43 protein-coding genes and 13 pseudogenes (1 of these 56 running past the window's edge) are annotated in these 57671 nt (G+C 69.3%); 26 read left to right on the forward strand and 30 right to left on the reverse strand.

What is annotated here, in order from left to right; all coding sequences use genetic code 11:
- Positions 1-145: 145 nt before the first annotated feature.
- Positions 146-294 (reverse strand): annotated as a pseudogene (locus tag ACFY9I_RS39720) (IS5/IS1182 family transposase); the annotation flags it as partial.
- 25 nt (positions 295-319) lie between these two features.
- Here ACFY9I_RS39720 and ACFY9I_RS39725 point away from each other — a divergent pair.
- Positions 320-652, forward strand: coding sequence for a trypco2 family protein (locus ACFY9I_RS39725; protein ID WP_391011659.1), 333 nt, complete (start codon positions 320-322; stop codon positions 650-652).
- 10 nt (positions 653-662) lie between these two features.
- A complete protein-coding gene (locus ACFY9I_RS39730) occupies positions 663-4565 on the forward strand; it encodes a trypsin-like peptidase domain-containing protein (protein WP_391011661.1) in 3903 nt (1300 codons plus the stop codon).
- Between the two features lie 113 nt (positions 4566-4678).
- Here the strand turns inward: ACFY9I_RS39730 and ACFY9I_RS39735 are convergent.
- Positions 4679-5870, reverse strand: a pseudogene (locus ACFY9I_RS39735) (IS30 family transposase); the annotation flags it as partial.
- A 301-nt stretch (positions 5871-6171) separates the two neighbouring features.
- Between ACFY9I_RS39735 and ACFY9I_RS39740 the strand changes: the two are divergent.
- The gene (locus ACFY9I_RS39740) at positions 6172-6618 is read left to right on the forward strand and encodes a hypothetical protein (protein ID WP_391011809.1); all 447 of its coding nucleotides are present in this window, start codon (positions 6172-6174) and stop codon (positions 6616-6618) included.
- Here the strand turns inward: ACFY9I_RS39740 and ACFY9I_RS39745 are convergent.
- From ACFY9I_RS39745 to ACFY9I_RS39780, 8 genes and pseudogenes are all read right to left on the reverse strand, one after another.
- A pseudogene (locus tag ACFY9I_RS39745) lies at positions 6562-6921 on the reverse strand (transposase); the annotation flags it as partial. The gene ACFY9I_RS39740 and the pseudogene ACFY9I_RS39745 sit on opposite strands and share 57 nt — an antisense overlap.
- A gap of 344 nt (positions 6922-7265) precedes the next feature.
- A pseudogene (locus ACFY9I_RS39750) lies at positions 7266-8756 on the reverse strand (aldehyde dehydrogenase family protein).
- Positions 8638-8928, reverse strand: coding sequence for a hypothetical protein (locus ACFY9I_RS39755; protein WP_391011663.1), 291 nt, complete (start codon positions 8926-8928; stop codon positions 8638-8640). Before ACFY9I_RS39755 ends, ACFY9I_RS39750 begins: the two are co-directional and overlap by 119 nt.
- A 2-nt stretch (positions 8929-8930) precedes the next feature.
- Positions 8931-9743: a 2-oxo-tetronate isomerase gene (gene otnI, locus ACFY9I_RS39760; RefSeq protein ID WP_391011666.1), complete on the reverse strand. Its 813-nt coding sequence runs from the start codon at positions 9741-9743 to the stop codon at positions 8931-8933.
- A 47-nt stretch (positions 9744-9790) separates the two neighbouring features.
- Complete coding sequence (locus ACFY9I_RS39765) at positions 9791-10540, reverse strand: aspartate/glutamate racemase family protein (RefSeq protein WP_391011669.1); 750 nt, start codon at positions 10538-10540, stop codon at positions 9791-9793.
- A gap of 160 nt (positions 10541-10700) precedes the next feature.
- Entirely contained in the window at positions 10701-11564 is an 864-nt protein-coding gene (locus ACFY9I_RS39770; RefSeq protein WP_391011671.1) for a ketose-bisphosphate aldolase, read from the reverse strand.
- Complete coding sequence (locus ACFY9I_RS39775) at positions 11564-13012, reverse strand: four-carbon acid sugar kinase family protein (protein WP_391011674.1); 1449 nt, start codon at positions 13010-13012, stop codon at positions 11564-11566. The genes ACFY9I_RS39770 and ACFY9I_RS39775 overlap by 1 nt, the downstream gene beginning before the upstream one ends.
- A 51-nt stretch (positions 13013-13063) precedes the next feature.
- A pseudogene (locus tag ACFY9I_RS39780) lies at positions 13064-14154 on the reverse strand (aspartate ammonia-lyase); the annotation flags it as partial.
- Positions 14155-14395: 241 nt separating this feature from the next.
- Here ACFY9I_RS39780 and ACFY9I_RS39785 point away from each other — a divergent pair.
- The 4 genes and pseudogenes from ACFY9I_RS39785 to ACFY9I_RS39800 all read left to right on the forward strand — a co-directional run.
- Positions 14396-14527, forward strand: a complete 132-nt coding sequence (locus ACFY9I_RS39785) for a hypothetical protein (RefSeq protein WP_391011677.1) — start codon at positions 14396-14398, stop codon at positions 14525-14527.
- A gap of 70 nt (positions 14528-14597) precedes the next feature.
- A pseudogene (locus ACFY9I_RS39790) lies at positions 14598-14753 on the forward strand (tartrate dehydrogenase); the annotation flags it as partial.
- Between the two features lie 532 nt (positions 14754-15285).
- Positions 15286-15738 carry a phosphotransferase gene (locus ACFY9I_RS39795; RefSeq protein WP_391011680.1) on the forward strand — a complete coding sequence of 151 codons (453 nt, stop codon included), beginning with the start codon at positions 15286-15288 and terminating at the stop codon, positions 15736-15738.
- Positions 15739-15794: 56 nt separating this feature from the next.
- A pseudogene (locus ACFY9I_RS39800) lies at positions 15795-16058 on the forward strand (phosphotransferase); the annotation flags it as partial.
- Between the two features lie 460 nt (positions 16059-16518).
- On the opposite strand, the pseudogene ACFY9I_RS39805 reads toward ACFY9I_RS39800, so the two are convergent.
- The 3 genes and pseudogenes from ACFY9I_RS39805 to ACFY9I_RS39815 form a co-directional block, all read right to left on the reverse strand.
- Positions 16519-17268, reverse strand: a pseudogene (locus ACFY9I_RS39805) (IS5 family transposase); the annotation flags it as partial.
- Positions 17269-17396: 128 nt separating this feature from the next.
- The gene (locus tag ACFY9I_RS39810; protein ID WP_391011683.1) at positions 17397-17783 is read right to left on the reverse strand and encodes a hypothetical protein; all 387 of its coding nucleotides are present in this window, start codon (positions 17781-17783) and stop codon (positions 17397-17399) included.
- A gap of 393 nt (positions 17784-18176) precedes the next feature.
- Complete coding sequence (locus ACFY9I_RS39815) at positions 18177-18623, reverse strand: hypothetical protein (RefSeq protein WP_391011686.1); 447 nt, start codon at positions 18621-18623, stop codon at positions 18177-18179.
- Between the two features lie 180 nt (positions 18624-18803).
- On the opposite strand from ACFY9I_RS39815, the gene ACFY9I_RS39820 reads away from it, so the two are divergent.
- The 4 genes and pseudogenes from ACFY9I_RS39820 to ACFY9I_RS39835 all read left to right on the forward strand — a co-directional run bounded on the left by ACFY9I_RS39820 (position 18804) and on the right by ACFY9I_RS39835 (position 23285).
- The gene (locus ACFY9I_RS39820) at positions 18804-19787 is read left to right on the forward strand and encodes a DUF5937 family protein (RefSeq protein WP_391011689.1); all 984 of its coding nucleotides are present in this window, start codon (positions 18804-18806) and stop codon (positions 19785-19787) included.
- A 70-nt stretch (positions 19788-19857) separates the two neighbouring features.
- A complete protein-coding gene (locus tag ACFY9I_RS39825; RefSeq protein WP_391011692.1) occupies positions 19858-20385 on the forward strand; it encodes a hypothetical protein in 528 nt (175 codons plus the stop codon).
- A 15-nt stretch (positions 20386-20400) separates the two neighbouring features.
- Positions 20401-20934 (forward strand): annotated as a pseudogene (locus tag ACFY9I_RS39830) (tyrosine-type recombinase/integrase); the annotation flags it as partial.
- Positions 20934-23285: a tyrosine-type recombinase/integrase gene (locus tag ACFY9I_RS39835; RefSeq protein ID WP_391011695.1), complete on the forward strand. Its 2352-nt coding sequence runs from the start codon at positions 20934-20936 to the stop codon at positions 23283-23285. The pseudogene ACFY9I_RS39830 and the gene ACFY9I_RS39835, both read left to right, overlap by 1 nt.
- Here ACFY9I_RS39835 and ACFY9I_RS39840 read toward each other — a convergent pair.
- Positions 23278-23628, reverse strand: coding sequence for a hypothetical protein (locus tag ACFY9I_RS39840; protein ID WP_391011698.1), 351 nt, complete (start codon positions 23626-23628; stop codon positions 23278-23280). The genes ACFY9I_RS39835 and ACFY9I_RS39840 overlap by 8 nt on opposite strands.
- Positions 23629-23681: 53 nt before the next feature.
- Between ACFY9I_RS39840 and ACFY9I_RS39845 the strand changes: the two genes are divergently transcribed.
- Together ACFY9I_RS39845 and istB are read left to right on the forward strand one after the other, a co-directional pair.
- Complete coding sequence (locus ACFY9I_RS39845) at positions 23682-24707, forward strand: hypothetical protein (protein ID WP_391011701.1); 1026 nt, start codon at positions 23682-23684, stop codon at positions 24705-24707.
- Between the two features lie 100 nt (positions 24708-24807).
- Positions 24808-25623 (forward strand): IS21-like element helper ATPase IstB, encoded by an 816-nt coding sequence (gene istB / locus ACFY9I_RS39850; RefSeq protein ID WP_391011704.1) that lies wholly within the window; start codon positions 24808-24810, stop codon positions 25621-25623.
- On the opposite strand, the gene ACFY9I_RS39855 is transcribed toward istB, so the two are convergent.
- Positions 25601-26038, reverse strand: coding sequence for a pyridoxamine 5'-phosphate oxidase family protein (locus ACFY9I_RS39855; RefSeq protein WP_391011707.1), 438 nt, complete (start codon positions 26036-26038; stop codon positions 25601-25603). The genes istB and ACFY9I_RS39855 overlap by 23 nt on opposite strands.
- A 337-nt stretch (positions 26039-26375) precedes the next feature.
- Complete coding sequence (locus ACFY9I_RS39860; protein ID WP_391011710.1) at positions 26376-26555, reverse strand: hypothetical protein; 180 nt, start codon at positions 26553-26555, stop codon at positions 26376-26378.
- Positions 26556-26880: 325 nt separating this feature from the next.
- Between ACFY9I_RS39860 and ACFY9I_RS39865 the strand changes: the two are divergent.
- A pseudogene (locus ACFY9I_RS39865) lies at positions 26881-27679 on the forward strand (IS5 family transposase).
- On the opposite strand, the pseudogene ACFY9I_RS39870 reads toward ACFY9I_RS39865, so the two are convergent.
- The 9 genes and pseudogenes from ACFY9I_RS39870 to ACFY9I_RS39910 form a co-directional block, all read right to left on the reverse strand.
- Positions 27651-27984: pseudogene (locus ACFY9I_RS39870) on the reverse strand (ankyrin repeat domain-containing protein). The pseudogenes ACFY9I_RS39865 and ACFY9I_RS39870 sit on opposite strands and share 29 nt — an antisense overlap.
- A 75-nt stretch (positions 27985-28059) precedes the next feature.
- Complete coding sequence (locus ACFY9I_RS39875) at positions 28060-29166, reverse strand: Gfo/Idh/MocA family oxidoreductase (RefSeq protein ID WP_391011712.1); 1107 nt, start codon at positions 29164-29166, stop codon at positions 28060-28062.
- Positions 29136-29846 carry a ThuA domain-containing protein gene (locus ACFY9I_RS39880; protein ID WP_391011715.1) on the reverse strand — a complete coding sequence of 237 codons (711 nt, stop codon included), beginning with the start codon at positions 29844-29846 and terminating at the stop codon, positions 29136-29138. The genes ACFY9I_RS39875 and ACFY9I_RS39880 overlap by 31 nt, the downstream gene beginning before the upstream one ends.
- A 51-nt stretch (positions 29847-29897) precedes the next feature.
- The gene (locus tag ACFY9I_RS39885) at positions 29898-30056 is read right to left on the reverse strand and encodes a hypothetical protein (protein WP_391011718.1); all 159 of its coding nucleotides are present in this window, start codon (positions 30054-30056) and stop codon (positions 29898-29900) included.
- A gap of 104 nt (positions 30057-30160) precedes the next feature.
- Positions 30161-30577: pseudogene (locus ACFY9I_RS39890) on the reverse strand (ParA family protein); the annotation flags it as partial.
- Positions 30578-30802: 225 nt separating this feature from the next.
- Complete coding sequence (locus ACFY9I_RS39895) at positions 30803-31102, reverse strand: hypothetical protein (RefSeq protein WP_391011721.1); 300 nt, start codon at positions 31100-31102, stop codon at positions 30803-30805.
- Positions 31103-31175: 73 nt separating this feature from the next.
- Positions 31176-32243: an ArsO family NAD(P)H-dependent flavin-containing monooxygenase gene (locus ACFY9I_RS39900; protein WP_391011724.1), complete on the reverse strand. Its 1068-nt coding sequence runs from the start codon at positions 32241-32243 to the stop codon at positions 31176-31178.
- Complete coding sequence (locus ACFY9I_RS39905) at positions 32240-33037, reverse strand: aquaporin (protein ID WP_391011727.1); 798 nt, start codon at positions 33035-33037, stop codon at positions 32240-32242. The genes ACFY9I_RS39900 and ACFY9I_RS39905 overlap by 4 nt, the downstream gene beginning before the upstream one ends.
- A 41-nt stretch (positions 33038-33078) precedes the next feature.
- Entirely contained in the window at positions 33079-33393 is a 315-nt protein-coding gene (locus ACFY9I_RS39910) for a metalloregulator ArsR/SmtB family transcription factor (RefSeq protein WP_391011730.1), read from the reverse strand.
- A 103-nt stretch (positions 33394-33496) separates the two neighbouring features.
- Between ACFY9I_RS39910 and ACFY9I_RS39915 the strand changes: the two genes are divergently transcribed.
- From ACFY9I_RS39915 to trxB, 3 genes and pseudogenes are all read left to right on the forward strand, one after another.
- Positions 33497-34132 (forward strand): three-helix bundle dimerization domain-containing protein, encoded by a 636-nt coding sequence (locus tag ACFY9I_RS39915; RefSeq protein WP_391011732.1) that lies wholly within the window; start codon positions 33497-33499, stop codon positions 34130-34132.
- 50 nt (positions 34133-34182) lie between these two features.
- Entirely contained in the window at positions 34183-34602 is a 420-nt protein-coding gene (locus ACFY9I_RS39920; protein ID WP_391011735.1) for an arsenate reductase ArsC, read from the forward strand.
- Between the two features lie 5 nt (positions 34603-34607).
- A pseudogene (trxB, locus tag ACFY9I_RS39925) lies at positions 34608-35598 on the forward strand (thioredoxin-disulfide reductase).
- Between the two features lie 97 nt (positions 35599-35695).
- Here trxB and ACFY9I_RS39930 read toward each other — a convergent pair.
- On the reverse strand, positions 35696-36061 hold the full coding sequence (locus ACFY9I_RS39930) for a metalloregulator ArsR/SmtB family transcription factor (protein ID WP_391011738.1): 366 nt from the start codon (positions 36059-36061) through the stop codon (positions 35696-35698).
- Between the two features lie 84 nt (positions 36062-36145).
- Here ACFY9I_RS39930 and ACFY9I_RS39935 point away from each other — a divergent pair, with 84 nt between their 5' ends.
- Positions 36146-36922: an SDR family NAD(P)-dependent oxidoreductase gene (locus ACFY9I_RS39935; RefSeq protein ID WP_391011741.1), complete on the forward strand. Its 777-nt coding sequence runs from the start codon at positions 36146-36148 to the stop codon at positions 36920-36922.
- A gap of 66 nt (positions 36923-36988) precedes the next feature.
- On the opposite strand, the gene ACFY9I_RS39940 is transcribed toward ACFY9I_RS39935, so the two are convergent.
- Together ACFY9I_RS39940 and ACFY9I_RS39945 are read right to left on the reverse strand one after the other, a co-directional pair.
- Positions 36989-38473 carry an NAD(P)-binding domain-containing protein gene (locus ACFY9I_RS39940; RefSeq protein WP_391011744.1) on the reverse strand — a complete coding sequence of 495 codons (1485 nt, stop codon included), beginning with the start codon at positions 38471-38473 and terminating at the stop codon, positions 36989-36991.
- Between the two features lie 36 nt (positions 38474-38509).
- The gene (locus tag ACFY9I_RS39945; RefSeq protein ID WP_391011747.1) at positions 38510-38677 is read right to left on the reverse strand and encodes a hypothetical protein; all 168 of its coding nucleotides are present in this window, start codon (positions 38675-38677) and stop codon (positions 38510-38512) included.
- Positions 38678-39178: 501 nt separating this feature from the next.
- On the opposite strand from ACFY9I_RS39945, the gene ACFY9I_RS39950 reads away from it, so the two are divergent.
- The 4 genes from ACFY9I_RS39950 (at position 39179) to aepY (ending at position 49191) form a co-directional block, all read left to right on the forward strand.
- Entirely contained in the window at positions 39179-46252 is a 7074-nt protein-coding gene (locus ACFY9I_RS39950) for an SDR family NAD(P)-dependent oxidoreductase (protein WP_391011750.1), read from the forward strand.
- Positions 46253-46278: 26 nt separating this feature from the next.
- Positions 46279-47319, forward strand: coding sequence for a 3-oxoacyl-[acyl-carrier-protein] synthase III C-terminal domain-containing protein (locus ACFY9I_RS39955; RefSeq protein WP_391011753.1), 1041 nt, complete (start codon positions 46279-46281; stop codon positions 47317-47319).
- A gap of 85 nt (positions 47320-47404) precedes the next feature.
- Positions 47405-48091, forward strand: a complete 687-nt coding sequence (locus tag ACFY9I_RS39960) for a VTT domain-containing protein (RefSeq protein ID WP_391011755.1) — start codon at positions 47405-47407, stop codon at positions 48089-48091.
- On the forward strand, positions 48088-49191 hold the full coding sequence (gene aepY, locus ACFY9I_RS39965) for a phosphonopyruvate decarboxylase (protein ID WP_391011758.1): 1104 nt from the start codon (positions 48088-48090) through the stop codon (positions 49189-49191). Before ACFY9I_RS39960 ends, aepY begins: the two co-directional genes overlap by 4 nt.
- Positions 49192-49267: 76 nt before the next feature.
- On the opposite strand, the gene ACFY9I_RS39970 is transcribed toward aepY, so the two are convergent.
- Positions 49268-49666, reverse strand: coding sequence for a metalloregulator ArsR/SmtB family transcription factor (locus ACFY9I_RS39970; RefSeq protein ID WP_391011761.1), 399 nt, complete (start codon positions 49664-49666; stop codon positions 49268-49270).
- Positions 49667-49776: 110 nt separating this feature from the next.
- On the reverse strand, positions 49777-51339 hold the full coding sequence (locus ACFY9I_RS39975; RefSeq protein ID WP_391011764.1) for a DHA2 family efflux MFS transporter permease subunit: 1563 nt from the start codon (positions 51337-51339) through the stop codon (positions 49777-49779).
- 764 nt (positions 51340-52103) lie between these two features.
- Between ACFY9I_RS39975 and ACFY9I_RS39980 the strand changes: the two genes are divergently transcribed.
- The 4 genes from ACFY9I_RS39980 to gpmI all read left to right on the forward strand — a co-directional run.
- Positions 52104-52820, forward strand: a complete 717-nt coding sequence (locus ACFY9I_RS39980; RefSeq protein WP_391011767.1) for a hypothetical protein — start codon at positions 52104-52106, stop codon at positions 52818-52820.
- A gap of 108 nt (positions 52821-52928) precedes the next feature.
- Complete coding sequence (locus ACFY9I_RS39985; RefSeq protein ID WP_391011770.1) at positions 52929-55451, forward strand: molybdopterin-dependent oxidoreductase; 2523 nt, start codon at positions 52929-52931, stop codon at positions 55449-55451.
- Between the two features lie 49 nt (positions 55452-55500).
- Positions 55501-56823 (forward strand): 3-phosphoshikimate 1-carboxyvinyltransferase, encoded by a 1323-nt coding sequence (aroA, locus tag ACFY9I_RS39990; RefSeq protein WP_391011773.1) that lies wholly within the window; start codon positions 55501-55503, stop codon positions 56821-56823.
- Positions 56820-57671 carry the 5' portion of a 2,3-bisphosphoglycerate-independent phosphoglycerate mutase gene (gene gpmI, locus ACFY9I_RS39995; protein ID WP_391011774.1) on the forward strand. Its footprint extends 684 nt past the window's final position, so only the first 852 of its 1536 coding nucleotides appear in the window; the start codon lies at positions 56820-56822; its stop codon lies off the right edge, out of view. The genes aroA and gpmI overlap by 4 nt, the downstream gene beginning before the upstream one ends.

Below are 57671 nucleotides of genomic sequence, written 5' to 3' on the forward strand. Positions count from 1 at the left end.
TCGCGGACAACGACAGCACCATCTCGCCCACGCCGGACAGCCTGCGCTGGCGCTTTTTGACGATGGCCGGCTCGAACGTGCCCGCCACGTCCCGGTATAGTCGTTCTTGTTGCCACCTTCGGCTCTTTTCGACCCGGTTGACACCAAGGTGCACCATGCTGACGAGGGCCCGTTGGTGCACGGGAGCTTGCAGCGGCGGCCACCCTTACAGGTGACGATGAGCATGGTGGCCCACTCGACCAGCGCGTGAGGCAGGATAGCGTCGACCGGGCCTGCGACACTGGTCCCGGACAGCGGTGGATATCGAGTGGAGGGGTAAATGGTCGGCGAGGACCATGAGATTCCGGGGATCGGACTCACCGAGGCCGTCCAGATGCTACGGGCTGAGTTGCTCGCCGCTCAGCGCGATCCGCGCCATCAGGACATTCAGTTCCCGATTCAGAGCATCACGATCGAGCTGAGGGTAGCCGCCACGCGCTCGGCGGACGGCAAGGCGGGCTTCAAGATTCCGTTCGTCAACGCCGAGTTGGGCGCTGGCGCCGGGTGGCAGAAGGAAAGCCTGCAGGCGATCACCGTGGTGTTCGACGCGCCCGTCGACCAGGCCGGCAACCCGGTCAGGGTGGCCTCGGCCGGAGACCAGGTGAAGGGCTAGCGCGGTCGTGGTGGCCCTGGCGGACCGGGTGGTCGAGATCGTCAGCGACTTCGGTCCGGGCACTTCGCCGAGATACCGCTATGGATCCGGCTGCATCATGTCCGGGCGAACCGTGCTCACCGCAGCGCACACCGTGGCGGGAGCTGACACGGTCTGGGTACGGGGGCGCGACAAGCGTCGGCGTGAGGCTCGCATCGAGCCCGCGTACATCGGCGATCCTGAGTCCGTCGATTTCGCGCTGGTCGAGCTCGACGAGGACACGGGCTTTCCGGCGCTTCCGGCCGCCGCGGTGGATCGTGGCGGTGCCGTACCCGAGGTCATCGATCGTTGCCACACCGTCGGTTACCCGGCTTTCAAGGAACGTACGACGCAGGGCGACACCGTCAGGGACACCGTGGGCGTCGGCGGGCACATTTCGGTGCTGGCGAACCTGGTCAGCGAGCTTCTCACGCTGCACGTCACCGCGTCCCCTCGACCGTTGCCACAGCACGGACAGTCGTTGGCGGAGACGGAGTGGTCCGGTATGTCGGGCGCACCCGTCTGGGCCGGTGAGTACCTCGTCGGCGTTGTCACCGAGCACGCTCCATGCGAAGGGGCGTCGGCGCTCACTGTCACGCCGCTCACACGCCTCGAGCGGTTGGGCAATGCCGAGCTCTGGTGGCCGAGGCTCGGAGTGGAGAGCGCGGCCGGGCTGGTACGCATGCCCTCGCCGAGCGGCGAACGGCAACGCCCGGTCTACACAGCGACGCTACGCGAGATCCACGCACGTACTCCCCTGCTGCTGAACCGGGAGCGCGAACTCGCCGACATCGCGGCATTCGCTGTCGGCGACCAGAGCTATCGCTGGATGGTCGGCAGTGCGTGGGCTGGCAAGACCTCACTGGCAGCAGAGGTCGTGCTGGGTGCGATGCCGCCGGAGGTCCGCGTGGTGGCGTACTTCCTGTCCCGGCGGGAAGCCGACGCCGACAGCAACCACTTCCTCGCCGCAGTCGTTCCGCAGCTGGCGTACCTGCTCGACGAGGACCCTCCAGACCCCGACCTGCATGTGTTCCGGGCCCTCTGGGAACGGGCGACGGCGTGGGCTGCCCAACACGACCGCCACCTCCTGCTGGTCGTCGACGCGCTCGATGAGGATCTGCAGCCGCCGGGGTCGCCGAGCGTGGCAGCTTGCCTGCCTACGCTTGCGCGCGGAGCCGCGCACGTGCTGGTGACCAGCCGACCGCACCCCAACCTACCGACCGATCTACCGGTCGACCACCCGCTGCGAGGTATCACCCCGGTGCCCGTACGGCAGAGCTCACAGGCACGGGCAGTGGAGCAGCGGGCCCGGCAGGAGATCGAGGAGCTCCTCCGCGGCAACGACCCGCAGGCCGACCTGGCCGTCGAAGTGCTTGGGCTCCTGGCCGCCGCGTCCGGACCGCTTGCCGTCGACGACCTGACCGCTCTCACCGGCCAACGTCCGCGAACCATCCGGCGGTTCGTCACGGAACGTGCGGCCCGCAGCCTGCAGCCAGTGGGTGCGGAAGGCCAGCGCAGGTACCAGTTCGCGCACGCTGCCCTGCTCGATTACTGTGCGAACGGCGCGGACACCGGTGAGCCGGAGTTCCAGGCCCGTATTCATCAATGGGCGCGGGAATGGCAGGTTCAGGGTTGGCCGATTGGCATGACCCCTCGTTATCTCCTGGACTCCTACCCCAGCGTGCTGGCTGCCCATGACCGGGACCAGTTTCGAATCCTCGTCACGGACATCGGCTGGCAGGACACGACCGTTCGGAGCATCGGTGTCGACGCTGTGCTCCCCCACATGCGCGATGCCCGGCTCGTCACAAGGACGGGTAGTTCGATCGCGGACAGGCTGATCGTGGCGCAAGCACACAACCTTCGCCCTCCGCTTCCGATCGAGCGACCTGGCTACGTCGTCGGACAGTTACTCATGCAAGCCCTGCTCGACGGCGACTCGGTGACCGAACGGGACGGCCGAGACCGTCTGAAGAAGTTCGAGCAGAAAGTGCCGTTCCCGCTGTGGGCACGACGCACCAACCCCGCACTGGCCTACGAGCTCGGCATCCACCCGAGCGGGGTCTCTGCCCTGACTGCGCTGTCGAACGGCCGGATCGTGACTGTGGGCGGCACCCGTGGCAGGCTGCTGCTGTGGGATCCGACGCTCCCCGGCTCCCGGCCGCAGGAGCTCGGCGAGCATGGCCTGGGCATCACAGCGGTGACCAGTACGCCGGAGGACGTGCTAATCGCCGCGACTGCCTCGGGCCGAATTTTTCTCTGGAGTCAGCTCTCCAAGGGCGCCCCGGACTTCGAATTTCGGGTACGGGCGGGCACGGTGGCGCACCTGTTGGTGCTTCCGGACAGACGGTTGGTGAGTGCCACCCGTGAGGCCGGGCCGTTGCTGGTATGGGAACTCACTGCACCAGCGGGCGATCCAATGCAGCTCCGCCGCTACAACGACTCTGTGGACGCGATGATCGGCCTGCCCGACGGCCGAGTGCTGACCGCATCCGGACTGGATGGCCGCCTGGACATCTGGGAGCCGCACGCCAGTCAACTCGACGAGCGGCCGGTTCGCCTCGGTAGGCATGGCGATCGGATCAGCGGGATGGCCCTCTTGCAAGACGGAATCCTCGCGACCGTTGGTCAACGTGAGGGACGAGTCCTGCTGTGGGAGCCGCACCGGCCCGGCATGACGCCGGTCGAGCTGGGCAGGCACGGCAACGACACGGACATGGTGCACGCAGCAGTCGCGATGACTCCACACGATCTCGTGACGGCAGCCGGGTCTGAAGGCCAGCTACTCGTCTGGAGATTCCACACCTTGGGGCGTCGAATGGGCCCGCGCGGTTGGGAGATCGACTGGGAGGGAATGCGGCTGGACCACGAGCCGGTCCGGTTCGGCATTCATGGCGAGCCCGTCCATCAACTGTCGGCGGCTTCTCGCGACCGCTTGGTCACGGCTGGCCGTGACGGCGGCCGGCTGCTGGGGTGGAACGCCAACTTCGTGTGTCACTCCCGTCGCCACTACGACGAACCTATTGACGCGCTTGCCACCCTGCCCGACGGACGGCTGGTCAGCGCTTCCCGGTGGAAAGGCGACCTGTTGGCCTGGGACCCCGGGGGTGGCGGGCCGACCAAGTTGGGCAGCACTGGCGGCCACGTCGACGCGCTCGCGGTGCTGCCGGACGGACACGTCATCTCCCTGTCCGTGGCCAGGACCGGAGCGCTGGCAGAGTTGCTGGTCTGGGATCCCGCGAATGCAGGAGAGCCATCGCAGTCCCTCGGGTTCGTAGGGACCCACGCTGTTCCACTCGCGATCCTGCCGACCGGGCACGTCGTAACTGCGGGCGGACGCCTCGGGCTGGCGGTCTGGGATCCCGGTCTCCCTGGCTCGAACCCTGCTGTCGTCGCGAAGCTCGCCCTACCGGTCGATCACCTGCTTCCCGTTTCCCCACGTCACGCCATCACGGCGTCCGGCGACGACGGTCAACTACTGCTGTGGGATCTCACAGCAGCAGACGGTCCGTTCGAACTGGGCCGGCTCGGACGGAGGGTCAAGATCCTGCTGGCCCTGACCGAGACCACCCTCCTCACGGTGGGTGTCGGGCCTGGTGACCTCTACCTGTGGGATCTCACCAAGCCGTTCCCACACCCGACACACCTTGGTGACCACGGCCGGGACATCACTGCCGTCGCTCTCGCCGACGGACGATTCATTACTGCGGGCAACTCCGATCACGTACGGATCTGGGAGCACGACGGCAGATCCACGGCATTGTGCGCGACGGGTCCTATCCGAGCGCTGACCACCGCACCGGCTGCGGACGGCCATCACGTATTCCTCGCGAGCGAACTCGGCGGGCTCTCAGCCTGGTGGGTTCCGGATCGCTCACCTGCCGCAGATCCTTGAGGAGCATGCGGCAGTTGTCGCCGCCGTCCCACCCGACTCTGGCCGGAGCCTGCTCCGGTGACCCTCCCCTCGTAGCGTGAAGACCGTGACTGCAGGGGAAGTTGGGAGTGATTGGTCGTTGCAACACCGGGCTGTTGCAGCGAGCGTAGCTGCTCTTCGAAGACCTCGGCCGGCGTCCGCCAACCGAGGGTCTTGCGGGGCCGGTTGTTGATCGCCATGGCGACGGCTTCGAGGTCCGTGGACGACCACCGGGAGAGATCGGTGCCCTTCGGGAAGTACTGACGCAGCAGCCCGTTCGTGTTCTCGTTCGTCGGTCGTTGCCAGGGCGAGTGCGGATCGGCGAAGAACACCCTCGTCCCGGTGTCGAGAGCGAACTGGGCATGGCCGGAGAGTTCCTTCCCACGGTCCCAGGTGAGGGTCTTGCGTAGCTGCTCGGGCAGCTACGTCATTGACGTCGTGAGCGCCGCGTTCATCGCGATCGCGCCATAGCCCCCGAGTGAGGTGCCGTTCTTCACGGGCGGAATCTCGCCCCAGCCCTCGAGCCGAGGCAGGTGCACGAGGAGCGTGGAGCGGCTGCTGCGCTCGACGAGCGTGCCGATTGCGGATCGGCCCGTTCCGATGATCAAATCGCCTTCCCAGTGTCCGGGGACCGCGCGGTCCCCAGCCTCGGCGGGGCGTTCGCTGAGGACGACGTCCGCGGTGACATGCCCCTGCGGCTTGTTCTGTGACCGTGCACGGGGAGTCCGCAGCGCCCGGCCGGTACGCAGACACGTGACCAGCTCCCGCTTGAGCGCGCCGCGGCCCTCGATGAACAGCGCCTGGTAGATGGCTTCGTGGCTGATGCGCATGGGCTCATCATCGGGGAAATCGGCATGGAGACGGTGTGAGATCTGCTCCGGGCTCCATGCCGTCGCCCATCGTCTGTCCTGCCGATGCGGCTTGTTCAGCCCCTTCCACGCGGGCGTCTTGGGACCGGTGACGCTCGTGCCGTCGGGACGACGGACACTGTCGGCGAGCCGATCCTGCACGTACTCACGCAACCTGTCGTTGCCTGCGAGCTTCGCAGTCTTCGGGCGCTTCGCGGCCTGCTGCGCCTTCCACTGCGCGACCAGAGCCCGGTAGACCGGCCTGCCGCCGCGGGTCGCCGCGTTGCGGCGCAACTCGCGTGAGACCGTGCCCGCGTCGCGGCCGATCCTGCGGGCGATCTCGCGCACGCCGAGCTCCTGGGCGCGCAGCAGCGCGATCTCCTCGCTCGGCGAACGACAGGTAGCGGCCGGTGGGCTCGTCCAGGCTGATGGGCGGCATGCCGCCAGCGTGACGGAACCACCGGGATCCGACCGGCCATGAAACGCCAACAGCCGCCGCGGCCTCTGCCGTCGTCACTCCCGACGCGATCCGCCGCCAGAAGTCCCGCTGCACCGCACGAGACGGCTCCGGCCGACCCGGTGAACGCATCGGCGGTCGCATCGCCCGATCGGCGGCCCACTGGCGTCGCGCATCCGCAGGCGCCTCCGGCACCTTCTGCTGCTTACCTCGTCCCATCGCGCACCTCCGGACTCTCGAGGTGTTGCGACGACCGGTTGAATCCGCCCTCGCGCCGGTCCGTGTGGAAAATGACACCGCGGACGTCCCCGCCGCGGGTCGCGGCGGCCATGTGCAGGGCGTCATCCTCGCCCACTGCGGCGGCGCCCTGCCTGCGTTCTCCGGCCGCCTCGGGCTGCTCGGGGCGGAGGAGTACGTATTCAACCCGCTATGCCTGACCGCCGATGACATCCGCACCGACCTGGCGAAGCTCTACCTCGACACCGCCGCGGCCGGCACCGACGCCAACCTCGCCGCAGCGGTCACGATGGTGCCCCGCGACCACCTCGTCTACGGCGCCGACGCCGGAGTCCCCTGCTCGAACGAGAAGAACATGAAACGCAACATCGACGCGCTCCGGAACTCCCACGTCCTCACACCGCAAGAAGTCGACGCACTCGGCCACCGCGCCTTCGGCCTCTTCCCCGCAGCCGCACAACGCCACCGCGACGCCATCGCAGCAGCAGCCTGAGAGGCCGACGATGCGGTCGTAGGACCCCAGCGCGATCTGCTTGAACTTGGCGAAGACGCCGAGTTGGATCCACTCGTCGCGACGGTTGCGGATCGTGGTGGCCGAGCAGGTCGTGTCGGCGATCGCCTGGTAGGAGCAGCCGAATCGCAGGAGTTGCAGCATCTTGTCGAAGACGACCCGGTCGCTGATGCGTGGGCGGTGGCAGCCCAGCGGATGGGTCGGCGCGTAGTGCGATCGCTCAGGCAGCAAGGCGGCGAATTGGCCCCAGAGTGGATCGGTCAGCCATGATGGCAGTACAGGCACAGGTCTCCCCGGTGATCACAGAGCGTCGCAACTCCATGATCGCCAAGATCGGTGCCTGTCTTGCTGCCGGCGTGCCACCACCGCGCCTATCGGCGCGGCCTCTTAATCTGAACAGTCCAGATCATCGCAGGTGGGAGGCACCCTTCTGCTGCCAGGGCGTCAGGCGATCGTTCAGCTGAAATTCATGAGGCTGGTGCTACAGACAGTCAGGTGCACCCCATCCACAGATCTGACCATCCCTCCGGTCGGGCCACTGGCCAGAGAGCCGCGCTCGGCGCGGAAGGCGGTCAGTGCACCACGTCGGTGATGTGGTGAATGCAGACGACCTTGGGCTGTGGGCTGGGTCATGTCCCGAAGGCGAAGCGCACGCCCTCGCGGCCCATGCTGCCGTACTTGAACCCGCCGAACGGCATGGCGTCTAAGCGGTAGTCGGACGAGTCGTTGATCATGACTCCGCCCGCTTCGAGTTGCCGGGCCGCGCTCAGGGCGCGGTCCAGGCGGGAGGTGAAGATGCCCGCGTGGAGGCTGTAGTCGATGGCGTTGGCCTGCTCGATGGCGTCCTCGAAGGATGTGAACGGCTGCAGCACGACGACCGGGGCGAACACCTCCTCCTGCCAGATCGAGCAGGTCGCCGGGACGCCTTCGAGGACGGCCGGTGTGTACAGGGCGCCGGTGACGTCGTTGCCGCACAGCAGTACCGCGCCTTCGGTCACCGCCGTGTCGACCTTGGCCCGGGTGGCGGCCGCGGCCTGCTGGGTGATCATGGGGCCGACGTCGGTGGTGTCGTCGAGGGGGTCACCGACGCGCAGCAGCCGGGTGCGGGCGACGAAGGCGTCGCGGAAGCGCTCGTAGACGTCCTGGGCGATCAGGATGCGCTGGGTGCCGATGCAGTTCTGGCCCGCGGCCCAGAACGCGCCGGAGACGCACGAGGCCACGGCCTCGTCGAGGTCGGCGTCGTCCATGACGATGACCGGGGCGTTGCCGCCCAGGTCCATGGCGAGTTTCTTCAGGCCGGCTGTGCGGGAGATGGCCTCGCCGGTGGCGAATCCGCCGGTGAAGGACACCATCCGCACGTCGGGCGCGGCCACGATCGCGGCGGCGATGCCGGCATCGCGGTTGACGACGGTGACGATCTCCTCGGGCAGGCCGGCCTCGATGAGGGTGTCGACCAGGCGCAGCGCGGACAGCGGTGTCAGGGCGGACGGTTTGAGGATGACCGCGTTGCCGCCGGCGATGGCCGGGCCGAGCTTGTGGGCGACCAGGTTGAGGGGGTCGTTGAACGGGGTGATGGCGGCGATGATGCCCAGCGGTTCACGGGTGAATCAGCCCTGCCGTTTCTCCGAGCCCTCGTGGGAGTCGAAGGGGATGGCCCCGCCGGCGTTGCGCCGTGCCTCGGCCGCGGACAGGGACAGGGTGTTGACCGCGCGGGCCACTTCCTTGCGGGCCTGGGTGATGGTCTTGCCGGCCTCGCTGACGATCAGCTGGGCGAAGGACTCGGCGCGCCGCTCGATCAGGCGGGCGGCGCGTTCCAGCACGGAGGCCCTGGAGGCGCGGGAGAACGCGGCGGCGGTGCGGCGCCCGCGTCTGGCCTGCTGCAGGATGCCCTCGATGGCGCCGGCTTCGACGGTGGGCACCGAGGCGATGACCTCGCCGGTGTAGGGGTTGTGCACGGGCGCCGTGTCGGCGCCGAGTTCGATGCTGGGGGGTACGACGGTGTCAGACACGGTGAGTCTCCTGGTGAACGGGGCGCGTGGGCGCGGCGTAGTCGTCCGCGTGGCGCTGGTGGATGGCGATGATGTCCGACAGCAGGGCGTAGGCGGTCTCGACGGCCTCATGGGCGCCAGCCAGGGCGGCCGGGTCGGCGGTGAGGAGTTGCGTGGTGGAGGCCATGTCGGCGACGAGCCGGCGGAGTTGGTCGTCGGTGGTGATGAAGGGCGGGCTGGGCGTTGCCGGAGGTGACGCCCTTGGGGAAGGTGACCAGGTCAGGGGCGAGGCCGTACCGCTCATCCTCAGGCGCTCTCTGCTCGATGGCTGCGGTAGTCGTTGAGCCAGCCAAGACCTTCGCTCGTGCCGGCGCGGGGGCGGTACTCGCAGCCGGCCCACCCGTCGAAGCCCAGCTCGTCGATCACGTCGAGCAGGTGGCGGACGTTGAACTCACCCTGGTCGGGTTCACCCCGGTCGGGCACGCCCGCTATCTGCAGATGACCGACCCGGCCGGTCGGCAGGTCGCGGCGCAGTGTCGTGGTGAGGTCGCCCTCGACGATCTGGCAGTGGTAGAGGTCGAGCTGCACCTTGAGGTTCGGGGCTCCCACCTCCTGCACCACGGCGTGGGCCTCGGCCTGGGTGCTCAGGAAGTATCCGGGCATGTCTCGGCCGTTGATCGGCTCGATCAGGATGTCGACGCCCGCCGCGGCGGCCCGTTCCGCGGCCCACGCCAGGTTGGTCAGGTAGGTGTCGCGGTGCTTGGCCCGCTCGCCGGGTGTCGCGTCCGGTCGGACCAGTCCGGCCATCAGGTGCACTCGAGGGCAGCCCAGCACCCCCGCGTACTCCAGCGCACGGTCCACCCCGGAACGCACCTCCGCCTCACGTCCGGGCAGTGCCGCCGTCCCGCGCTCTCCGGACTCCCACGCTCCTGCAGGTGCGTTGAAGAGCACCTGCACCAGGCCGTGGTCGTCGAGCCGGCGGCGCAGCTCGGCGGCGTCGTACGCATAGGGGAAGAGATACTCGACCCCCTGGAAGCCATCAGCCGAGGCCGCGGCGAAGCGGTCGAGGAAATCGTGCTCGTTGTACATCATGGACAGGTTCGCTGCGAACCTCGGCATGCTGGCTCCTGTGTTCCGGCCGGGGACGGCCATGGTCAGTGGTTCGATCACCTCTCCCCGCAGCCTCCCTCCCATCCCGTGGCCTCAAAGGCCCTCTCCGTGGCAGGGGCAGGTGCAGCCGTCTGCTCGTTCAGCACACGCACCGCGTTCTCCGTTCCGCTGCGCGGGCTGGAGAGCACGGGCTTGCCGACCGCTTCGGCGATCGCGGGAGCCAGCGGTGCCATGGATGCCTGGGCCAGCACGATCACGTCGGCCTCCTTGGCCAGCGCCCGTGCCCCGTCCAGCACCATCGCGTCATGGCCGTCGCGGTCACCGGACATCAGCACCGAGAAAGCGCCCTCGCACAGCCGCTCCTGGACGGTGATGTCGCGACCGGCCGCCCGGGCCTTCTCCTCGACGAGGGCACGGGTCGGCGGCAGCGTCGTGGGGACCGTGGCCAGGACGCCGATGGCGCCCGCGGTCTCGACCGCTGACGCGGCCATCGCGTCGTCGATCTTGACGATCGGGACGGAGACCAGGCGTCGGGCCACGTCGATGGCCGGACCGACCGAGGAGCAGGCGGAGAAGATGACGTCGGCGCCCGCGGCCTGCGCGGCCTGGGCCAGGTGCACCATGCGCTGCGTGCTGGCAGGTGAGACCTCACCGTCGCGCACCACGGCAGCGAGCACGTCGCTGTCGACGAAGTGCAGGACCTTGGCGTCCGGCGCGAGTTCCGAGAGGTACTCGTTGATGACCGAATCGGGGCTGACGAACAGCAAGCTGGTGTGCAAAACGGCGATCGAGGCAGTGGTGGACATCCGTGGCTCCAACAGGGTGAGGTATCGGCTCGCGTGCCGAGGAGGGCACGCGAGCACGAGACGAAGCGGTGCGAACCGTGCGCAGCGCGCACGGCCGGGGGTACGACGGCCTTGCGTCCGCCGGTGCGGTGCGGCTCCAGGCGGCGGGGACGAGTTCAGGTCATGCGTCTGCCCCCTCGGCTCGGGGGCTCAGGCGGTCGATGACCTCCAGGGCGGCGTCCCGGACCGCGTCGCGGCCCGCCGCCCACAGGGAGACGACGTCGGAGCCGGGCAACGCGAACGGGAGGGCCACGCGGACGGCCTCCAGATAGGCGCGGCGCAGTTCGGCGTTGACGTTGACCTTGGCGACGCCTCGGGCGAGGGCGCCGTGCAGCTCCTCGACGGGCAGACCGCTGGCGCCGTGCAGGACGAGCGGGACGGTTACGGACTCGTGGATCAAGGCCAGCCGCTCCAGGTCCAGGTGCACCGGGTGCTTGGTGAAGCCGTGGACGTTGCCGACGGCGACGGCGAGCGCGTCCACGCCCGTCGCGGCCACGAATTCGGCCGCCTGCTGCGGATCGGTCATCGCCGCGGCCTGCGCGACGGCGTCGGTGGAGACGTCCTCGTCGCCGGGGAGGGCACCGAGTTCGGCCTCCGCCCAGGCGCCGTGGTCGCGGGCCCGGCGGACTGCCTCCTTCGTCAGCGCGATGTTCTCGGCGAAGGGCAGGTGGGAGCCGTCGATCATGACGGAGGTGTAGCCCGCCTTGAGGCAGGCGGTGATCTCGTCCAGGTCCCGGCTGTGGTCGAGGTGCACACCGAGAGGGGCCGTGGAGCGCGCGGCGGCGTCCAGCGCCAGCCGCATCAGGGCCTCGCGCCCGGCGTGCTTGAAGGGACTGGAGCCCGCCTGGATGACGACCGGCCGTCCGGCGGCCTCGGCGGCGGCCGTGATGCCCTGGACCGTCTCCAGGTTGTAGGCGACGAACCCGGGCAGGGCGTGCCCGGCGGCCGCGGCCTCCTTCAGGGCATCGGTTCCGTGCAGCAGCATCAGGCACTCCTGAGCAGGTCGAGGGCGTCGGCGAGGGCGTCGGCGCCCCCGACGTTCCCGGCGAAGACGATGTAGGGGATGCCGGCGGCAGGGCCGTCCACCGGCTCCCAGAGCGAGACGATGCCCGGCAGCAGCGTGCCCCGGGCCCAGGCACGGCGGATCTCAAGGCCGTGGGTGGCGGTGTCGCTGGAGGTGATACCGCCCTTGGCGACGACGAAAGCGGGCCGCCGGGTGGCGTTGACCTGGCGCACGGCCTGAACGAGCGCGGCGGAGACCCGGCGGGAGATCGCCAGACTGTCGTCCGCGTCGGCACCCGTCACCAGCACGCGAGAGGTGCGGATCACCGCGTCCGCCGAGTCCAGCGCGGCGGCCGCCACGGCCGCGACCTCGGCGATGTGGCCCTCACGCCGCTCCTCGTCGAGCAGCAGGGCCACGTCCAGCTCGTACTCGGCGATCCCACCTCGCTTCCGCAGGCGGTCCAACTGCCGTGTGGTCAGCGCGACATGAGAGCCCACGACGATGAGACCGTGCGGTGCGTCGCCGCGCAGCGGGCGTAGTTCGGCCGGGGTGAGCGGTGCCCGCGCCGCCTGTCCGGCGCGGGCCCTGGCAAAGGACGGCCCGACCCGGTACAGCAGCCGCGTGCCGTTCTCCTCCGCCTGTGCGAGGGCCAGGGTGAGCACCCGCAGGTCGTCGTCGCACACCGCGTCGATCACGGCCACCCGTCCGCCGCGCAGTGAGGACAGCAGCCGCGCGGTGTGCGCCGGGCCGCCGCCGCGCAGGTCGTCGAGGGTGATGCGCAGGACCTGGTCCGCGGGCACGCGTCCGCCCGTCTTCTCCTGCACCCACTCGGGCAGCGAGGAGCTGCGGTAGCCGAAGGTGGCGTCACGGGCGAACTCGGTCATTCCGACCGGGAGCAGCCCGTCGGCCGTTCGCATCCAGTGGTGGGAGCCGACGGTCAGCCGTCCCGCCTCGATGTAGGCGGGGACCAGCACGACGCCGTCCGGGGCACCCGCGCCCAGCTCGGTCAGCTCTTCGGCGAGGACATTGGTTTCCAGCGGGAAGTGGCCGCGCAGGGTGGAGTCGCCGCGGCTGGCCAGGACGTAGCCGGTGCCCTCGGCCGCGGCGGCCGCGTGCAGGGCGCGGACCACCTCGCGGTTGCGCGCGGCGGCGTCCTCAGCGGGCAGGCTGCGGGTGTTGGTGAGGACGAAGAAGACGGCGCTGTCCTGGCGCAGCGCCCAGCGCAGGTCGTCCACCGTCCAGGACGTCAGGACGGGCACGTCGGCGACCGTCTGGGTGCCGGTGGGGTCGTCGTCGAGGACGACGAGACGGGGGCCGCCGGATATTCGGGTGGCCACTTCCGCGGCGCTGACCTCGCGGACTGGGGGCAGCCCTTCGAGTACCGCTTCCTCGGGGACGGGCCGCGTCCGGGCATGAAGGGGTAGAGACATGGCGAATTCCTGGTCTATGAACGGGTGGTTGAGGGGGGAACCGGGGGAACGTCAGCCGAGGTCGCGCTCGATCACGTCACACCAGCACGTGACCGGGTCCCGCGACGGCCTCGGGACGGTCTCGGGACGGAGCAGCTCGGCGAGGGTTCCGGCGGGCAACAGGCCCTTGTACAGGACGAGTTCGGCGACCCCGCGTCCATTGGCGAGGGCCTCCTGGGCGATGCCGGTGGCCGCCTCGTAGCCGATGTACGGGTTGAGGGCGGTGACCAGGCGATCGAGTTCTCCACCGTCGCCCGTAGCGCCTGGGTGTTGGCCGTGATCCCGGCGACGCAGCGCTCGGCCAGGGTCAGGCACGCGCGCTGGAGATGCGTGATGCTCTTTGAGAGGGAGTGCCAGATGATCGGTTTGAAGGCGTTGAGCTGGAGCTGTCCGGCCTCGGCGGCCATGGTGATGGTGACGTCGTTGCCGATCACCTCGAAGGCGACCTGGTTGACGGCCTCCGGGATAACCGGGTTGACCTTGCCCGGCATGATCGACGAACCGGCCTGCACCGGCAGCAGATTGATCTCGTTCAGACCCGCGCGCGGCCCGGACGACAAAAGGCGCAGGTCGTTGCAGCTCTTGGAGAGCTTGACCGCGATCCGCTTGAGCACACCGGACATCTGCACGAATCCCCCGCAGTCCTGGGTCGCCTCCACCAGGTTGACCGCAGTCGCCAGCGAAAGCCCGGTGATCTGCGACAAGTGGCGCCGCGCCGAGTCGGCGTAGCCGGTGGGGGCGTTGAGACCGGTGCCGATCGCGGTGGCACCGAGGTTGATCTGGTGAATCAGCTCCACGGCCTCGGAGAGCCGGTTGCGGTCTTCCTCCAGCATGAGCGCGTACGCCGAAAACTCCTGCCCCAGCGTCATCGGCACGGCGTCCTGCAGCTGAGTGCGGCCCATCTTCAGCACGTCACGGAACTGAACCGCCTTGGCCGCGAAAGCGTCCTGTAGCACCGCCATCGCCTTCAGCAGCCCGCGCACCGCATACACTGTCGCGATCTTGACAGCGGTCGGATAGACGTCATTGGTGGACTGGCCGAGGTTGACGTGCTGGTTGGGGTGCAGGTGCTCGTACTGGCTCTTGGCGTGGCCCAAAAGCTTCCCAGGCGCCGCCGGACTGCAGGAACCAGGCGGTGGCGTCGTAGAAGGGGACGGGCACCTTCGCCGAATCGCCGGGTGGGCGGCACGCCCTCGTCCCCGATGCCGTCACCGGGGACGAGGGCGAGGCGGTGGTTCTGGTTCGTCATACGGCCGATTGCAGCAGCGGGCGGGGCACTGCGTCCAAGACTCAATCCCGATGTGCCTTATAAGGCCGCCCTATAAGGCGGCTTTATCGCGGCTCGTGGGCGCCCGCGTCCTGGACATCGAGCCGGAGAACACCTTCGACATCGCCCTCGTCGCCCGCTGCGGCCTCCTGTCGCCCGCAGCCGCCGCGTTCGTCACGGCCGCGACCTCGGCCACCTACAGCTGCTAGGCACCGCTTATAAGACAGATCCGCTTTGCGTCTTGGACGCCCCACGGACCACCCTGCTGCAATGGACGCCATGACGACGAACCGCCGGATTGCCCTGATCCCGGGCGACGGCATCGGCGCCGAGCTACTTCCCCCGGCACAGCAGGTGCTCGATGTTCTCGGCCGCCGCCACGGCTTCAGCCTGTCCCACACGTCGTACGACTGGTCATGCGAGCGGACGAGGAGGCCGGTCTCGCGCAGTCGGCGCGGGGTCAGGTCGACGACCAGGCCGACGCGGGCCGGCCCCCACAGGCCGTCGATGTAGCGCCTGCCGTCGGCGTCGTCGATGTGCGAGCTCTCCCCTCGCTGGACGACAGGTTCGCCCGGCAGAGCGGGATCGAGATCACCAGGACTCCCTCGAAGACTACGCCCCTCAAGGCGAGGGTCGAGGACCATGAGGACACCGCTGGAGCCCGCCGAGGCGCTGCGCGGGGTGCTCGCCGCCAACGTCACCTGGGACGTCATGGCCGCCGCCGCGTGCGCTGATGACCGGTCTCGATGAGCGCTCCGCCTTTGACGGACGGCCCGCCTCGGACCTGATCGCCGACCAGGTGGGGGAGAGCGTCCCGGCCCGGGCCCTGCAGCCGTCGGAGTGGGGGCATCGAGGGGAAGTACCAAGCGGGGGAGTGCGCCCCGGGGGCGGCGGGGAGGGCTGCTGCGGCTGACACAGGCCCATGGTGAGTGATGAGCAACCTGACGACGAGAGAGAGAACGCACCGATGACCTCAGCGACCGCCACCGGCCGGGACGGAACGACCGTCCTCGGTCACACCGGCCAACTGCCGGGCTCGCTCCTCGATCACGTGCTGCGGCAGTCCTTCGGACTCGAGGGATATGTCCAGCACCCCCTGGGAGGGGAGGTCGACCAGAACGTCCGGATCACCGGCGATGACGGCATGCGCTACTTCGTACGGGTCACCCGCGCGGAGCCGGACTCGGCCGACGTTCTCTGGCAGAACTCGCTCCTCCAGCATCTGGCCTCCACCGTTCCCGACCTTCCGGTGCCACGACTGGTCCCGACACGCGAGGGGAAGTTCCTTGCCGCCCTCGTCCACGAGGGCCGAACGCACGTGGTCCGCGTGATGAGCTGGATCGAGGGCCGGGTCCTGGCGGAACTCGACGACCACCCCGCGGTGCTCCTGCGTCAGCTGGGAGAAGCCGCCGGCGGCTGAGCCTCGGACTCTCCAGCGTGGAGCCACCGGTGGGCCTGGAACCCCACGACTGGGACATGCGCCGGGCCGCTGAGATCGTCGAGGCGTCGCTGCACGCGGTACAGGACGCGGACCGGCGGGAGTCGGTGCGCACGATCATGGGCTGGTACGACGATCTCCTGCCGGCATGGGACCGACTGCCGCGGAGCGTCGTACACCAGGATCTCAATGACGCCAACGTCCTGGCCGACGCCGATGCCGACGGGGTGCTGCGGATCTCGGGCATCGTCGACCTGGGCGACTCGCTCTACAGTGTGCGCGCGGCGGAGGTGGCGATCGCGGCGGGCTACGCCATGGTCCGCAAGGCCGACCCGCTCGCTGCCGCGGCCGAAGTCGTGGCCGGCTTCCACTCGGTGCTCCCCCTCACGGCTGAGGAACTGGCGGCTGTCTATCCGCTGGCGGCCGCCCGGCTGTGCATGAACGCCGTGACGTGGACGCGCCGGGTCGCCGAGAGCGACACGCCGTACGGGCGGACCCGCATGCAACACACGTGGCCGGCGATCGCGCAGGTGGCCGAGGTTTGCCCCGACGTCGCCGAGGCGACGTTCCGGGTCGCGTGTGGGCTCCCCCCGACGCGGGAGCAGCGGGGTTTGGAAGAGGTCCTGGCAGAGGCGGCCCGAGAGGGCTCCCCGCACACACCGGCCCCGCAGCTGCTCGACCTGCGACCGGCAAGTAACCTCTACGACGAAGTCGACTGGCACGAGGGCCGTGCGCGCGAGCATCGACAACATCCTCGACGGACGGCCGGTGGCCGTACTCACGGGCGAGGCGCCGGTGCAGCATCAGCGTGCCGTTCGTTTGTTCCACCACCCACCGCTTCGGCTGGGGGACGAAGCCTTTGCCCCGGTCGGCCGGGTTGCGGCGGACGACCTCGACGTCGATGTCCAGCAGGGCGCCATGGATGACGACTTCGTCCTTGAAGCCCTGGTCCACCAGGGCCTTCTCCAGGCGCATCCCGCACCGCTCGGCGGTCTGGTCGAGCAAGGCGGTGCCGGCGGTGTTGTCGTGCACGGACGCGGCCAGCACGACCACCCCGATGATCAGCCCCATCACATCCACGGCCAGGCCCCGCTTGCGGCCCGAGACCTTCTTGTTGGCGTCCAGTCCCGTCGTGGTCTTCGGGACACCGGCGGCCGTGCGGACGGACTGGGTGTCGGTGATCACGAGGGACGGGTCCTCTAATCGGCGGGCTCTCTCCCGTACCTGGCAGCGCAGGAGTTCCTGGATCCGCTGGTCGAGCCCGTCCTGGCGCCACAGCGTGAAGTAGTAGAACACCGCCGGCCAGGCCGGCAGGTCATGGGGCAGATAGCGCCACTGACAGCCCGTCCGGTTCTGGTAGAAGATCGCGTTCACGACCTCCCGCAGATCACAGGCCCCGGGGTCACCGGTCGCCGACCGCGCCACCCGGTCCTGCTTCCAGGCCGTGATCATCGGCTGGATCAACGCCCACTGCACGTCCGATGAGTCGCTGGGGTACGGCTTTCTCTCCATGGCCCGCATCTCAGCATGGACATGCTCACCGCATGCCCCGCGCGGCCATCAGTACCACGATCGAGCGATCACGAACCAGGGAAGATCGGACCCAACGTCCACTTACGCAGCCCGGCCGGTCGGATGGGTCAGGGCCGGTTGTACCACTCACACTTGCGTGCCGGGTTCGCACCGACAAGACAGATCTCGACAGACTCCGTCGCCCTGGGGAACGCAATATTGAAGGCGGACGTCATGTCGCACTGAGTGTTGGTACTCGAGAAGGCGAGCTCGTTGCCAGAGGCATCGTACGCGCTGGACCACATCCTGTTGCAGCCGACGGACCGGAATGCTCCAGCGGCCACGGGCGACCCGTACCACGTCAGAGTGCCGCGGATGGAGCTGGCGCCGAGCCAGATGTCGATGGGGGTGCTCGGGTAGGGGGCGGTCTGCGCGCCGGAGGCGGCGGGAGCGCCCAGCAAAGCACCTGCGGTCAGCACGACCGAACCGAGGACGGCGGCGAGATAGGTCTTCATGCGATCTCCAGGGTGGGGACTACGGAGCCCGACACGCGGTCGCGTGCGGCATCAACCGGGTTAGGCGGAACCGGGCGCTGGCGACTCGGTCCGGCACACTCGCGGTCCGTTTCGAAGTGACGATTCGCATCGTCGCGATCAACGCATGGTCGTGGCCTGCCGGACGTGTCAGCCCTGCATGTCATGCGGGCCGCGATCACTTCAGCGGGTTGTGGGGTGCAAGGGCGAATGGGAGCTGCGCCCTTACGATCTGGGTGGACCGGCCGCGTCTTCGCCGGACGGCCCACCCAGAACACCGGCAACGTCCCAGACGACTACCGGTTCCGCCGGCTGTCCCGGCTGACACCGCCGCCACATGACCCTCAGCGGACAGACCATCACCACCCAAACCGCTCAGCGCAGGCCGTCGACGCAGTAGCCGGCGCGGTAGCAGGTCTGTCCCGCGAGGTAGTTCTGGTTTTCGTCGGTCATGTAGAGCCAGATGTTGTCGGACCCACCGACGACGTTCGCGGCAAGGGCGAAGTCCGCCGGCCCGGATCGGTTGCACCAGGTGCTGCTGCTCTTGAAGTCCAGTGAGGTGCTGCCGGCGAACGCCCGCGCGTAGACCCGTCGACAATTGCTGGCCTTGAACGATCCGTCGACGCTGACCGACCGGTTGGACCAGCTGGCCGTGCCTTCGTAGTAGCTCGCCCCGTACGGGATCGAGAAGGTGGCGGCGCCGGCGGCGGAAGCGGGTGCCGCCGCAAAGACCAATCCGGCAACCGACGCGGCTGCCGTCACGGCCATGCCGACCTTCCTCGTGCGGCTCTTCACCTTCGTTGTGTCCTTCAACTTCACCATGACAACCACTCCCAGGTTCCTCGAGTGCCCGATGCCCAAGTGCGGAGGCGACCCGCCTCAGATCGGGCAGTGAACGTTGCTGCCGTTGTTCGACAACACGACTCAAGCAGGCGTGGGCCTCACGCCGGAAAGCATTCGAGCCAGTTCAAATCCATCGCGACAACTGCTACCGTCGGGGCGGTGCTCACCCTGCGTGTAGACGCCGACACAGTGTCCAGGACGCGGTTGGCCCCTTCGCCCGCGTCGGAGTCCATAGCATGGCTGAAACTCACCGCCGCGTCGGGACGGCACCCAGTGTTCGGAGATCCTGGACCACTCGCCCGCGCGTCACTCGCTCATCCGGACGTCGCCCTGCTCGCAGACCTGTTGCCGCAGAACGGCGACACCTACAGACCTGACCTGCTCACCCCTCAGCCAGAAACGCACGCACAGCGCCGCGATCTGCTCGACGAGCAGATCGCGCAGATCGAGGCCGCAGCGCAGGAAGACCTCGAAACTCAAGTCTTCACCCACACCCGGACCCACTGGAACAGGCCACTGCTGGCCACCACCCGCCGGATCGCGGAATCGGGACGGATGCAGCGACATCTCGCGAACGGTCTCGCCCGGTTCTGGCGCGATGCCCTGGCCGAGGGCTGGCCCGAATTGCACTCAATCATGGATCAGGACATCGCCCACCGCGCGACCGCCATCGCCGCCCATGGCGTCGGCCGGGCGCTCGGAGCACTCCACCCCGACATCGCTTGGGCAGGCAATGCGGTCACCCTCGCCAAGCCGTGGGACGGCGAAATCGATGTCACCGGCCGTGACCTGGTTTTCGCCCCCAGCGTGCTCAGCTGGCCCGACGTCATTATCCAGGTCGACACCCCCGGGCAGTTCGTCCTCTACTACCCCGCCCAGCGGATCGGAGCCGGCCGGGATCGCAGGTCCGGAAGGATCGCGCAAGTGGTCGGCAACGCCCGAGCCGCCTTGCTGGCAGACCTCGAAACCGCCCGGTCCACCGCGGAACTCGCCACCCGGACCGGATACTCCTCGGGCACCGTCTCCTACCACCTCAGCGCCCTGCACCGCGCACGCCTCGTCACCAAGGTCAGAGACGGCCGCTACGTGTTGTACCAGCGGACCGCACATGCGGCAGGTCTGTTGGAAGAGGCTGGCGGTTAGGGAGCGTACTGCGTCGTGATCAATCTGCGGGATTCGCCCTCGCGAGTGGTGTTGAAGCGGTAGGGACTTGTTGGCGAGCGGGAACAGCCCGGCGTCGTGTCGTTCCTACGGCTACGACCTGCTGCGGTGGTTCCGATTCCTCGCGGCGGTCGGCATCGCGGGGAATCGTGCGCAACGCGTGGACGTGCGGGACTTCGTGCTGTGGCTGCGGACCGCGCACAACCCGGCACGGGACCGGCGACGCCCGGACGCTCCGGCCGCGGGCTCGGTGAATCTCCGTACGGGCAAGCCGTACTTGCCTGCGGGCTATGCCCCGGCCACCGTCAACCACGCCCTGTCGGTGATCTCGGCGTTCTACGACTTCCATCTGCAGACCGGGGAGGGGCCTCTGGTGTCGCCGGTGCCACCGCAGTCACGCTCCGGTCGCCGGCTGAACGCCCACCACAACCCGCTGGAGCCGTTCCACCTACAGCGACGGGGCGCCTACCGGCAGAAGCAGCCTGACCGACCACCCCGGGCAGTGCCCGACGACGTGCTGGACGAGCTGTTCGCGCGGCTGGGGTGCAACCGGGACCGGGCGATGTTCAGCATGTTCTAGTCCAGCGGCGCGCGGGCGGCCGAGCTGCTGGGCATGACGGTGGGTGACGCTCACCCCGGCGACGGCCGTATCTACGTGCGGACCACGGGCCTTGGCGGGAACAAGCAGGCGTGCCCGGCGGCGCCGGAGGCGTTCGCCTGGCTGGCTGTCTACCTCGGTGAACTCCTGGACGCGGGGCACCGGCCCGAGCCGGACGAGCCGTTGTGGTGGACCCGTCGTCATCCGCTGCGGCCCTTGACCTACACCGCCCTGCGCGCCGTCCTGACGCGGATCAACGACCGGATCAGAGCCAACGTCAGCCTTCACGATCTGCGGCACACGCTCGGGTTGCGGTTGATCGCCGACCCCAACGTCACCCTCGTCGACGTCCAGCAGGTGATGCGGCACCGGCAGATCACCACCACCGGCGGCTACCTGCGTCCGCGCACCGACGAGGTCATTGCGAAGGTTCACGAGCACTACACGCGCCCGAAACCGGCGCCACAGCCGTTGCGAGGCTGGTCCTACGACCCGCAGGACCTGGCCGACGTGTTCGGCGGCACCGGCTGATGGGCAGCCGACACGGCAAGGTCGCCCGCACGCCGGTCAGCCCGCGCGACCCCCGCGTGCTGATGGGCCCGCCACCGGCGCGGGCGGCGGGGCTGGCCGCGCCGCCCGCGCGGGCCACCGCTGCACGGGCGCAGTTGGGCGCGCTGGCGGAGGCGCTCCTCGAGCAGCCGACCTACCAGCAGCGGTGGAGACAGAATCTGGCGCTGACGCGCGTCCTGGACTGGTTGGAGACCTTCCCAGGTGAGGACTGGCAGGATCGCTGGCTGCTCAGCGGGGCCGAGGACCAGGGCCGACGGTGGGGACCGCAGGATCTCGCCCCCGCGCTGCGGAACCGGCTGACCGCCGGGCTCGGGATCATGATCGTGCTGCGGGCCGTCCGCCCGTCCTACGCCTGGCTGTCGAGCAGCAGGCTGCTGGGCGTCTACGCGTCGTTCCGCCGCCACAACCAGTCCGAGGTCTTCGCCGACGTCGAGCGGTACGCCGCCCGCCACCAGAGGCACGAGTACGCGGCCGAGGCCGTGAACGTGCTGACCCGCATGGTGATCGTGACAGGCAAGCCGCTGCGCGAACTCGACCTCGCCGACCTCGACGTCTACGCGGCGGCCCGACAAGCGTGCGGCAGCAAGGTCGCCGCACTGCCGATGGCCTACGAGTTGTTGCGCGCGGTCGGCGGACTGGAGGACTTGCCGCCGACGCTGCGGGAAGCCCAGGCCCGCGGGCAGTTGTCGGTGGCTGAGCTCGTGGACCGCTACCCCGCGAACAAGGAGATCCGCGACGTCCTGGTGCACTACCTGGTCGAGCGTTCCGCCGCGCTGGACTACGGATCGCTGGTCAATCTGGTCCAGGTGCTGGTGGACCTGTTCTGGCGCGACCTGGAGCGCCACCATCCAGGCATCTGCTCGCTGCGTCTGACCGATCCGGTGGCCCAGGCGTGGAAACAGCGGATTCGTACACTGCCGAATGGTCGGCCCCGGCGCACCTTTCACTCGGTGTTGCTGGCGGTCCGCGCGTTCTACCTCGACCTGCTGCAGTGGTCGCTGGAGGACCCCGCCCGCTGGGCCCGGTGGGCCGCGCCGTCCCCCGTCGGCGAGGCCGATATCCGCGGCTACATCAAGGAGACACGGCGTCGCCAGGCCCGCATGCAACAGCGGACCCGCACCTTGATTCCCGTGCTTCCGCGGCTCATCACCGCCGCGACGGACGAGCTCGACGCGGCTGGACGGATGCTGTCCGCTGCCCGTGACGCCGCAGCCGGCGAGGAGTTCACCATCGATGGCCTGCGCTATCGACGCACCGGTCGCGGTGCCAGCACGTGGCGTCCGAGCGCGCTGTTCGTCACCCCTGTCGACCAGCCCGGGCCCCGCTTTGACGCAGAACGCCTGGAGGACAACGCCTTCTGGGCCTTCGCGGCCATCGAGGTGCTGCGCAGGACGGGAACGCGCACCGAGGAGCTCCTTGAGCTGACTCACGTGAGCTTGCGCCAGTATCAGGCTCCAACCGGGGAGATGGTGCCGTTGCTGCAGGTCAGCCCGTCCAAGACGGACGCCGAACGGGTCATCCCGGCTGACCCGGACCTGGTCGCGGTGCTGGCTCGCATCATTCGCCGGATCAAGCGGGACGGCACAGTGCCGCTGCTCAGCCGCTACGACGGGTACGAACGCGCCTTCGGCCCGCTGCTGCCGCATCTGTTCCAGCGCGTCACCCACCACCAGCTGCAGGTCATCCCGCCGGACCGCGTCCGGGAACTCCTCGCCGGCCTTGCCCGGCGGGCGGGCATCACCGATGTCGACGGCACCCCGCTGAAGTTCACTCCGCACGATTTCCAGCGGATCTTCTCCACGGAGACCGTCAACGGCGGACTGCTCATCCACATCGCGGCGAAGTTACTGGGACATCTGGATCTGAATACCACTCAGGGGTATGTCGCCGTCTATCCGGAAGAGGTGATCCGCCACTACCGCCAGTTCGTCGACCAGCGCCGGACCCATCGGCCGAGCGAGGAATACCGCGAGCCGACCGACATCGAATGGGAGGAGTTCCGAGACCACTTCAGCCTGCGGAAGGTCGCGCTCGGCCAATGCGATCGTCCGTATGGGACACCCTGCCAGCATGAATCAGCGTGCGTGCGCTGCCCGATGCTTCGTCTGTCGTTGAGCCAGGTTCCCCGGCTGCTGGAGATCGAACGCAACACCCACGAGCGACTGGACGAAGCCCGACGGCTGCAATGGCTCGGCGAGGTCGCCAACCTTCAAGAAAGCCTGCGGCACATCGCGGACAAGAAGCGCCAGGCCGAACGTCGGTGTCAACAACAAGCCGGCCAAGGCGGGTCAGGAGACAACGCACTCAGCTGACCCGATGGCGCTCACGCCACAGCGACGCCGCCGGGGAGTCCTCCACGAGGACCCAGCTGTCGAAGTCTTCGCGCACGAATCTGCGGTCGACGGGCATGAGCCGGATCTGCGGACGGTCATCCATCCACCAAATTTCGAAGTCCGCCGTTGTGCCGACGGCGGGCCAGCGCGTCGCGTCCCGCGGCAGCATGAGTACGTCGACGAAGCCGCTGACGGCAAGCCCCAGGTCGACACCGATCCCGGTGACGCCGGGACGGTGAACCCAGTCCACTGTTCCGGCCAGCCGCTGGCCAAGCCGAAGCTGTCCGCGCAGCTCGTCCCAGGCGTTGTCGAGGGGAGTCACCCAGACATCTTGCTACATGTTCCCTCGGGGTCTCCATCCGCCCCAGATCAGTAGTGCGGAGAAGGGTCTTCGCGTCCTGCGGCCAGGAGGCGTTCTTCGAAGGCCACGTCCACGCGCTGACCACGCTGAACGGTGTGCCGGCCGGTCAAGTTCGCTACGACAACCTCACTCCGGCCGTGAAGAAGGTGGTCTTCCACAGTCGCTCGCGGGAGGAGAACCCGCGCTGGACCGCTTTCCACGAGTACTACGGATTCACCCCGTTCTACTGTGAGCCGGGACTGCGCGGCGCCCACGAGAAAGGCGGCGTCGAAGGCCAGGTCGGCTACTTCCGCCGCAACTACCTCACCCCGGTGCCGCAGGTGGACAGTCTGGACGAACTCGACGCCCGATTAGCCGAGTTCGAGGCGAAGGAGGACGAGCGGTGGATCGGCGCGAGGATGCGGACGATCGCGCAGGACTTCGCCCGCGAGGCCGGTCACCTGCTGCCGTTGCCGGACGATCCGTTCACCACCGGCATCACACTCACGCCCCGCGGCGACCGCTATGGCCTGATCACCGTGAAGATGTGCCGGTACTCGGTCCCGGTCCGCTACATCGACCGCAAGGTCACTGTCACCCTCACCTGCGACGACCTGACCGTCTATGACGGCCGGCGGGAGATTGCCCGACATCGGCGGCTGACCGAACGTGGTGCCGAGCACCTCGTGCTGGACCATTACCTGGAAGCCCTGCTGACCAAGCCGGGGGCGCTGGAACGCTCCGAGGCCCTCCACCAGGCCCGCGCCGAGGGCACCTTCACAGCCGTCCATGAAGCGTTCTGGGCCGCCGCTAAGAAGGCCCTCGGCGATGCCGAGGGAACGAAAGCCCTGGTGAAGGTGCTGTTGCTGCACCGGCATCAGCAGCACGGCGACGTGGTGGCCGGGATCCGCAGGGCTCTCGCGGCGGGCACCTTCAACGAGGACGTCATCGCGCTGGAGGCCCGCAAGGCGGCCCAGACGGCCGGGCGGGCACCGACCGTCACTGCAGACACCCTCGCCCCGGAGCCGCTGGATCGGGACCCGGCCCAGGTCACCCGCTGACTCCGCGTCGTCTCGCCCATGCTTTGCCCGCCGACCAGCGTCCGCTGCCCCGCTTGGAGCAGTGGGACGAGTTGTTGCAGCTTCGCCGGAAGGACTCATCATGACCACCGCCCATCACGCGCTGACCGCGCAGGCATCCGACGCGGCGATCGACACCGCCTGCCGCCTGCTGCGGCTGCCCACCATGCGAGCCCAGGCCGCCGACACCATCGCCCGGGCCGAACGCGAAGGCCTTTCTTACGCGGGCTTTCTCGCCGAGTTGCTGATGGCCGAGTGCGAGGACCGGGACCGGCGCCGGGCCGAACCCCGCATCCGGGCAGCTCACTTCCCCCGCGAGAAGTCGCTGCGGGAGTTCGACTACAGCGTCAATCCCCACGTCGATCCTGCGGTCATCCACAATCTCGCCACCTGCGAGTGGATCGCCAAGGGTCACCCACTGTGTCTGATCGGGGACTCCGGCACGGGCAAGTCGCACCTGCTGATCGCGCTGGGCACCGCAGCCGCCATGGCCGGCTACCGCGTCCGCTACACCACCGCCGCAGCCCTGGTGAACGAACTGGTCGAAGCGGCAGACGACAAGCAGCTGGGCAAGACCATCGCCCGCTACGGACGGGTCGACCTGCTCGAAATCGACGAGCTGGGCTACCTCGAACTCGACCGCCGCGGCGCGGAAATGCTCTTCCAGGTCCTCACTGAACGCGAGGAAAAGAACAGCATCGCGATCGCTTCCAACGAGGCGTTCACCGGCTGGAGCCGAACCCTCACCGACCCACGGCTCTGCGCGGCGATCGTGGACCGCCTCACGTTCAACGCCACCATTATCGAGACCGGAACCGAATCCTACCGCCTGGCCCGCACGAAGGCGCAGAAGAACGACGCCCCGAAGTACACCGTCACGACGCCACGGAGTAGCTGAGATCTGTCGCGGTGAGCGAGGCAGGCATCAAACGCAGCCACATCGTGCCTCGTTCGCCCGGATCATCGTGCAGGTAGTGCACGAAACGCTCGTCCCACAAAGCCTCGTCCGCACCCAAATAGCGGGTCAGCTTGCGCCGCCCCCTCGGCACATCAAAGGGCACAAGCTCAGCCTGACCCCGCGCGATCACCTGTCGGACACACCCCGTCGCGAGATCGCACTCGTCCACCACGAGGGCGACGTTCGGGTCATCCTTCACGCGGTCGAACAGCCGGGCCCAAGGGCCTGTCAAGGTCCAGAAGGCTCCCTCTTCCCAGAGGAACCAGACAGGACGTACCGTCGGCCCGCTCGTCGCGATACGAGCGGTGAGCGGCTGCTGCAGGAAGGCGTCCACATCAAAACCAGAAGATCTCACATCGCCAATCTTCCGCTGCCGCCGATCACTCCACCACCGACCATCGACCTACGACCAAAGCCTCAGACGCCCCGAGTCCCCGGAAGGAAAGATCAAACCCCCTCACGTGGTCCCGGCGCAGACCAATCCCCGGAGCCACTTCAAGACGTCCAGGAGACACAGGATCTTCATCAACCGGGGCCGTTGGAAGACGTCATGCCGGGGCCGCCGGACAACGTCACAGCCACGGAGAGCACGCCACCGGCCTCTCCTACCTCGCCGTCCGTAGCGGATCACCTCCGCTCGCGCGGAGAGCCCTAGGTGTTCTGTCCCGGGAGGTTGTGGACGGTGACAGGGGTCACGGCTGGTTGAACTTGAAATGGGTGATGGCCTTCTGGCCTGGTGTGGATTGCGACATCTGCACCAGCAACATCGACAGCAGCAACAACGCACGCTGCGTGACGCGGCCTCCCGTATGGAGAAGAGGGAGTGCCCAGTCTGCGGGGTCACCTGGACGACCGGCACGGATCGACGTCATGACGCTCGCTACTGCTCGGGGCGCTGCCGCCAGGCCGCCTTCCGCCGACGCACGGCGATCGAAGACGAATGACCGACAACGTCAAGTGAGACAACCCTGTGGAAGTGCTAGTAGGAGACAACGCCAGCTGAGACTCCGCCAAAGATCCGTCTCACCCCTCTTTGCATCACCCCTGGTCACAGCGTCGGCCGTGGGCAAGATCAAATGAGACGGAACACACGTCACCGTGACACCTTCACGAACGGCATCTCTCAAATCATGCGCATCGAGTGGCTTAGACGTCATCTCATTTGGTTGTCTCGGTAGACTGTGAGTCGTGGTGGGGATCGTTGAGCGGCTCGTGCCGGACGAATTGTGGGAGTTGTTCCAGCGAGTGGTGCCGGAGGCGCCTTCGCGGCCTCAGGGCGGTGGCCGACGCCGGCATGGCGACCGTGAAGTGCTGGCAGCGATCGTGTTCGTGGCCACCTCGGGCTGCACGTGGCAGCAGTTGCCAGCCGCGTCGTTCGGTCCGTCTGGGGCGACGGCTCACCGCCGTTTTGCGGAATGGACGAAGGCCAGGGTGTGGGCCAAGCTCCACCGCCTGGTCCTCGACGAACTCGGCTCCCGCGGCGAGTTGGGCTGGTCCCGCTGCGCGATCGACTCGGTGAACATGCGGGCCCTGAAAAGGGGGACCTGACAGGCCCGAATCCTGTCGACCGGGGCAAGTACGGATCGAAGATCCATTTGATCACCGAGCGGACGGGTCTGCCACTTTCCGTCGGAATCTCGGGGCGAACCTGCATGACAGCCAGGCACTGATCCCCCTGGTGAAGGGCATACCACCGATCCGGTCCCGCCGCGGGCGGCGGCGACGCAGGCCGGACAAGCTCCACGCAGACAAGGGCTACGACTATCCTCATCTGCGCCGTTGGTTACGGGGGCGTGACATCAAGCACCGCATCGCTCGCAAGGGGGTCGAGACCTCGCAGCGGCTGGGCCGTCACCGCTGGACCATCGAGCGCACCATGTCCTGGCTCGCCGGCTGCCGCCGCCTCCATCGCCGCTATGAGCGCAAGGCCGAGCACTTCCTCGCCTTCACCAGCATCGCCTGCACCCTCATCTGTTATCGGCGGCTCGTCTGCTGATGTGGGCCTGCAGCAGTTTCACTGCCAGGTCATGGCCGTAGCGATTGGCCATGACCATGGGTGCGGTCGTCCGGGTCTGCGAGCTCCGGATCGGCCCCAAAGGCCAGCAATACGGCCGTGCTGTGCACAGTCAACGGCTGCCCGCTCTGCAGGGAGCCATCACCCTCGACGTCGATCGCGTGCGTCAGCAGCGTCATGTTGCTGAAGACCTCGTCGGGATCGGAGCCGGCGGCCAGCAACCGGGCCAGGGCCTCAGCATCCTCCTGCTCGACCGCTTGATGCGCGGGTGTCCAGTAGTCGCTCACCACGACATTCAACCGTCCCCACAGCCCGCCTGCCAGCGACTATCTACGCCACCAGCGACCAATTGAGATGACGTCTTATGACCTGCCACCCCAGTCCTCGGCGGCCGTCAGCGGTACGGCGGCGGGCGGCTGCGCCGACGTCGTCAGCTCGATGCGCCGTCCCTCGGCCGACGAACGCAGCAGCGTGGTCATCGTCTCCAGTACGTGCAGGGCGAGTTCGCCGCTCGCGCGCGGTGCCCGCTGCCCGTCGGCGGCGATGAAGTCGAGCAGCCCCACTCCCCGTGCGCCGTCGACGTAGCCCGCGGACGGAGGGAGCGTGCGCCACTGCGTGTCGCCGAGTCCGAAGAGCCGTACGTCGCCGTCGAAGCGGTTCGGATCGGGGACGGCGAGGGTTCCCACCTCGCCGTGGACCTCGATCGGGGAGGCCGTGGTGGCCACCCCGTCGAAGCTCGTCGTGATCGTCGTCAGCGTTCCGGCCACGTGCTCCAGCACACCGGAGACATGGCTGTCCACCTCCACCGGTATCCGCTCTCCCGTGCGCGGGCCGGAACCGATGACCCGCTCGGCGCGCAGCCGGCTGGACGCCCCCGTCACGGCCCGCACCGGGCCCAGAAGATGGACAAGGGAGGCGAGGTAGTACGGCCCCATGTCCAGCAGGGGGCCGCCGCCCTCGGTGTAGTAGAAGTCGGGGTGCGGGTGCCAGCGTTCGTGGCCCGGGGTGACCATCACGGCCGAGGCGAACAGCGGGCGTCCGATGCTCCCGGCGGCCAGGGCCGCCCGCGCCGTCTGCACTCCGGTGCCCAGCACGGTGTCCGGCGCGCACCCCACTCCGACTCCCGCCCGCGCGGCGGCCGCCATGACGGTGTGGGCGTCGGCGAGCGTGGCGGCGAGCGGCTTCTCCCCGTAGACGTTCTTGCCGTGACCGATGGCCCCCAGGGCGATTTCGGCGTGCGCCGCGGGGGTGGTGAGGTTCAGCACTGTGTCCACGTTCGGGCTGCTCAGCAGCTCCTCGACGGTCAGCGCCCGGACGCCGGGCAGTCCGGCGGCGACCGCTGCCGACCGGGAGGCGTCAAGGTCGGCGACCGCGGTCACGCGCACGGCGGGATGACGGGCCAGCGTGTCTAGGTACGCGCGGGAGATGACTCCGAGCCCTACGACGCCGACGCGGTGCGCGTCGCCCACAGCATGCCCCTCTCGATGATGGTGCGGACGTTGGGGTTCTCCAGCACGTCGAGGCTGTGCCCCGGCGTCGTCACCACGATCCGCCCGGCCCCCCACCGACGGGTCCAGACCGCCGGTGAGGTGACCGGCCGGTGCCAGGGCTCCCACGGCCGGGTGGGATGCGTGGTGGTGGCCAGGACATCGATGAGGTCGTCGTGGAGTACCCAGTACTGTTCGGTGTGCAGCTCGAAGTCCTCGATGCCCGCGGTGACGGGGTGCTCGCGGCCGGCTTCGGTGACGGCGATGGTATGCGGCAGGAAGTTGTCCTCCGGCCCGCCCCGGCGCTCGCACGCTTCCCTGCCCGGGTGCGTGGCGAACTGCCCACCCACCAGATGGAGATAGTTGGCGGAGGCGCGGAACGAGTCGGCGATGCCGCCGTGCCAGCCGGTGAACCCGGTGCCGCCCACGACCGCGGAGGTCAGCCCCGCGAGCTGCTCGCCTGTGATCTCCGACATCGTGACGCACTGCACGATCAGGTCGGTGCCGGCCATCTCGGCGGTGTCGGCATAGACGTGGGTCGACTCCTCAACCCGGACGGCGTATCCGTTACTCCTCAGGAAGGGCAGGAACAGTTCCGTCGCCTCGACCGGCTGGTGCCCTTCCCAACCGCCGCGGACCACCAGGGCTTTCTTCAGCGTCATCGTGATCTCACCATGCGCCGGGCGCCCGCGCTCACGCAAGAGGGCCGGACCTCAGGAAAATTTCGCTGACGAGGCTCGGGCGCCGACCGTCCAACAGGCCGCGGTGAAGCGGACTTCCGTGCCGTGCACGAAGGGCTCGAAGGCGGCACGGACCGTCTCGACGACAGTTCCGCGGGTCTGCTCGTCCACCTCGGGCAGGTACATGCCCACCGGACCGAGCCGGGTGAAGTAACGAACCTACTCCTGCTCGGGCAGGGTGCAGACCACGTCGACTCCCCCGCCGAATCGGCCTGCGCCGAGTTGGTCGGCCTTGCTCATGCGATCTCCCGGGCCAGTGCGCGCATGCCGATCGCCTGCTGTGACTTGGGGGCGTATGACAGCAGAGGTTGCTTCATCCGAACTGCTTCTTTCTGTTCCCTGAGGTCGCCGATGAGGCCGATGACTCGCGGATCCTTCATTCGACCCATCCTTGTGGTGAGGAGGTGGCGATGAAGCCACGGCGGGAGTCGTAGAGGTTCGTAGAGGTTGACGACGATGCCGAGGTAGTCGATGTCGACTTGTAGGTCTCCGCGCAGGTCGTCGATCTGTGTGGTGAGCAGTTCGTAGGCGTCGGCGGAGCTGTCCTCTGCTTGCACGACGATCAGGGCGCCGGACTGCCCCGGCTTTTCGCCCTCTCGACGGCGGCCGGAGTAGGCGGCTGCGTCCATGCTGAGGCCGAGGCTGGGTGGGCAGCAGCTCGCCGCCGGCCACGCCCATGATCGCGGCGAGGCCCGCCACGACTCCGCAGGGCACCAGCGCCCACAGCGGCAGCGCAAGCGACCCCAAGGTGGCGAGGTGGGTGGCCAGCACAGCGGCGGCCATGAGCACCATCAGTGCTGCCGGCACCTTGTACAGGGTGGCGCTGCGCATCCGTACCGCCCAGCACGCCCCGGCCCATGCGCCCAGCAGGCTCCCAGTCAGCAGGTTGACCGCGACGGGCCAGTGACCGCCAACTCGGAGGCGGACACCGCGGTCAGCCGGGCAGGCAGCGCCACCACGACCACGACCACGATCAAGCTCATGGCCTTGTTCAGGATGACCGCGGCCAGTGCCGCGAACCCGAACAGGCTGATCAGCAGAGGGAGCCGGAACTCCGCACCGCCCAGGCCGATCGTCCCGCCGAGGACGCCGATGCCCGCGCCCGCGCTGAACACCACGGGCACGGAGTGCGCCCGGCTCGCCGGGCGGGGAGGGTCGTCGGCCAGGAATACGCTCATGTCCGGCAGTCTGCAAACGATCACGCCGCGACGCGACACTGGGGGCAGTCACGTAACGGGCTGGGCCGCCCTGTCAGTTGTCCGCGAACAGCGCCGTGATCTGGCGGGCGGCGTCACGGGCCGGGCGGCCCACACCGATGAGGGTGGCGGACGCCGGGCCGGTCCAGTCGCCATAGCCGAGCAGGTGCAGCCGGGGTTCGCCGATCGCGCGGGTGCCCTCGGTCGCGATGTGCCCGCGCGTGCCCCGGAGCTGGAGCGGGGCGAGGTGGGACAGGGCAGGGCGGAAACCGGTGCACCAGATGACCGCATCCGCCTCAGCGCGGGTACCGTCGGCCCACACCACGCCGTCCCGGTCCATGCGGTCGAACATGGGCGATGCCTGGAGCAGGCCCGCATCCCGTGCCTTCCGCACCGGTGGCAGGGCGACGATGTCGCCGAGTGAGGCGACCCCGCCGGTGTCGTCGCGGCCGGCGTCGAGGGCGCGGCGGCGGGCGGTGGCGACGTCGAACAGGGCGCGGCCGTCGATGTCGTCGGGGAGGAAATGTGGCGGGCGCTGGGTCACCCAGGTCACGTTGACGTGGTCGTCCAGGGTGAGGTCGGTGGCGATCTGGGCTGCGGAGTTGCCACCTCCGACCACGATCACGTGCTGGCCGGCGAAGTCGGCCGGACAGCGGTAGTCCACCGTATGCAACTGGCGTCCGGTGAAGACGGAGCGGCCCGGGACGGCGGGGAGGAAGGGCCGCGACCAGTTTCCGGTGGCGCTGATGACCGCCCGCGCGTGCCAGGCGCCGGAGTCGGTCTGGACACGCAGAAGCGGCCCGTCTCGGTGTATGGCCTCAACCCGGATACCGCGCTGGAGCGGCAGCTCGTAGCGTTTCTCGTAGTCCGCGAGGTACTCCACTACGTGCTGCGCGTCCGGGTATGTCTCGCCCGTCTGCGGTGGCATGAGACGGCCGGGCAGCGAGGAGTAGGCGGCCGGGGAGAACAGGCGCAGCGAATCCCAGGTGTGCTGCCAGGCTCCACCCGGCGTGGTCTGGGCGTCGAGGATGACGAAGTCGACGCCCTGGCGGCGCAGGTGGTAGCCGGCGGCGAGCCCGGCCTGGCCGCCGCCTATCACCACCACCTGGGCTGTGCGCGTCACTCGGCGGGTTTCCAGCCGGGCATGAAGATGAGGGCCACCAGCGCCAGCCCGACCACGGTGCCGACGAGCTGCATGCCGATGAAGGCGGCGACGGAGCCGGGTGCGATGCCGGCGAAGGTGTCGGTGAAGGCGCGGCCGATGGTCACCGCCGGGTTGGCGAACGACGTGGACGAGGTGAACCAGTAGGCGGCACCGATGTAGGACGCGACCGCTACGGGTGCGAAACGAAGCCGGTCGGTGCGGGCCAGGCCGAAGATGAGCAGGATCAGACCGGCCGTCGCGACCACCTCGCCCAGCAGCAGATGCCCGGCGGACCGGTCGTGCGTGGACCACTTCACCAGCGGCTCGCCGAACATCGCATCTGCCAGAATCGCGCCCGCGATGGCACCGACGGCCTGGGCGGGGACGTAGACGGCCGCCTCTCGCAGGGTTACGCCGGCGCCGCCGCGGCGGGCGGTCCACCACTCCGCCAGGGTGACCATGGGGTTGAAGTGGGCTCCGGAGACCGGGCCGAGCAGGAGGATCAGGACGCCGAGCCCGAAGACGGTGGCCGTGGAGTTGGCCAGCAGCTGCAGCCCGACGTCCTTGGTCAGGTCGGTGGCCTGGATTCCGGAGCCGACCACGACCGCGACCAGTGCCGCCGTTCCGACCAGTTCGGCCGCGGCCCTGGCGATCAGCGGAGGGGCCTGGGGCGGGGTGGCCCCCGGGGCGGGCTGCGGCTCGGTGCCGGGCGCGGCGGGGGCTGGGGCGGACTCCCCGGCTCTGTCGTGCTCGGTAGCCTCGGTGGCGCTCAACAGGACTCCTCGGTGCGTGCGGATGCCCGGCGGGCGCCGGTTCAGGGACAGGACCGCTTGACGTTGTTCTCGGCGGTGGCGCGCGCGGTCTCCGCGAGATCGGCGAACTGGCCCGCGAGGGTGGCGATCACGTCGGGCTTGAGCCGGTAGTAGGTGAACCGGCCGCAGGGCTCCGTCTCCACGACCCCCGCCTCGCGCAGCACCCTCAGATGGTTGGAGAGGTTGGTCTGCTTGGCCCCAGTCTCCTCGATCAGGTGCGTACTGCAGAGCGTCTCCTTGGCCAGCAGGGTGACGATCTGGAGGCGGAGCGGGTCGGCGAGGACCCGCATCAGATCAGTGTCGACTGACGTCATCATGGACTGATACTCTCACATCACTCTGAGCTGATACCAGCCTGGAATGATCCCCGGGACCCGCATCCTCACACCCGTGGGGACCCACGCCCCGAAGGGGGTTCCCATGACCGCATCCCCGCCCTCGGTCCTGCCCGACGAACGCCTCGCGGCCGGCATCGCCCGCCTCGCCCTGCGCTACCGCGGGCACTTCTCGACGGAAACCATCCAGCGCCTGATCATCGACTCCTACGATCGCCTCACCGAGCACGCCCGCGTCCGCACCCACCTGGTCGTCCTGGCAGAACATTTGGCCACCGAGCGCCTCGACGCGCTCGCCCACATCGAGGGCGCACCGGGCAGCGGCCTGCCCCGGGTGCTGTTCGTGTGCAGCCACAACGCCGGGCGCTCGCAGATGGCCGCAGCCCTCCTCACCCACCGCGCCGCCGGCCGTGTGGTCGTCTCCTCGGCGGGTACGCACCCGGGCTCCGAGGTCGAGCCGGTCGTCGCCCAGGTGCTGCCCGAGGCCGGCGTGGGCCTCATGGATGCGTTCCCCAAGCCGCTGACTGGCGAGGTCGTGCAGGCGGCCGACATCGTCATCACCATGGGCTGCGGCGACGCCCGCCCCGTGCTGCCGGGCCGCCGTTGCCTGGACTGGCCGGTCACAGACCCCGAGGGCGCCCCGCTCGCCGTCGCCCGCAGCATCCGCGACGAGAGCGACGCCCACATCACCGAACTGCTTGCCTCGCTGCCGAGCACCTGAGCCCCACCCCCCTGCAAAACCCTCATGGTCCACTTACGAAGGAAGAACCGATGTCCCCCAGCCCGCTCGCCTCCGTGCTGTTCGTCTGCGTCCACAACGCCGGGCGTTCGCAGATGGCCGCCGGATTCCTCAGCCACCTCGCGGGCGACCGGATCGAGGTCCGCTCCGCCGGCTCCATCCCGGGTGACCAGGTCAACCCGGCCGCGGTCGAGGCCATGAAGGAAGTCGGCATCGACATCTCCGAGGCCAAGCCTAAGATCCTCACCACCGCGGCCGTCCAGGCGTCCGACTACGTCATCACCATGGGCTGCGGCGACGCCTGCCCGATCTTCCCGGGCAAGAAGTACCTCGACTGGGCCCTGGAGGACCCGGCCGGTAAGGGCGTCGAGGCCGTCCGCCCGATCCGCGACGAGATCAAGACGCGCATCGAGGCCCTGATCGCCGAGATCGATGCCAAGCAGGAGGCGTGACCTCCGTGACGCACACCGACATACGGGACGTCGTCATCATCGGCTCCGGCCGCCCCGCCGGATACACCGCGGCCCTCTACACCGCCCGCGCCCAGCTCAAGCCCCTGCTGTTCGGCAGCAGCATCTTCGTCGGCGGCTCCTTGACCACCACGGAAGTCGAGAACTTCCCCGGTTTCCCGAGGGTGTCGACGGGCCGGTCCTGATGGAGAACATGCGGGCCCAGGCCGAGAGGTTCGGCGCCGAGATGATCGACGACGACATCATCTCCGTCGACCTGACCGGCGGCATCAAGGTGCTCACCGACTCGGCCGGCGCCGTCCACCGCGCCAGGACGGTGATCATCGCGACCGGCTCCGGGTACCGCAAGCTCGGCCTTCCGAAGGAGGAGGAACTGTCCGGGCGGGGCGTGTCCTGGTGCGCGACCTGCGACGGGTTCTTCTTCCGCGACCGCGACATCGTTGTGGTCGGCGGCGGCGACACCGCCATGGAGGAAGCCACCTTCCTGAGCCGCTTCGCCCGCTCCGTGAGCGTCGTCCACCGCCGCTCCGCCCTGCGGGCGTCGAAGGTCATGCAGAACCGGGCCTTCTCCGACGACAAGATCTCCTTCGCTTTCGACAGTGAGATCGCCGAGATCAAGGAGACGAAGGGATGCTTTCCGGCGTCGTGCTGCGCGACGTCCTCACCGGCGCCACCCGGGATCTGGGCGTGACGGGACTGTTCATCGCGATCGGCCACGACCCGCGCACCGAACTGTTCAAGGGGCAGCTGGACCTTGACACCGACGGCTACATCGAGGTGGCCGCCCCCTCGACGCGCACCAATCTGACCGGGGTGTTCGCCGCCTGCGACGTCGTCGACCACACCTACCGCCAGGCCATCACCGCTGCCGCCAGCGGCTGTCAGGCGGCGCTGGACGCCGAGTGTCATCTCGCGGCCCGCAGGGACAACGCCGTACCGGCATCCGCCGAGGGCTCACCGCTCACCGCCACCGCCTGAGAGGCCGGCTACGGGAGGAGCATCACATGGCGGCGCTGATGCTGGCGCCGCCATCGGCGTTTGCAGCCGTCGCGGGAACGGGTAACACCGGGAAGTCTCAGGCTGCTTCGGCCTGCGTCGGAGTGAGCAGACGGCCCATCGCCGCGAGGACGGAGGGCTCGACGCGGTAGTACACCCACGTCCCCCTGCGCTCGGACACCAGAAGACCGGCTTCCTTGAGCTTCTTCAAGTGATGGGAGACGGTGGGCTGGGAGACGCCGACGTCGGCGATGTCGCACACGCAGGCTTCGTTGTCGGGGTGGGAGGCCACCTTGGAGAACAGCCGGAGCCGGACCGGGTCGCCGAGGGCCTTGAACATGGCGGCGGTGACTTCGGCTTCGTGTGCCGTCAGCTCCCGTTCGGTCAGTGCCGGGCAGCACGGCTCGGCCGGGAGCTCGGCCACTTTCCCCTGGAGCTTTGACATCTGTCTATGTTGACACTCGTTGACGTGGATGCCAAGATCCGATAATTCGATGCCTGTCTAATCAAGGGCTGGGGGAAGCACTTCATGGCCATACCCACTCAGGGCCGCAAGCAGCGCACCGCAGTGGTGACCGGAGGCAGCAGCGGTATCGGAGCAGCCACAGCACGCGAGCTGGCCCGGGCCGGGTTCACCGTCATCCTCACCGCACGCAGGGTGGACCGCCTGGAAGCGGTGGCCAAGGAGATCCGCGCGGAGGGCGGCATCGCGCACTCCCATCCCCTGGACGTGACGGACCGCGAAGCGGTGGCCGCATTCGCCGCGCAGGTGGAGGCCTGCGAGGTGCTGGTGAACGTCGCCGGCGGGGCTTTCGGGGTCGAGGAGATCGCACAGGCCGATCCCGACGACTGGCGGCACATGTACGAGGTCAACGTGCTGGGCACCCTGCAGGTGACCCAGGCTCTGATGCCGAAGCTGCTGGCGAGCGGTGACGGCACGGTGGTGGTGCTGACGTCGACGGCTTCCTTCACGTGCTACGAGGGCGGCGGCGGTTACAGCGCGGCCAAGCACGGGGCGCACGTGCTCGCCGAGACGCTGCGGCTGGAGGCGTGCGGGCAGCCGTTGCGGGTGATCGAGATCGCTCCGGGCATGGTGCAGACCGAGGAGTTCTCCCTCAACCGCTACCGCGGTGACACCGACCGGGCCGACGCCGTCTACGCCGGTGTGCCCGGCCCGCTGGTGGCCGAGGACGTGGCGGACGCGGTGGCGTGGGCGGTGTCCCGCCCCTCGCACGTCAACGTCGATCTGCTGGTGGTGCGGCCCAGGGCGCAGGCGGCGCAGCACAAGGTGCACCGCATGTCCTGAAGCCCGGTACGGCCGATGCGGCTGCCTCTGCCCGAGTGCGGGAGGGGCAGCCGCTTTCGTTGCCGGTCAGCAGCCGGTGGCGCCGGGCGCGTCGAACTGTTCGGCGGCGTAGGCGGCCAGCTGCAGCGCGGCGGTGTGGTCGATGTCGAGTTCGGTGGCCGCGGACAGGACCGCCTCGGCGGCGCTGGAGGAGGTGCCCAGGTGCTTGGCGGTGGCGTGGAGCAGCTGTTCGTGCTGGTCCTTGGTCAGTCCCAGGCGAAGCGCGATGGCTTCGCCGCCGGCGGTCACCGAGCACACGCCGGTCTCCGGCAGCTGCAGTTCGACCGACTGGGCGGCTTCCATGTCGCCTGCCAGGGCGGCGGCGATGGAGCGGACCTGTTCGTAGCCGGTGAGCATGAGGAAGGTCGGGGCGCGGCCGTAGCTCTTCATACCGACGGCCCAGTAGCCCGGTTCGGGGTGGGCCAGTTCGCGGTAGCCGTGGGGGGTGACGGTGCCGCAGGAGTGCTGGTTGGGGTCGATCAGGGGTGCCAGCGCGCGCGGCGCGGACATGATCGGGTCCAGCTCCAGGCGGAGCTCGTCGGTGATGTGCAGGTCAGGGCGGAAGCCGGTGGCGGCGACGACGCGGTCGGCGGTCAGTGTCTGCTCGGTGCCGTCCGGGTGGCGGGAGATGAGCTGGATCTGGTCGTGTGCCGGGTCATCGCCCAGGCGGCGGACGCTGTGGGTGCGGAAGTTGGCGGCGAGGGTGACGCGGCCGGTGTCGACGAGCATCTTCAGGCCCGAGCCGAGGGCGCCGCGGGCGGGCAGTTCGTCGTCGCTTCCGCCGCCGAAGGAGGCGGCCGGGTCGGCGGCCCGGATGGCCCAGGTGATGGTGGTGCCCGGCTCGGCGTCGGCGAGTTCGGCGAGGGCGAGCAGAGTGTTGGCAGCTGAGTGGCCGGCGCCGACGACGATGGTGTGGCGGCCGGCGTGCTGGGCTCGGTCGGCGCCGAAGACGTCGGGCAGGCCGTGGTTGATCCAGGCGGCGGCTTCCCGTTCACCATGGGCGGGCAGCCCGCCTGCGCCGACGGGGTTGGGCTGGTGCCAGGTACCGGATGCGTCGATCACGGCGCGGGCGAGGAGTTCATCGCCGTCGGCCAGGCGCAGTACGAACGGTGTGTTCTCGCGGCCGGCGGTGCGCAGGCGGTCGATGCCCAGGCGGCTGATGGCGGTGACGGTGGCGCCGTAGCGGATGTGGGGGGCGAGCGCGGGCAGTTCGGCCAGCGGCTGGAGGTACTGCTTGACGAGGTCGCCGCCGGTGGGCAGGGCGGAGGCGGCGGGTTCCTCCCAGCCTCCGGTGGCCTCGAGCAGGCGGCGGGCGGCGGGGTCGGTGTTGTACTCCCAGGGGCTGAAGAGCTGGATGTGGGACCAGGCCCGTACGGCCGAGGCCGAGGTGTCGCCGGTTTCCAGGACGACGAAGGGGAGGCTGCGCTCAGCCAGATGGGCGGCGGCGGCCAAGCCGACAGGTCCGGCTCCGATCACGGCGACGGGAAGGCGGTCGGGGCTGTGGTCAACCACGGTGCGGTGTCCTTTCGGGAAGGGGGCGGGCGGCGATCAGGCGTCGCGTGCGGGCGCGGGCGGCGCGGCCGGGGAAGCGTCGTCGCCGTCTGCCTGCAGACGCTGTTCGGCGCGCTGCTGTGCCCGGCGCTGTAACTCGGCGATCGCGGCGCAGCAGGGGCTGGCGTCGGGTTCGACGGCGGGGTTTCCGACGGAATCGCTCATCGGGATCGGCTCCTGTCGCGGTGGCCCTGTCGGCGGCGCGTTGGATGCCTCATCACAACCGCCTATATAGATAAACAACGAATCAAGATTCCAGCCTTGCCGTTGATTCGATGAATGTCAACCTCAGGTCGAAGCCTCGCGCAATGTGACGAGCGTCACATCGCGCCGCGTTGCGTGTGGCACCTCTGACGAGTCAATCTCGATACATGTCGAAACAGTGGGGGTGTGCGGCCCTGGGCAACCGCCCAGTGTCGTAACGACATTCGGGGAACGGCGGCCGTGCCGACGGCCGCGTCCGGACCGTGAACGGTGTGAAGCGCTCGCCACGCCTTCCACCGCTCAACGAACGGGACCGGCTTTTCCCCACTCCACCCCCCTTGCGCCTCGGCATGTGCGCCCGCCACCGGGCCGGCCGTTTGCGCCGGCCTGCCGCGTACAGACCGCGGTTCCTTCCGTGCTGCTTCACCAGTGAACGGCTTCGCCATGCCCGGAAGGACATCCATGCCTCACGACCCCACCCGCGCGGCTGACGCCGCCAGCGAGCCGATCGCCATCATCGGCATGGCCGGACGGTTCGCCGACGCCACCAGTCTTGAGCAGCTGTGGGACATGCTGCTGCAGGGCCGTGACGCCATCACCGACATCCCGCCCGAGCGCTACGACGTAGACGCCGTCTACGACCCGGCCCCCCGCACACCCGGCCGCACCGTGAGCCGGTGGGGCGGACTGCTGCGCGACATCGACGCATTCGACGCGGAGTTCTTCGGCATCTCCCCGAGGGAAGCCGACCGCATGGACCCCCAGCAGCGGCTGCTGCTGGAAGTCGCCTACGAAGCGCTGGAAGACGCAGGCCAGCCCCTGCCCCAGATCGCCGGCACCGACGCGGGCGTGTTCATCGGCCAGTTGGGCGGCGACTACTGGCACCTGCAGTACAGCGACCGCGACCAGCTGGACCTCTACGCCATGACGGGCGCGGCCTCCCGCGCCATCACCTCCGGCCGTCTGTCGTACGCCTTCGACCTGCGCGGCCCCAGCTTCACCGTCGACACCGCCTGCTCCTCCGCGCTCGTCGCCGTCCACAACGCCGTCCAGGCGATCCGGCTCGGCGAGTGCCCGCTGGCGATCGCCGGCGGCGTCAACCTCGTGCTGCTGCCGGAGGAAGGCGTCGTCTACTCCGGCGCCGGCATGCTCGCCTCCGACGGCCGCTGCAAGTTCGCCGACGCTTCCGGCGACGGCTTCGTCCGCAGCGACGGCATCGGCGCGGTCATCCTCAAGCCGCTCTCGGCCGCTCTCGCCGACTGCGACCGCATCCGCGCCGTCATCCGCGGCTCCGCCGTCGGCAACGACGGCCAAAGCAGCGGCTATCTCGTCACCCCGGCCGTCGAGGGCCAGCGCGACGTGCTGCGCCGCGCCTACGCCAACGCCGGCATCGGCCCGGCCGACGTCGACTACATCGAGGCCCACGGCACCGGCACCAGCGTCGGCGACCCGGTCGAACTCGAGGCCCTGGCTCACATCGTCGGCCCCCGCCCCGCAGACCAGCGCTGCCTGGTCGGCTCCGTGAAGACCAACATCGGCCACGCCGAGGCGGCCGCCGGAATCGCCGGGCTGATCAAGGCCGTGCTGTGTCTGGAGAACAAGACGGTCCCGCCCAACCTGCACCTGAAGAACCCCAACCCGGCCGTCGACTGGGACAACCTGCCGCTGAGCGTCCCCACCCAGGCCACGCCGCTGCCCGACCGGGACCGGCCCGCCGTCGCCGGAGTCTCCAGCTTCGGCTTCTCCGGCACCAACGCCCACCTCGTCCTCGAAGCCGCTCCCCAACCGGGCGCCCGCGACACGGACGCCCAGACGCCGCCCGCACGGAGTGAACTGCTGGTCCTGTCCGCTCTCAGCCCCGAAGCCCTGGCCGACGCCGCCCGCACCATGGCCGATCACCTCGAGGGTCCCGGCGCCCAGCACGCCTGGCGCGACATCTGCCACTCCGCCGCCATGCGCCGCACCCTCCACGATGCCCGCCTGGCGCTCGCCGCCGACAGCCACGCCGAAGCGGCCGCCGCTCTGCGGGGCTTCGCCGACGGCGAGAGCGAGCCCGGCCTGTCCGTCAGCGACTACACCGACCCCGAAGCGGCGCCCCGGATCGCCTTCGTCTTCCCCGGCCAGGGCTCGCAGTGGCCGGGCATGGGCCGTCAACTCCTGGACAGTGAGCCGGTCTTCCGCCGCACCATGGAAGCCTGCGACGAGGCCATCAAGACGGAGACCGGCTGGTCGGTCATCGACCTGCTGCGCTCCGCGGACGAGGAGCGGCTCAAGCAGCTCGACGTCATCCAGCCCACCCTGTGGGCCATGGAGATAGCCCTGGCCGAACTGTGGCAGTCCTGGGGCATCAAGCCGGACGTCGTCATCGGCCACAGCATGGGCGAATCCGCCGCCGCCTACATCGCCGGCGCGCTCTCCCTGCAGGACGCGGCCGCCGTCATCTGCCGCCGCAGCCGACTCGCCAAACGCCTCTCCGGCCTCGGCACCATGGCCTGGGTGGCTCTGCCCGCCGACCAGGCAGCAGCCGCACTGGCCGGATTCGAGGACAAGGTCGCGGTGGCCGCCGTCAACAGCCCCACCTCCACCCTGCTGTCCGGGGACGTCGACGCCCTGACCCAGGTGCTGGCCGCCCTCGATGCCCGCGGCATCGACAACCGGCGCGTCAACGTCGACTTCGCCTCGCACTGCCCGCAGATGGACGCCCTGCGCGATGACCTGCTCGACGAACTCGCGCACCTGACCCCGCATGCGGGCCACATCCCGCTGCACTCCACCCTGCTCAACGAGGTGATCGACGGCTCCGGCATGGACGCCGACTACTGGGTGCGCAACATCCGCCAGCCCGTCGACTTCGCCGGCGCCGTACGCGGCCAGCTCGAACTCGGCGAGACAGTGTTCATCGAAATCAGCCCCCATCCGCTGCTCGTGGCCGGCATCAAGGAGACCAGCCGCCTGCACACCGGCGCGGACACCACCGCCGTCGGCAGCCTGCGCCGCCACACCGACGAACGCACCAGCCTGCTCACCTTCGCCGCCGCCCTGCACACCGCCGGCGCGCACCTGGACTTCGCCCCGCTGACCGGCGGCGGCCACTACGTGCCGCTGCCGTCCTACCCGTGGCAGCGCACCCGCCACTGGATCAGCCGCACCACCGGCCCGACGGCCCCCGCCGCCCCGGCACCACCGGCCGTCAAGCGCGGAACGGAGCAGTCCCCGCATCCGCTGCTGGGCCGGCTGCTGCCCGCCGACGGCGCCACCCGCATCTGGCAGGGACCGCTGGAGCTGAGCGCCAACGCCTACCTGAGCGATCACTGCATCCAGGACACGATCATCCTGCCGGGCACCGCCCACCTGGAACTCATCGCTGCAGCCGCCCGCACCGTCACGGAATCCGGCGCCCTGTCGGTGTCCGACGTCCACTATCACCGCGCCCTGTTCCTGGACGCGGATGGCCCCGCACCCGAGGTCAAGGTCACCGTCACCCCCCGCCCGGACACCTCACTGCACTGCCGCATCCACAGCCAGGACTCCGACAGCGGAGAGTGGATCCTGCACACCGAAGCCACCGCCCACGCCCTGCCGCAGGATGCCCCCGAGCCGTCCGAGCCTCTCCACGCCATCCGCGCCCGCCTGCCCCAGCACCAAGACGGGGGCGACTTCTACCCGTGGAACGCCGCACGCGGCAACCAGTGGAACGGCACCTTCCAGGGCATCACCGAACTGTGGCGCACCGACGGCGAAGTCCTCGCCCGGCTGGCCTGCCCCTCCGCGCTCGTCGACGGCCTCGCCCACCACCACTTCCACCCGGCGCTCCTGGACGCCAGCGGCCACGCCATGGCCGCCGCCCGGCCGCTGACCGTCCCCGGCGAGGAAGGTGTCTTCGTCCTGGGCGGCATCGACGAGGTCCGCTTCTACCAGCAGCCGCCCGCCTCCTTGTTCAGCCACGCCACGCTGCTGCCCTCCCCGCGCGAGGACTCCTTCGTCGCCGACATCGACATCCGTGCCGAGGACGGCCGTCTGATCGCGCAGATGCGCGGGCTGCGCCTGCAGTACCTGGCCGGCCACGCACCCGCACTGCTCACCACCCCCACCGAGGACCTCGTGACGCCAACCAAGGCTTCCCGCACCCCCGCCGCCCCCGTGGTCGGGGACCGCGACACCTGGCTGCACTCCCTCACCTGGGACGAGGCCCCCCTGCCCGACCTCCCCGCGGCCGCAACCGAACGGGACGGCTTCTGGCTGGTGCTGACCGACAGCGGCTCCACCGGACGCGCACTGGTGCGGGAACTGACCGGCCAAGGCCAGCGAGTGGTCGCCGTGACCGCCGGCGCCGGCCGCTTGGCCGGAGGAGGCGACCGCTACCGCATCGACCCGTCGAAGGAAGAGCACTACCTCGAAGTCCTGGGCGACGTCGCCCGCATCGGCACCTGCCGCGGCATCATCCACCTGTGGGCCCTGGACGCCCAGGCAGGCCTGGACGCCACACCCACAGAGATCCGCCGCGCCCAACTGCTGTCCGCCCACAGCGTCCTGCACCTGGCCAGGGCCCTGGAGCAGCGCCTGATCGGACAGCCTGCGCTGTGGCTGGTCACCCAGCTCGCCCAGGCCACCGGCTCGGGCGAGCAGATACGCCACCCCTTCCAGGCCATGCTGTGGGGGCTGGGCCGCACCCTGGCCGCAGAGAACCCCGCACTGACCCCGCGCCTGGCCGACCTCGACCGGTCCACGGCCAGTGTCGCCGCCCTGGCCGAACTGCTGCAGCAGGCTGATCAGGAGGACCAGATCGCGCTGCGCGACGGACGGCGGCTGGCAGCCCGGCTGCGGCCCGCGGCGGCCGCCGCTGACGCGCCGCGGGCTCTGTCGCTGCCGGCACCGGGCGTCATCGACGACCTGCAACTCACCGAGATACCTTCGCGTGCTCTCGCCGCGGACGAAGTCCGTATCCAGGTCAGCCACGCCGGCGTCAACTACCGCGACGTATTGCTGAGCCTTGGCGCGTATCCCGGTCAGGACAACCGGCCACCGGTCATGGGCTGGGAATGTACCGGCACCGTCACCGAGACCGGCCATGCCGTCACCGATGTCACGGTGGGCGAGGAGGTCATCGCCTTCGCCGAAGGCGCCCTGGCTTCCGAGGTCGTCACCCGCGCCTGCCTGACCGCGCCCAAGCCGGCCCAGCTGACCGGGGCCGAGGCCGCAACCCTGCCCGCCGCCTACCTCACCGCCTACCACGCGCTGCACGACCTGGCCCGACTGGAGCGCGGCCAGAAGGTCCTCATCCACACCGCCACCGGCGGCACCGGACGGGCCGCGCTGAGCATCGCCCGCTGGAAGGGCGCCCGGATCTTCGCCACTGCCGGCAGCGAAGCCAAGCGTGAACTGCTCACCGAGCTCGGCGTGGAACAGGTGGCCGACTCCCGCAGCCTCACCTTCGCCGGCACCTTCAAAAAGACTCTCGGCGACGAGGGATTCGACGCCATCTACAACACCCTGGCCGGCGACGCCATCGAAGCGAACCTGTCGCTGATGGCCCCCTACGGGCACTACCTGGAGCTGAGCAAGAAGGACATCCTCGACAACAATCCGCTGCCGCTGGGGGCCTTCACCCGCAACCTCTCCTTCCACGCCGTCGACGTCGTACACATGATCCAGCACGCCCCCCAGCGGGCCGGCCGCGTGCTGCGGGCCGCCGCCGCCCTGGTCGGCCAAGGCACCCTGGAGGCACTGCCGCACACGGTCTACCCGGCTGAGAAGGCCGCGGACGCCTTCCGCCTGATGGCCCAGTCCCGCCACACCGGCAAGATCGTGCTGTCGTTCGGCTCGCAGCCCGTTGCTGCCGCAGATCCGCGCGGACGGGCTGTGACCGTCCACGCCGACGGCACCTACCTGATCACCGGCGGAGCGGGCGGCATCGGCGGCCAGCTGGCCCGGTGGCTGGCCGACCAGGGCGCCCGCCATCTGCTGATGACCGGTCGCAGCCTGCTGCCCGACCCTGACGCGCCGATGGCCCACGACCATCCGCAGGCTGGTGCTCTCGCCGTGCTCAGGCAGCTGCGCGAGCGCGGCGTGCACGTGACGTACGAGGCCGTCGACGTCGCCGACACCCAGGCCATGCAGGTGCTGCTCGCCTCCCGGCGCCGCACCGGACTTCCGCCCGTGCGCGGTGTCTTCCACGCCGCCGGTGTCATCGACTACACGCCCCTGAGCGACATGAGCGCGCCCGAGATGGACCGGGTGCTGGCGGCCAAGGTCTCCGGGGCGTGGAACCTGCACCGATTGCTGCACGGGGAGTCGGTGGAGGCATTCGTGCTGTTCTCCTCCGGCTCCGCCCTGCTCAGCTCGCCCATGCTGGGCGGGTACGCGGCCGGCAACGCCTTCCTCGACGCCCTGGCTCACCACCGGCACGCCCAGGGGCTGCCGGCCACCGTCGTCAACTGGGGCTTCTGGGACAGCGTCGGCATGGTGGCCCGCAAGGAGCAGCAGGAAGAGCGCACCCTGCTGCCGCAGGGAATGGCCTCCTTCAGCCCGGCCGACGGCCTCGAAATGCTGGGCCGGATCCTGGCCGAGGGTCGTGTGCACACCGCGGTACTGCCGGCCGACTGGCCCGCCTGGGCCCGCGCGTATCCGAGCGCCGCGGACGCGCCGCTGCTGCAGCACCTGACCGGCGTCAAGCAGCCCCTGCCGTCGGCCGCTCCCGAGCACGGGCAGCAGGGTGGCGAGGCGGTCGCGCCGTCACAGGCTCCGGCGCCCACCGGGCCGCGTTCGGCCGCGCCCGCACCGGCTGCTCCACAGACAGCTTCCGCGCCTGCGGCCACTGCCCGGCCTGCCCCGCAGGCTGCCGCGTCCGCGCAGGCGGTGCCCAGTGGCGAGCTGTTGGACTTCCTCAAGCAGGAGGCCGCGGTGGTGATGGGGCTGCGCGCCGAGCGCGTCAACGTCAACCGGCCGCTGAACCGGCTCGGCATGGACTCCCTCATGGCCGTCGAACTGCGCAACCGCGTCGAACGCCGCTACCAGGTCAAGCTGCCCATGGTGCAACTCCTCAAGGACGGCACCATCACCACCGTCGCCCAAGCCCTGGCCGCCGAGCTCAGCCCTGCACAAGCCCCCGCTGACCGCGTGGCCGACGATGCTGCCGCACCGGCGGCCGCCGACGAACCCGACGGGGGTTCTGCCGCACCGCTCGCACCCCTCGCCGAAGCGGCTGCCCCAGCCGAGGCACCCCCGGTGCCGGAGACTGGTGGAGCCCAGACCCCGTCTACGCAGGCGGCTACGCAGGCGGTGCCCAGTGGCGAGCTGTTGGACTTCCTCAAGCAGGAGGCCGCGGTGGTGATGGGGCTGCGCGCCGAGCGCGTCAACGTCAACCGGCCGCTGAACCGGCTCGGCATGGACTCCCTCATGGCCGTCGAACTGCGCAACCGCGTCGAACGCCGCTACCAGGTCAAGCTGCCCATGGTGCAACTCCTCAAGGACGGCACCATCACCACCGTCGCCCAAGCCCTGGCCGCCGAACTGAACTCCGCTGACGCCTCGGCCTGACCGAGCGAGTGACGAGGACCGACTTCATGAAGACCACCGACATTCGCATCGCCGGACTGGGCACGTACATCCCTGAGATCGTCGACGCCCAAAAGGCCGTCGCTCTGGGCCTGTACGACGCTGAGGACTACGAGTTCTACGGCTGGACCGGCGCCGCTGTCGCCGACGACATGCCTGCTCCGGACATGGCGATCGCTGCTGCCCGGCAAGCCATGGAACGCTCCGGGCTGCACCCGCACGACATCGACTTGCACATCCACGCCTGCGGTCACGAGCAGGGGCCTGAAGGGTGGTCGCCGCAGCACTACATCTTGCGGCATCTCACCGACCGCGACGTGCCCTCCTTCCGCGTCTGGCAGGCATGCAGCGGTCTGATCGGCTCGCTGGAGCTGGCCGCCTGCTACCTCAAGGCGGTACCCGAACGCGGGGCGGCCCTGCTCACCGGTGCCGACAACGTCGGCACCCCGAGTTTCAACCGGTGGGCCTTCGGCATCCAGAACGGTGTCCTCGGTGATGGAGGCAGCGCCATCCTGCTGTCGAAGTCGGAGGGATTTGCGAGCCTGCTGTCCATCAACACCGGCTCGACCGCCGAGGTGGAGGAGCAGTACCGCGGGAGCGAGCCGCTCTTCCCGCCGTCGCTGACGGTCGGGCGCAGCATGGACTTCAAGGAGCGCCTGGCCGCCGCCGGAGGGCTGGAGGAGACCGTCGCCGAGGTGGTGCGCCGCCAGGGCGAGCTGCGCACCGAGATTGCGCTGCGCACGCTGGCCGAGGCCGGTCTCGAGCCCGGCGACGTCGCCCGTGTCTGCCACGTCTTCACGGGCCAGGAGAGCTACTTGAAGGTCATCCTCGACCCGATGGGGCTCACCCCCGAGCAGGGCCTGCTCGACTTCGGTCGCAATCTGGGCCACATGACGGTCAACGACCAGATCGTGGGCCTGACCCACCTGGTGGAGACCGGCCAGGTCGGTCCCGGCGACCACGTCCTGATCGTGGCTCATGGCGGCGGGGTGTCCATCACGTGCGCCGTGGTCCGTATCGACGAGCGTCCCGTGTGGGCCGCCCGATAGCGCTGTACGGCGCGCCGGCCCCACTGCGAGGCCGGCGCGCGTCCTGCCGTCCGCTCAATTCACCTGAACCCTGGGGCACACCGCGATGATGAACCTCGCCTCCTCACCCTTACTCGATGCCGAAGCACTGATATCCACCTTCGGGCTGATCGGCATCATGGCCACCGTCTTCGCCGAATCCGGGCTGATCGTCTGCTTCTTCCTGCCCGGCGATTCGCTGCTGTTCACCGCAGGCCTGCTGGTGGCCAACGACCAGATCCTGCACCAGCCCCTGTGGCTGGTCATGCTCGCCATCGTCGTCGCCGCGGTCCTGGGCGACCAGTTCGGCTACGCCTTCGGCCGCAAGATCGGCCCCGCCTTGTTCAAGCGGCCCAACTCCCGCTTCTTCAAGCAGGAGAACGCCGAACGCGCCCAGGAGTTCATGCTCAAGCACGGTCCCAAAGCACTGGTGATGGCCCGCTTCATCCCCGTCTTCCGCACCTTCATCCCCATCACCGCCGGTGTGGGCCGCATGACCTACCGCGTGTTCTTCCTGTTCAACGTGCTCGGTGCGGTCCTGTGGTCGGTGAGCCTCACCCTGGTCGGCTACTACCTCGGCCAGATCGCCTTCGTCCGCGACAACATCGAGGCCATCGTCATCGGCATCGTGCTCGTCTCCGGCATCCCCATCATCGTCGAAGGCGTCAAGATGCGTCGCCGCTCCCGGGCCGCGGCCCGGGAGGCGTCCACCGCGCCGTCCACCACCGCTGAAACGGAGCTGCCCCGTCCATGATCTCCGCTCAAGAATTCTGTGACCTTCTCGCCGAGCGCGGTTTCACTCTCGCCAGCGGCGTGCCGTGCTCCCACTTCGGCGGGCCGATCGCCCACCTGAGCACCCAGCCCGGCCGCTATGTGCCCGCTCCCAACGAGGGCAGCGCGCTGGCCGTCGCGGCCGGCGCCGCACTGGGCGGGCGGCGCGCGTACGTGATGCTGCAGAACTCCGGCCTGGGCAACCTGATCAACCCGCTCACCTCGCTGGTGATGACCTATCAGTTGCCGATTCTGACCTTCACCAGTCTGCGGGGCTGGCCCGACCCGGCCACCGACGAGCCTCAGCACGCTGTGATGGGGCCGGCCACCCCCGCCCTGCTGGACAGCGTCGACACGCCGCACTACACGCTGTACGCCCAGCACGGGGTGGAGGAGTTCCGGTCGGTGCTCGACCAGGCGGACAAGGACCTGGCGGCGCAGCGGGCGCCGTTCGTGCTGGTCGAACGGGGCGCCATCGGCAAGGCAGAGGCCGCCAACGACCCGCATACGCAAGGTCTTGCCGCCGCTCAGGCCATCGGTGTAGTGACCGCGGCAGCGCCGCAGGCGGCCGTCATCGCCACCACCGGCTTCACCGGACGGGACACGTTCGCGGTCGCCGACGCGCCCGGCAACTTCTACATGCAGGGTTCCATGGGCCACGCCTCGTCGATCGGCCTGGGCGTGGCACTGACCCACCCTGAGCGCACCGTGGTGGTGTTGGACGGGGACGGGGCCCTGCTGATGCATCTGGGCGCACTGTCGATGATCGGGCACGAGTCGCCCGCGAACCTGATCCACGTGGTGCTCGACAACCGGGTGCACGAATCGACGGGCGGGCAGGCGACCACGTCGGCGACCACCTCATTCCCCGAGATGGCATTGGCGGCCGGCTACGCCGGCGCCATCGCCTGTGACAGCGAGGACAGCCTGCGCGGTGCGATGCTGCGTGCCCAGGTCGCCTCCGGCCCGCACTTGATCAGCGTCAAGACGCTGCCGCGGACGGGCTCGATACCGCCGCGTGCGACCAACGCTCTGACCACGCTGGACATCCGCGACCGCTTCCAGCAGAGCCTGCAGCAGTAGGAGGGCGGCGAAAGGGCCGGTGCTCCTCCCAGTGCGGAGGAACACCGGCCCTTTCGGTCCGTGCGGGTCTGTCCGGTCAGGCGCCTTGTGCGGCGGGCTGGTCAGCTTCGGGATGCAGGCAGGCCGCTACCGTCTCGGGGTCCATGGCCGCCAGACTGGCGAACATGCGCAGCGGCTCGGCCAGGGTCTGGCAGCACATGACGTACTGGTTGCTGCGGCCCTTGGGAATCGCCTCGACGAGGTGCTGCTCGCGCAACGGGGCCAAGTGGTGGCTGACCAGCGTCTGGCTCAAGCCGGTGGCCTCTTGCAGTTCCTTGACGGTGCGGGGACGCTGTGCGATCAGCAGGATCAGCATCAGCCGGGTCTCATCGGCCAGCGCCCGCAGTTTGGGCGCCAGCATCTGGGCGCGCTCGCGTTCGCTGAGCCACTGAGCCGGATCGCTGACCGCGACCCTCAGCTTCGATGGCCGGGCCATCGCCACCTCCCTTTCGCCCCTGGGCCGGTCTTCCGGACCCGGCCGGTCCGCGGCATGCGCGCCGGGCCGGGATGCAGGCTTGATCCTACGCACTGTCCAATCCCCCGGGATCAGGAGGCTGCGGGGGCGTCGGCGCTGGTGCCGGGGGCGACTTCGGCCTGCGCGGTGCCGTCGTCCTGGGCCACACGGGCGCGGGGCATGGCGACCACGGCGGCGACCGCACCGGCCACCGCGACACCGACAGCGATCAGCAGCGTGGTGGCGAAGCCGCCGACGAAGGAGTGCTGGGCGGCGTCCAGGACCCGCTGGCCTGCGCTGCCGCCCAACTGCTGGGCGACCGCGGAGGCGCCGGCCAGGGACTCGCGTACCGCGTCTCCCGCTTCGCCAGGCAGGGTTGCGGCCTGCGGCAGGTCGTCGCGGTAGACGGTGGTGATAACGCTGCCGCTGATGGCGATGCCCAGCGCGCCGCCGACCTGCATGCCCACGTCCGCCACCGCGGAGCCGGCGCCGGCCTGGCGTGCGGCGGAGACGACCAGGATGGCGTCCACAGCGGCCGGCAGGGCGATGCCCATGCCGAGGCCGAAGACGGCCAGCCCGATGAGGGCCTGGGCCTCGTCGTCGACCTGAAGCCCGGCCAGCACGCCCAGCCCGGCCGCGCACAGCAGCAGGCCGAGGACGACCGTGGCCTTCAGTCCAGTGCGCTCGACCAGCTTCGCCGACAGCGGTGCGCCGATCATCATGGTGCCGATGGCGAGCATGCGCAGTCCTGCGCCCAGCGGGTCGAGTTCGAGCACGGACTGCAGGTACTGGGTGAGCAGGTACAGGCCGCTGTAGAGGCCGAAGGAGGTGCAGGCGATCGCCAGGGCGCCGCCGCCGTAGCGGGCGTTGAGGAACAGGCCGACGTCGAGCATCGGGTGGGCGGTACGCCGCTCCCACAGCACGAAAGCGACCATGAGGACGACGCCCACGAAGAGGGAGCCGAGGGTGACGATGTCGCCCCATCCGTTGTGCGGGGCCTCCACCAGGCCGTAGACGATGGCGACCAGACCGGCGACCGACAGCAGGGCTCCGACGAGGTCCAGGCCGGGGTGGCCTTCTGCCTTGGACTCGGGAATCAGCTTGGCGCCGCCGATCAGGGCGATGGCGGCAAGTGGCACGTTGATGAGGAACATCGAGCCCCACCAGAAGTGTTCCAGCAGCAGTCCGCTGACGAGGGGGCCCAGCGGCACGCCCACGGCGGCGGCGCCGGACCAGATGCCGATCGCCTTGCCCTGCTCCTCGGGCGGGAAGACGTCCTTGATGATGGCGAGGGTGGCGGGCATCATCAGGGCGGCGGCAATGCCCATCAGAGTGCGGAAGGTGATGAGCATTTCGGCGCTGGAGGCGAAAGCCGCGCCGAGACTGGTCAGCGCGAAGGCGGCCAGGCCGATGGACAGCAGGCGCTTGCGGCCGAAGCGATCGGACAGGCCGCCGGCCATGAGCAGCAGTCCGCCGAAGGCCAGGGCGTAGGAGTCGACGGTCCACTGCAGCTGGCTGCTGGTAGCGTCCAGGTCCTTTTGGATGCTGGGCAGGGCCAGGTTGAGGATCAGGGTGTCCAGACCGATCAAGACCAGGCTCAGGCACAGGATGTTCAGGATTTGCCATCTGCGGGGATGGCCGACTGAGCGGTTCAACGTGCGTTCTCCTCAAGCGCGACAGGGTGGCGCCCACGTGGGGCAGCCGGGGCTGGCCGCGCCTGCGGGGGAATCGAAGAGGCTGGGCCAGCCGCCGGCCACCCCTAATTAAGCAGCAAGGACTGTTATCAACAGTCATCGCTGTTGATAACGGCCGGTTTTGTATGCCGCATCCGGCCATCTGCGCATCGCCTTCACAACTGGCCGCCCGCGGCCGCGGGTTCCCGCCCTGACGTGCGCGTACATGGCAAGGCCGCGCCGCTGCTCGACGCCAGGGCCGTCCGGGCCATCGCACGGCGCCTCCCTCGGCGACAAGACGGCGCCTACGCCGAAGATCCTGATCAACAGCCGCCCGGCACCACGGAAGGCCAGATTCCGGCAGAGGGGGAGGAGTTGGCGCGAATCAGTCCCGGCCGAGCAGGAGACTCTCGAATACTTTGACCGTCATCGATAAATTGAGCGAGAAGCAGCACGGGGGCCTGCGCAGAGGGTCCCACTCACGGGGTGCCAGGGGGACACATGCGTACATTCGGCAGGCTGACGCTCTCAGTCACACGACCGCCGACGCGGCGGTAACACGCCTCGGTACCCCCCTTTTTTGCTCACGGATCCGTGCGTGGCGCACGGTCCTGACATCACCTCACCCACACCACATCCTGCGGAGCAGGCCGTGCTCGGCACACGGACTGCTGCGCTTACGAGGCTGGAACCGTCACCGGCGACGGCTGTTCCGGACCCTTCCTGAAATGTTGAAAGGGAAAACGATGTCAGTCTCTGCTCAGCCCCGACTTGCCCTGGTGGGCGACCGCGGCAATCACGACGAGCCGTCTCACCCCAAGATCGACGCGATGCGTGAGCAGTGGGACCTGACCACCCAGTGGATCCCGACCACCGACATCCACGACCCCTCGCTCCTGCAGGGCTTCGACGGGATATGGGTCGTGCCCGGCGCGCCCTACTTCAACCAGAAGGGCGTGCACGTCGCCGTGCGCCACGCCCGGGAGAACGGCCTGCCGTTCCTGGGCACCTGCGGCGGCTTCTTCAGCGCCCTGATCGAGCACGCGCAGAACGTGCTGCACCTGCCCGAGGCCGAGGGCGTCGATGAGGACCCGGAGCTGCTGATGCCGCTCGTCACACCGCTGAAGTGCTCCTTCCGCGGGGAGAAGGCGCCGCTGAAGGTCAAGGAGGGCACCCTGCTGGCCTCCATCTACCGCACCACCGAGGTAGAGGAGATCTTCCACTGCGACTACGGGCTGACCGACACCTTCATGGACGCCGCCAGCCAGGGATCACTGCAGATCAGCGCCTGGGACATTGACGGTGCGCCGCGTGCCCTGGAGATCACCGGGCACCCGTTCTTCATGGGCAGTCTCTTCCAGCCCGAACTGTCCTCCGCACCCGGCTCCGAACACGAGATCCTCAAGGCGTTCCTGGCCGCCGTGCGCGCCAAGGCGGGCTTTGTGGCGGCGCCCTCTCTCTGACCTACACCACCGCTGGAGTCTCCAAGGCCGTGCGCTGTTGCGCGCACGGTCCGGGCACCGCCATGCCCGCCTCGTCCCCACAACAGGCGGAAGGAACCTCACCTCCTTATGAAGTCCGACCAGCACGGCCTGTCCCGGCGCGGATTCGTCCGCGGCAGCGTCATCGGCGGCACCGGCCTCGGAGCGCCCGCCCTGCTCCCCCTCATCCCGGCGCACGCCGCGCAGGCATCCGCCGCGCCAGGCTCAGAGTTGTCCCCCGGTGGCGCTGCGGTGGTGGCGTTCACCAACCAGTCCGCTGCTCTGACTCCGGACAAGACCGTTGCCACGGCCTGCCAGTTCTGCAACAGCAACTGCCGTCTGAACGTCGATCTCAAAGCGGGTCGCGTCCTGGCCGTGCGGGGCGAGGACGACGACCCGGTGCAGCAGGGGCAGGTGTGCGTCAAGGCGGAGCTGATGCCTCAGCTCGTGTACAACGCCGATCGCCTGACGACACCGCTGCGCCGCGTCTCCGGCGCGAAGGGCTCGCCGCGCTCGAAGTTCGAGGCGGTCAGCTGGCAGGAGGCGCTGCGCACGATTGCCGGGAAGCTGCTGGCGCTGCGGGATGCCGGGCAGGCCCACACCATCGCCAACCGCACCACGGGGCGGCTGCCGCGCGGTACGGGTTCGTTGGTGGCCCGGCTGTTCGCGATGCTGGGCAGCCCCAACAACACCGACGTCGGCCCGGTCTGCAACGACGCCGGCGGCAACGCTCTGGCGGCAACGTTCGGCCTGGGCAACTTCACCAACGGCTACGGCATCGACGGCGCCACCGGCAAGGACGACCTCGGCTCGGCGCGCCACTACCTGTTCCTGGGCACCAACCAGGCCGAGACGCACCCGGTCACCTTCGATTACCTGCTGCGTGGGCGGAAGAAGACGAAGGCCACCCTCACCGTGGTCGACCCGCGGCTGACGCCGACGGGAGCGGCTGCCGACCGGTGGGTGGCGCCCAAGCCGCACACCGACCTCGCGCTGCTGCTGGCCATGCTTCATCACATCGTCGACGAGGGCCTGCACGACAAGGCGTTCGTCAAGCGGTGGGTGGTCGGCTTCAGCGAGCTGCGCGCCCATCTGGCCAAGCACCGGTACACCCCCGCCTGGGCGGCGAAGGTCACGGGCGTGCCCGCGGCCACCATCACCGCCATGGCCGAGGAGTACGCGCAGGCCAGACCGGCAGCGATCTTCTGCAACGCCGGGATCTCGCACCAGCTCGGCGCCTTCGACACCTACCGGGTGGCGACCTTCCTGGCTGCGGTCACCGGCAACATCGGCCGCCCGGGCGGCGGCTGCAACTTCATGCACAACACCTGGCCCGGCGACCTGCACCTGCCGCCGCTGAAGGCGCAGGTGCCCAAGCGGCGCGAGGCGCTGCCGGTCGGCCCCGACTACTTCGCCGAGTCCATCCTCACCGGCAATCCCTACCGGCTGCGCGCGGTGATCACGCAGGGCAACCCGCTGGTGTCCTCCGCCAACACCACCAAGGTGAAGAAGGCCTTCGAGGAACTCGACTTCTACGTCTACACCGGCCTGTTCATGGAAGAGGCCGCCTACTACGCCGACATCATCCTGCCCGTGTGCAGCGGGCTGGAGATGGAAGGCGTGTACATGCGCCGCGACGACCGCGCGATCCGCTGGCAGGAGCAGGTCGTCGAGCGCGTGGGCGAGTCCCGGCCGGACTGGGAGATCTGGATCGGTCTCGCGCACGCGCTGGCCGACCTCGACACCCGCCGCACGGCCGGCGACTGGCGCGATGCCTTTCCCGAGCGGTGGATGGACTACAAGCAGCTGTGGGCGGACTTCGTCTCCCACACGCCCGGCGCCGGCGGCATGACCCGTGAGCGGATGAAGAAGCGCAAGGAACCGTTGCGCTGGCCCTGCCCGAGCACCGACCACCCCGGGGTGAGCACGCTCTACCTGGACCATCCCAGCTGGTACGAGGCGGCCGAATCCCTGGATCCCGGCCATCGCGGCAAGCGTTTCCTCACGCCGAGCGGAAAGGTGGAGATCACCACAGCCGAGCTGGAGAAGAAGCTGTCGGTGACCGGGCACAGTGCGCTGCCCGTCTTCTACACCCACCCGGAAGTCACCGGGGCGCATCCCACGCTGGCCTACAGCAGCAAGTTCGTCACCAACCCCATCAACCCCCAGGCCGTCACGCACCCGGTGCGTCTGGGCGTGCCCGGCAGTGACGCGGTGCACCGCGACTTCCCGCTGATGGGCATGACCGGCCGGCCCAGCGTGGTCCACTTCGCCGAGGTCACCCACTGGACCCCCACCGGCAAGCAGCTCAACGGCATCCGCTTCATCCAGATCCACCCCGACACCGCCCGCCAGGCCGGCATCGCCGACGGAGACGACGTCCGCGTCGAAAGCCCCCGCGGGTCGGTGACCGGGACCGCGCTGCTGTGGGAGGGCATCCGGGCGGACACCGTGTTCGTGCCCAACACCTTCGGTCCCGCGCAGAAGGTCGGCGACCTCTTCGGTGACCCCCGCTACGAGGCGGCCAACACCCTTCCCGACGACCGCTACTACGACAACCTCTCCGGCCAGCAGGCCTTCAAATGCTTCGCCTGCCGGGTCGTCAAGGCCTGACACCGCCCGCGAATACCGCACCGCCCGTCCCCTAACACGGAGGCAGCACATGAGCGCCACACCCGACCCGCGGCTGAAGGCCGAAACCGTCACCGTCCGGCCCCTGGCCGCCTTTGACGAGACCGTCCGCGTTCTGGGCTCCAAGAGCTACACCAACCGTTACCTGGCCATCGCCTCCCTTTCGGGACAGGAAACGGTCATCGACAACGCGCTGCTGTCCGACGACACCATCTACCTCGCCGGCGCCCTCAAGGCCTTCGGCCACGTCACCTGCGACATCGACCACGCTGCCGCCCGCATCCGCGTGACTCCCACCGGCAGGCCGATGCGCGCACCGCAGGAGGAGATCTTCGTCGGCGGGGCCGGCACACCGCTGCGCTTTTTGATCTCCATGGCCGGGCACGCCGAGGGCACCACCGTCATCAACGGCAACGCCCGCATGCAGGAACGTCCGATGGGCGACCTGCTGAAGGCGCTGCCGCCGCTGGGCGTGGACGCCACCGCCGTCCGCGGGAACGGCAGCCCGCCCGTCCGGGTCGTCGGCGGCTCCTTCAAGGGCGGCGCCACCACCATCAGCGGCGCCGTCTCCAGCCAGTTCACCTCCAGCCTGATCATCAACGCGCTGCGCGCCCAGACCGACACCGAGATCACCATCAGCGACGAGCTGATCTCCAAGCCGTATGTGGAGATGACGCTCGCGGCGCTGAAGGAGATGGGCGTCAGCGTCGAACGCGACGGCTACCGCCGCTTCACCGTCCCCGCCGGGCAGCAGGCCCGCGGCGGACAGGTGACCGTGGAGCCGGACGCCTCGGGCATGTCGTACTTCCTGGCCGCCGCCGCCATCCTCGAATCCCGGGTGACCATCCCCGGCATCGGCGCCGGCTCCCACCAGGGCGATGTCCACCTGGTGGAGGCGCTCGAGCGAATGGGCTGCCACACCCAGGTCACCGACACCGACATCACCCTGTCCGGCGGCCGGCTGCGCGGCATCGACATCGACATGGAAGCCATGCCCGACGTGGTGCCCTCCCTGGCCATCGCCGCCGCCTACGCCGAGGGCACCACCCGCATCACCAACATCGCCTCCCTGCGCGTGAAGGAGTGCGACCGGATCGCCGCCGTCACGACCGAGCTGCGCAAGATGGGCATCGACGTCGAGGAACACCCGGACGCGATGTACATCACCGGCGGCACCCCGCACGGCGCGGTGATCGATACCTACGACGACCACCGCATCGCCATGACGTTCGCCATCGGCGGCCTGCGCACCGAAGGCGTGGTCATCAAGGACCCCGGCTGCGTCGCCAAGTCCTTCCCCACCTTCTGGCAGACCCTCGACGCCCTTCACCCCTCCCTGGAGAGCACCATATGAGCCCCTCTGAGGCGGCGTTCGCCGGGCCGGGCATCGTGCTGGTGCTCGACGGCTGGGGCCACGCGCCCGCAGCCGACGACAACGCCCTGGCCCTGGCGCACACCCCGGTCCTGGACGAGCTCGTCACGCAGTTTCCGAGCACGCTGGCCGACGCGTCCGGCGAAGCGGTCGGCCTCCTTGCGGGCACGGTGGGCAACTCCGAGATCGGCCACATGGTCATCGGTGCCGGACGGCCTTTGCCGTATGACAGCCTGCTGGTCCAGCAGGCCATCGACACCGGCACCCTGCGCGCCCACCCCCGGCTGGGCAGCGTCCTGGAGAAGACGGCCGCCACGGGGGGCGCCCTGCATCTGATCGGGCTGTGCTCGGACGGGCAGATCCATGCCCACGTCGATCACCTGGGTGACCTGCTGGCCGCTGCGGCCGCCCACCAGGTGAGCCGCGTGTTCATCCACGCGATCACCGACGGGCGGGATGTGGCCGACCACACCTCGACCGCCTACCTGGAGCGGGTCGCCGAGCTCGCCGACCGCGCCGGGGCGGGGCAGATCGCCACGGTCATCGGCCGCGGGTACGCCATGGACAAGGCCGGCAACCTCGACCTCACCGAGCAGGCAGTCGCCTTGGTCGCCGACGGCCGCGGGGCAGCGGCCGACAGCGTGCAGCAGGCAGTGGCCGCTTCCGCGCGCGGCGACGAATGGGTGCCCGCGAGCGTGCTCACGGCGGCAGGCAACGCCGCCATCGCCGACGGGGATGCGGTCGTGTGGTTCAACTTCCGCAGTGACCGCATCCAGCAGTTCGCCGACGGCCTGATCGAGCACCTGACGGGCAGCGGACGCTCGGCGGGC

It is taken from the genome of Streptomyces sp. NPDC012510, from assembly GCF_042955065.1.
Taxonomy (GTDB): Bacteria; Actinomycetota; Actinomycetes; order Streptomycetales; family Streptomycetaceae; genus Streptomyces.

Bases quoted from the DNA above. Each gene is read 5' to 3' on its own strand.
- ACFY9I_RS39725 (WP_391011659.1), top strand. From the start codon at position 320: ATGGTCGGCGAGGACCATGAGATTCCGGGGATCGGACTCACCGAGGCC.
- ACFY9I_RS39755 (WP_391011663.1), bottom strand. From the start codon at position 8,928: ATGAGCGGTACGGCCTCGCCCCTGACCTGGTCACCTTCCCCAAGGGCG.
- otnI (WP_391011666.1), bottom strand. From the start codon at position 9,743: ATGCCGAGGTTCGCAGCGAACCTGTCCATGATGTACAACGAGCACGAT.
- ACFY9I_RS39765 (WP_391011669.1), bottom strand. From the start codon at position 10,540: ATGTCCACCACTGCCTCGATCGCCGTTTTGCACACCAGCTTGCTGTTC.
- ACFY9I_RS39770 (WP_391011671.1), bottom strand. From the start codon at position 11,564: ATGCTGCTGCACGGAACCGATGCCCTGAAGGAGGCCGCGGCCGCCGGG.
- ACFY9I_RS39775 (WP_391011674.1), bottom strand. From the start codon at position 13,012: ATGTCTCTACCCCTTCATGCCCGGACGCGGCCCGTCCCCGAGGAAGCG.
- ACFY9I_RS39795 (WP_391011680.1), top strand. From the start codon at position 15,286: ATGACCTCAGCGACCGCCACCGGCCGGGACGGAACGACCGTCCTCGGT.
- ACFY9I_RS39810 (WP_391011683.1), bottom strand. From the start codon at position 17,783: ATGAAGACCTATCTCGCCGCCGTCCTCGGTTCGGTCGTGCTGACCGCA.
- ACFY9I_RS39815 (WP_391011686.1), bottom strand. From the start codon at position 18,623: ATGGTGAAGTTGAAGGACACAACGAAGGTGAAGAGCCGCACGAGGAAG.
- ACFY9I_RS39835 (WP_391011695.1), top strand. From the start codon at position 20,934: ATGGGCAGCCGACACGGCAAGGTCGCCCGCACGCCGGTCAGCCCGCGC.
- istB (WP_391011704.1), top strand. From the start codon at position 24,808: ATGACCACCGCCCATCACGCGCTGACCGCGCAGGCATCCGACGCGGCG.
- ACFY9I_RS39860 (WP_391011710.1), bottom strand. From the start codon at position 26,555: ATGACGTCGATCCGTGCCGGTCGTCCAGGTGACCCCGCAGACTGGGCA.
- ACFY9I_RS39880 (WP_391011715.1), bottom strand. From the start codon at position 29,846: ATGACGCTGAAGAAAGCCCTGGTGGTCCGCGGCGGTTGGGAAGGGCAC.
- ACFY9I_RS39895 (WP_391011721.1), bottom strand. From the start codon at position 31,102: ATGAGCGTATTCCTGGCCGACGACCCTCCCCGCCCGGCGAGCCGGGCG.
- ACFY9I_RS39910 (WP_391011730.1), bottom strand. From the start codon at position 33,393: ATGATGACGTCAGTCGACACTGATCTGATGCGGGTCCTCGCCGACCCG.
- ACFY9I_RS39915 (WP_391011732.1), top strand. From the start codon at position 33,497: ATGACCGCATCCCCGCCCTCGGTCCTGCCCGACGAACGCCTCGCGGCC.
- ACFY9I_RS39920 (WP_391011735.1), top strand. From the start codon at position 34,183: ATGTCCCCCAGCCCGCTCGCCTCCGTGCTGTTCGTCTGCGTCCACAAC.
- ACFY9I_RS39930 (WP_391011738.1), bottom strand. From the start codon at position 36,061: ATGTCAAAGCTCCAGGGGAAAGTGGCCGAGCTCCCGGCCGAGCCGTGC.
- ACFY9I_RS39935 (WP_391011741.1), top strand. From the start codon at position 36,146: ATGGCCATACCCACTCAGGGCCGCAAGCAGCGCACCGCAGTGGTGACC.
- ACFY9I_RS39945 (WP_391011747.1), bottom strand. From the start codon at position 38,677: ATGAGCGATTCCGTCGGAAACCCCGCCGTCGAACCCGACGCCAGCCCC.
- ACFY9I_RS39950 (WP_391011750.1), top strand. From the start codon at position 39,179: ATGCCTCACGACCCCACCCGCGCGGCTGACGCCGCCAGCGAGCCGATC.
- ACFY9I_RS39955 (WP_391011753.1), top strand. From the start codon at position 46,279: ATGAAGACCACCGACATTCGCATCGCCGGACTGGGCACGTACATCCCT.
- ACFY9I_RS39960 (WP_391011755.1), top strand. From the start codon at position 47,405: ATGATGAACCTCGCCTCCTCACCCTTACTCGATGCCGAAGCACTGATA.
- aepY (WP_391011758.1), top strand. From the start codon at position 48,088: ATGATCTCCGCTCAAGAATTCTGTGACCTTCTCGCCGAGCGCGGTTTC.
- ACFY9I_RS39970 (WP_391011761.1), bottom strand. From the start codon at position 49,666: ATGGCCCGGCCATCGAAGCTGAGGGTCGCGGTCAGCGATCCGGCTCAG.
- ACFY9I_RS39980 (WP_391011767.1), top strand. From the start codon at position 52,104: ATGTCAGTCTCTGCTCAGCCCCGACTTGCCCTGGTGGGCGACCGCGGC.
- ACFY9I_RS39985 (WP_391011770.1), top strand. From the start codon at position 52,929: ATGAAGTCCGACCAGCACGGCCTGTCCCGGCGCGGATTCGTCCGCGGC.
- aroA (WP_391011773.1), top strand. From the start codon at position 55,501: ATGAGCGCCACACCCGACCCGCGGCTGAAGGCCGAAACCGTCACCGTC.